Origin of the sequence: Uliginosibacterium sp. 31-12 (assembly GCF_030548425.1) — a bacterium.
Classification (GTDB): domain Bacteria; phylum Pseudomonadota; class Gammaproteobacteria; order Burkholderiales; family Rhodocyclaceae; genus Uliginosibacterium; species Uliginosibacterium aquaticum.
In genome coordinates, this window is record NZ_JAUOOA010000009.1 from 166,669 (window position 1) to 212,175 (window position 45,507).

The window sequence follows — 45,507 nt, forward strand, 5'->3', positions numbered from 1 at the left end:
ACAAGTTCCGCGATGGCGCCAAGAGCAAGGGCGCACGTGTGCAGCTGATGGGCTGCGGCACGATCTTCCGCGAAGTGATTGCTGCGGCTGATCTGCTCAAGGCCGACTGGGGTGTCGAGGCTGACATTTGGGGCGCACCGAGCTTCAATGAGCTGGCCCGTGACGGTCAGGACGTTGCGCGCTGGAACATGCTCCACCCGCTGGATGAGAAGCGCGTTTCGCACGTCGAAGCCAAGCTCAAAGGCTCTGTTGGCCCGATGATTGTGGCCACTGACTACATCCGTCTGTATGCCGAGCAGATCCGTCCCTATGTGCCGAACAAGTACGTGGTGCTGGGGACCGACGGCTTCGGTCGTTCGGATACCCGCGAGGCCTTGCGCGACCATTTCGAAGTGGATCGTCGCTGGGTCGCCGTGGCTGCCCTCTCGGCACTGGCAGAAGAAGGCAAGGTCGAACGCGCCAAGGTGGCTGAAGCGATTGCCAAGTACGGCATTGACGTCAACAAGCCGAACCCGCTGTTTGCCTGATGAATCAGTGAAGGGCGATTTTTGAGGAGTGGGGGAGCCCCCACTTTTCTTACTTCGCTCTTCCCACGGAGAAAACAATGAGCCAACTCATCGAAGTGAAAGTGCCGGACATCGGCGACTTCAAGGATGTTCCCGTCATCGAGGTGTCGGTCAAGGTCGGCGACACGGTCAAGATTGATGACCCCTTGCTGACCCTTGAATCCGACAAGGCCACCATGGAAGTGCCGTCCTCGGCTGCCGGTGTGGTCAAGGAAGTGCGCGTCAAGGTGGGCGAACGTGTCGGCGAAGGCGCCGTCGTTGTCGTGCTGGAGGCTGCGGGCGCTGCTGCTGCGCCGGCGGCTGCACCAGCGCCGGTTGCTGCTGCGCCCGTGCCCGCCGCGGCTCCGGTGGTGGCTGCCCCGGCTGCGACCGGCCGCATCGAACTGAAGGTGCCGGACATCGGCGACTTCAAGGATGTGCCGGTGATCGAGCTGTTCATCAAGGTCGGTGACACGATCGTTGTGGACGCTCCGGTCGCCACGCTGGAGTCTGACAAGGCCACCATGGAAGTGCCGAGCTCGGCAGCCGGTGTGGTCAAGGAGGTGCTGGTCAAGGTGGGCGAGCGCGTCGCTGAAGGTGCCGTGCTGGCCATTCTTGAAGGCGCTGCTGCTACGGCCGTGCCTGCTGCCGCTCCGGCTCCGGCCGCCGTGCCCGCAGCCGCCCCGGCTGCTGCGCCTGCCGCAACACCGACTGCAGTGGCTGCCCCGGTGGCTGCTGCCGCGACGGCATCTGCTGGTATGTCCCATGCCAGTCCCGGCGTGCGTCGTTTTGCGCGCGAGCTGGGCGTTGATATCACCAAGGTTGCCGCAACCGGCCCGAAGGGTCGCATCCTCAAGGATGACATCCAGAACTTCGTCAAGGGCGTGATCGCTCAGGTTGCCTCTGGCGCCGTGAGCGCAGCGCCCGCTGCAGGGGCTGGTGTGGGTGGCCTCAATCTGCTGGCCTGGCCGAAGGTTGATTTCAGCAAGTTCGGCGGCATCGAAACGCAGCCGCTGTCCCGCATCAAGAAAATTTCCGGTGCCAACCTGCATCGCAATTGGGTGGTTATCCCGCACGTCACCAACCATGACGACGCGGACATCACCGAGCTGGAAGCCTTCCGCGTGCAGATGAACAAGGAGCTGGAGAAGTCCGGCACCAAGCTCACCATGCTGGCCTTCATGATCAAGGCGGCCGTGGCTGCACTGAAGAAGTTCCCTGAGTTCAATGCCTCGCTCGATGGCGATAACCTGGTGCTGAAGAAATACTTCCACATCGGTTTCGCTGCTGACACCCCGAATGGCTTGGTGGTTCCGGTTATCAAGGATGCAGACAAGAAGGGTGTGATCGAGATCGCCAAGGAAATGGGCGATCTGGCCAAGCTCGCACGGGATGGCAAGCTCAAGCCGGATCAGATGCAGGGCGGCTGTTTCTCCATCAGCTCGCTGGGCGGCATTGGCGGTGTGTACTTCACGCCGATCATCAATGCGCCGGAAGTGGCCATCATGGGCGTCTGCAAGTCGCAGATCCGCCCGGTGTGGGACGGCAAGCAGTTCGCGCCGCGTCTGATGCTGCCGCTGTCGCTGTCTTGGGATCACCGCGTGATCGACGGCGCCGCCGCCGCTCGCTTCAACGCCTACTTCGCCGGCGTGCTGCAAGATTTCCGCCGTGTGCTGCTCTGAGGCGAGGACTGAACGATGAGCCAATTGATTGAAGTGAAAGTCCCCGATATCGGGGATTTCAAGGACATTCCCATCATCGAGCTGTTCGTCAAGCCGGGTGATACCGTCAGCGCTGAAGACAGCCTTGCTACGCTGGAGTCTGACAAGGCCACGCTTGACGTGCCCTCGCCGGCTGCCGGTGTGGTGAAGTCGATATCGGTGAAGGTCGGTGACCGCGTGTCTGAAGGCAGTGTGCTGCTGATGCTGGACGCGATCTCCGGCGGTGCAGCGGTAGAAGCGCCGAAGCCTGCTGCAGCTGCGCCCGCTCCGGCGGCCGCCTCGGCGGCTCCGGTGGCGGCTGGCAGTTTCGCCGGCAAGGCGGACATCGAGTGTGAAATGCTCGTGCTCGGCGCTGGCCCCGGCGGCTACTCGGCGGCTTTCCGGTCGGCGGACCTGGGCATGCAGACCGTGCTGGTCGAGCGTTATGCCACGCTCGGCGGCGTGTGTTTGAACGTGGGTTGCATCCCATCCAAGGCACTGCTGCATGTGGCTAATGTGATCGACGAGGCGTCACATTTTGCCGATGTGGGCGTTGCCTTCGATGCACCCAAGATCGATATCGATCGCTTGCGCGCGCACAAGGAAAAGGTCATCAGCAAGATGGCAACTGGCCTGACTGGCATGGCCAAGGCCCGCAAGGTCGAGGTTGTGCGCGGCTACGGCAATTTCATCGACGCCAATCACGTTGAAGTCAGCGTGACAGCTGGCGAAGGCCAGGACGCGACAGGCGAGAAGAAGATCATCCGCTTCCAGAAGTGCATCATCGCTGCCGGCTCCTCGGTGGTGAAGCTGCCTTTCATCCCGGAAGACCCCCGCATCATCGACTCCACCGGCGCGCTCGAACTGCGTTCGGTGCCCAAGCGCATGCTGGTCATCGGCGGCGGCATCATCGGTCTGGAAATGGCCACCGTATACTCCACCTTAGGCGCACGCATCGACGTTGTCGAAATGGGCGACGGCCTGATGCCGGGTGCCGACCGTGATCTCGTGAAAGTTTGGGAAAAGCGCAATCTGCACCGCTTCGACAAGATCATGCTCAAAACCCGCACGGTGGGCGTCACCTGCCGTCCGGATGGTGTGTTGGTCAAGTTTGATGGTGATCAGGCTCCGGCTGACGAGCAGAAGTACGACATGGTGCTGGTCGCGGTGGGTCGCAGCCCGAACGGCAAGAAGATCTCGGCCGAGAAGGCCGGCGTGCTCGTGACCGATCGTGGCTTTATCCAGGTCGACAAGCAGCAGCGCACCAATGTGCCGCATATCTTCGCGATTGGCGACATCGTCGGCCAGCCGATGCTTGCACACAAGGGCGTGCATGAGGCGCATGTGGCGGCGGAAGTGGCTTCGGGTCTGAAGTCCTATTTCGATGCCTCAGTCATTCCGGGCGTGGCCTACACCGAACCGGAGGTGGCTTGGGTGGGCGTGACCGAGACAGAAGCCAAGGCTACCGGCCGCAAGATCGGCGTGGGCAAGTTCCCGTGGGCCGCTTCAGGCCGTGCGGTAGCGAATGGCTGCGACTATGGCTTCACCAAGCTGATTTTCGATGAGGAAACCCACCGCATCATTGGTGGTGGTATCGTTGGACCGAATGCTGGTGACATGATTGGTGAGATCACCTTGGCGATCGAAATGGGTTGCGATCCGGTGGATATCGGCAAAACCATCCACCCGCACCCGACGCTGGGCGAATCTATCGGCATGGCCGCAGAAGTGTTTGAGGGCGCATGTACCGATCTGCCTCCCCAGAAAAAGAAGTGAGCACTTTCACGGTGCAGTGACAAAAGGGGCTGTCTTCGGACAGCCCTTTTTTTTGCCCGCACGGACAGCCTGCGTGTTCGAAGGGGTAGGCGTTTCGGAGCGGTAATACTGAAGTCTTAATATTTCGCGGAACCCGGCGGGAGACAAAAGGCGCGCTTCTTGCTGAACAGGATTCGTTTGCCGGCAGCGGATGGGCCGCTCGCCCCTATCTTCAGGAGAGATAAATGACCAACGTAGTGATCGTGGCAGCGGTGCGTACGGCCGTAGGCAAATTCGGTGGCTCTCTGGCCAAGGTGCCGGCGGCTGAACTCGGTGCGACAGTGATTCGCGGCTTGTTGGCAAAGACGGGCGTGAAGCCGGAGCAGATCAGCGAGGTGATTCTTGGTCAGGTACTGACTGCCGGTCTGGGACAGAATCCGGCGCGTCAATCCGTGATTCGCGCTGGCTTGCCGGAAACCGTGCCCGCAATGACCATCAATAAGGTTTGCGGCTCGGGCCTGAAGGCCGTAATGCTTGCAGCGCAAGCCATCCAGTGTGGCGATGCCGAGATTGTGATTGCCGGGGGGCAGGAAAACATGTCGGCCAGTCCGCATGTGCTCAATGGTTCCCGCGATGGCTTCCGCATGGGCGATGCCAAGCTGGTCGACACCATGATCAACGATGGTCTGTGGGATGCCTATAACAACTATCACATGGGGATCACAGCCGAGAATCTGGCCAAGAAATACGAGATCAGCCGCGAGGCTCAGGACGCCTTCTCCAATGCCTCGCAAAATAAGGCTGAGGCAGCTCAGAAAGCAGGCCGATTCAAGGACGAAATCGTGCCGGTCGTGATCAGTTCAAAGAAGGGTGACGTCGTGGTGGATAGCGACGAATTCATTAAGTCTGGCTGCACGGTAGATCAGCTGGCTGCACTCAAGCCCGCATTTGACAAGGCCGGCACGGTGACTGCAGGTAATGCTTCAGGCATTAACGATGGCGCTGCGGCAGTGATGGTGATGAGCGAGGCGAAAGCCAAGGAACTGGGTTTGCCGGTGCTGGCGAAGATCAAGTCGTTCGCTTCGGCGGCCGTAGATCCGGCCATCATGGGTATCGGCCCTGCACCGGCTTCGCGCCTGGCTCTGCAGAAGGCTGGCTGGACGCATGAAGAGCTGGAGCTGATAGAGGGCAATGAGGCATTTGCCGCACAGGCACTTTCGGTGAACAAGGAGCTTGGCTGGGATGTTTCGAAAGTGAACGTCAACGGAGGGGCGATTGCCATCGGTCACCCGATTGGCGCTTCGGGCTGCCGCATCCTGGTGACGCTGCTGCACGAAATGCAACGTCGTAACGCCAAGAAGGGGTTGGCGACCTTGTGCATCGGCGGTGGCATGGGGGTGGCGCTGACGGTTGAGCGCTGAACAAGTCTCCGCAAAAAGAAAAGCGGGCGACTGACCCGCTTTTCTTTTTGCGCCATGGCTGATTCAGTTCTGCTGTTTCAGCCCGCCGAGCAGAGCTCCAAGTCCCTGGCTGAGCAAGTCGTTGGCGCCTGCCGTGCTGCCGTTGGGCGTGAGTTGGTCGATCAGTTGTGGCAGCACGCTGGCGAGATCTCCTGCCAGCTGGTTAGTGTTCAGTCCGGTATTGCCGGCCAGTTGTTCGAGGGTGTCTGCCCCCAGTGCATTGCTGATCTGGTCGCTATCTACCGGCAGATTCTGGCCAGTACCCACCCACGAGTCGGCCTGCGTGCCGAGACCGCCAGACTGGAGTTTTGCCAGCAAACCTTCGATCCCTCCCTGGCTCTGGATCAGTTGGGTCGCAATGTCTACAAGTGGATTGCTGCCTTGCTTGGCGTCGCTCAGAGAGCCGAGCACCTGGCCGGCGAGTTGATCAAGAAGTCCCATGTTCTCTCCGTCGTGGATTCTGGTTTCGGGGCGCGTCAACTACAATGCGCGGAACTTGAATTGTTGCAGGTGATTCCATGACCCAAGATGAATTGAAGAAAGCTGTAGCGCTCGCTGCCCTTGAGTACGTGCCAGAAGGCGAAGTGATTGGCGTGGGTACTGGCTCGACCGCGAACTTCTTCATTGATGGTCTTGCCGGCATGCGTGCGCGCATTAAGGGGGCGGTGGCAAGCTCCGAGGCCAGTGCTGCACGCCTTGCGGCGCATGGCATTCCGCTCTTCGATCTGAATGAGGTCGAGAGTCTGTCCGTCTATGTCGACGGTGCAGACGAGATCGATGCTTCTTTTGCCATGATCAAGGGTGGCGGTGCAGCGCTGACGCGCGAAAAGATCGTGGCGGCCGTCGCAAAGAAATTCGTGTGCATTGCCGATGCGTCCAAGAAGGTTCCGGTGCTGGGCAAGTTTCCCCTGCCTGTCGAAGTCATTCCTCTAGCGCGGGCTCAGGTGACGCGTGCTTTGGCCGCACTGGGCGGGCGGCCGGTCTGGCGCGAAGGCGTCATTACCGACAACGGGAATGTCATCATCGATGTGCATGGTCTGGCGATCGAACAGCCCGTGGAATTCGAAGCACGGATCAATCAGATCGTGGGAGTCGTGACCAATGGCCTGTTTGCGCAGCGCCCAGCCGACGTGCTGCTACTGGGCACGCCGCAAGGCGTCGAGACTTTTTCGCGCTGAAACATTACTGTCATCAAAGCGCGGGACAATCGATAGTTGATCCGCGCAGCAAAGGGCTGACATGACTGAACATACCGTTAAGCAATACGACGAAGAACTCGATGGCATCCGCACCCGGGTCCTCCAGATGGGGGGCTATGTGGAGCAGCAGGTGGTGCAGGCCATGGAATGCCTGATCGAAGGGGATCTGGGCTTGGCCGACCGCGTGATCGAAAATGACCAGCGCGTGAACGTCCAGCAGGTCGAACTCGACGAAGCCTGTACCCAAATCATTGCGCGCCGCCAGCCGGCCGCCAACGATCTGCGTACGATCATGACCGTGTCACGTGCGGTGACGGATCTGGAGCGCGTGGGTGATGAAGCCAAGAAAATTGCCAAGGTGGCGCGCACGCTGATGCAGTCTGATCTGGGAGGACCGCCGCGCGTGCAGATGAAACATCTGGGCCAACTGGCCGTGCAGCAACTGCGCAAGGCACTGGATGGTCTGGCTCGTCTGGATCTGGATGCTTCGGCTGAAGTGGTGAAGGATGACCACGAACTGGACGCCGAATTCAAGGCAGTGATGCGCCAGCTGATCACTTACATGATGGAAGATCCGCGCACCATTTCGCGCGGCATTGACGTGGTGTTTGCCGCCAAGGCGCTGGAGCGCATCGGCGACCATGCCAAGAATATTGCCGAGCACACCATCTTCCTGGTGCATGGCCGCGATGTGCGCCACATCGGGGTGAGTGAAGTGCTCAAGGAAGTGGGCTATCGCCCGAGCGTTTGACGCGACGCCTATAAACGAGAAGGGGCTGCCGCGGCAGCCCCTTTTTTCTGGTCACTGATTCAGGCCAGCCGGCGGTATTCGACGATATCGAAGGCGTACTGATTCTGTTCGCTAGCGGCAAAGTGCTCGCGAGAGGTTTCACGGAACAGGGCAGAGTCGAAGTCCGGGAAGTGCGCATCTCCCTCGACGGCTGCATCAATCTCGGTAATCCACAAAACATCGGCGAGGTCGAGTGCTGCGGCGTAGATCTGTGCGCCACCGATGACGAAAATCCGCTCGGCACGGCCGCAGGCCGCAATTGCGGCATCCAGGGACGAGACTACTGTGGCGCCCTCCGCCGCGTACTGCGTCTGGCGGCTGATCACGACATGCTGTCTGCCGGGTAGGAGGCGGGGGAGTGACTCCCAGGTCTTGCGTCCCATGATGATCGGGCAGCCCAATGTGCGCTGTTTGAATTGCTGCAGATCGTCACGCAGGCGCCAGGGCAGGGTGTTGTCACGCCCGATCACGCCATTGCGGGCGCGGGCCACAATCACGGCTATTTCTGGTCGGAGCATCAGACGGACACCTTGGCGGCAATGTGCGGATGCGGGTCGTAGCCTTCGATCGTGAAGTCCTCGAAGCGGAAGGCAAACAGGTCTTTCACTTCAGGGTTCAGCAGCAGCCGTGGCAAGGCGCGTGGCTCGCGTGCGAGCTGCAGATGGGCTTGTTCGAGATGATTAGAGTAAATATGGGCGTCACCGAGGGTGTGAACGAAGTCGCCCACCGTGTAGCCGCAGACCTGCGCAATCATGTGGGTGAGGAGCGCATAGCTGGCGATGTTGAAGGGAACGCCAAGGAAAATGTCGGCGCTGCGCTGGTAGAGCTGGCAGGAGAGTTTGCCGTTCGCCACGTAGAACTGAAACAGGGCATGGCAAGGCGGCAGTGCCATCTTGTCGACCTCCCCTGGGTTCCAGGCGCAGACGAGATGGCGGCGGGAGTCCGGATTCTTCTTGAGGCCTTCGACAAGCTGGCTGATCTGATCCACCGTGCGTCCGTCGGCCGTCTCCCAGCGGCGCCATTGCTTGCCATAGACTGGGCCGAGCTCTCCGGTTTCGTCTGCCCACTCATTCCAGATCGAAACCCCGTTTTCTTTCAGGTAGCGGATGTTGGTGTCGCCCTGCAGAAACCACAGCAGCTCATGGATGATCGAGCGCAGATGGAGCTTCTTGGTGGTGACCATCGGGAAACCGTCGGCCAGATTGAAACGCATCTGCCAGCCGAACACCGAGCGGGTGCCGGTGCCGGTGCGGTCGGTTTTTTCGTGGCCGTGCTCAAGCACGTGGCGCATCAGGTCGAGGTATTGGCGCATGGGTCAGACTCGTGTGGGCGAGGCGAGATTCTAGCCCGGCACTGGTGCCTTGCGCGGCGCACCCGTCTGTCGAAGCTCAATTGGTTTTTTTGTTGATTTCATTAAAATTTGAGATAAGTAACAAAATCACAGGGAAGCCGTTCGATGCGTGCCCAGCAGGTTCAGTTTCATCCGCTATCTGAAAAGCACGCTCTGGAGCAGGTTGTGCGGGAGCTTTCGAGGCATGAGCCAGCAGACGCCATTGGCGCGGCCGGGCCCTGGATCGATTCGCTGGTGGGGAGTCCGGATCTGGGCCCCAACGAGTGTGCCCGTCTGCTTTTTGCCCTGGATGAAGCCAGCCAGGCGCCAGCCCGCAATTGTGTGGAGCTTTATCTGGCAGCGAGACATAAGTCGGCAAGCGAACGCAAGCGCTTGTGGGCGCTGACGCATGGTTTTTGGTCGATGGTGCTGGAGGCGTATGCGGATCTGCTGATCATGCATGCCGCTGAGCGAGAGCCTTCGGCCCGCAGTTTTCTGGCCCAGTTGGCGGTGCGGGCGATTCGTGCCGGGGCGCAGCGCGCCAAGTGGGATGCTTTTCGGCATGGACCGATCGATGACGTTGTGTGGGCGCGGTTGAACCTGGCCTATCGCGTGGCGGCACGTAGCGGTGTGGAGCGTGAGTCGGTGCGCCTGCGTGCAGACCGTGATGCGACGACCAGCGTCGAGCGCGAATATTTGCGTGCAGTGGCTTTACACAGTCTGGGGCCGGATCAGCTGGATGCTGATCGGCTGGAGCTGGCCTCGCGCCTGGTGCATTACGTGTCGCCGCGTCTGGAGCTGAGCAGTCGCCCGGGTACCACTACTCTGTACTGGGTGGATCTGGGCCACACCCTGCCGCCCGCACGCATGATGCAGGTGCCGCAACAGATTGTGCAGGGCCTGTTCTTCAGTGGTGCTAGTGCCACTCTGGCCTTGCATGAGCTGCTTGAACTGGTGTCCGCCGGAAATGTACCCGCAGGATTGTTGTTGCAGCATGATGCTGGCAATACCGCCGGGCTTAGCAGTGTGCTCTCGCACATGATCAGGGTGTGGTCCAACGATGCGCCGCTGCGTCGCTACCGTCGCCACCCAGTGCCTGGCCGTCTGCTTGTCGCCATGGGGCTGCAGGAGTTTTCGCTGCGCTTGGGTAGCGAAGAGCATGGCGGTCTGCTGCGGGACTGGAGCATGCGCGATGCAAGCACGCATGGTGTGGGGGTTGAGGCGCCCGAAGGGGATGTCGACGAAGTTCAGCTGGGCATGTTGCTGGGGATGCATTCCTCCGACGGCAACCGCTGGCGCGTGGGCACCGTGCGGCGCTTGTGGCGTACTGCCAAGGGTTGTAATCAGGTGGGGATCGAGTTGCTGGGTAATGAACCGGTCGGGGCTGTGGCCGATGATGGCGCCCAGCGCGTGAAGATCATCCTGCTTGATCCGCTGCGGCGCGGTCTGCCGGTGCGGGTCATCCTGCCGTTGTCGGCGCGCAGTGAGCGGCCGCTGTATGTGCTGGGGCAGAACAGGACCGTGAAACTGCTGCCCTTGCCCGAGCGCGAATATGGGCTGGACCATGAGATTCGCAGCTATCTTTTCGCGGTCTGATAGCCCCATACGCGGCCGTATTTTTTTTGTTTTTGCAAGTGACTGATTTCAAACAAAACGTGCTGAGCCGTCGTGTGGGCCTGATCGGTTACAATGCACAACCTTTCTGATTCAGCTTACCTTCCGTGAAGACAACCTTTCTCGACTTTGAGCAGCCGATCGCCGATCTTGAATCCAAGATCGAGGAACTTCGTTTCGTTCAGGACGACTCCGCCGTCGATATCTCCGAGGAAATTTCGCGCCTTGAGGCCAAGCGTCAGGGGCTGACCAAGGACATCTACGCCAAGCTCACGCCCTGGCAGATCGCCCAGGTGGCGCGCCATCCGCAGCGCCCCTATACCTTCGATTATGTTGAACACATGTTCACGGATTTCGAAGAGTTGCATGGCGATCGTGCGTTTGCCGATGACAAGGCCATCGTGGGTGGCCTGGCCCGCTTCAACGGCCAGAGTTGCATGGTGATCGGCCACCAGAAGGGGCGCGATACCAAGGAAAAAATCATCCGCAACTTCGGCATGCCGCGGCCTGAGGGTTACCGCAAGGCCTTGCGCATGATGAAGCTGGCAGAGAAGTTCGGCATCCCGGTGTTCACTTTTGTGGACACCCCGGGCGCCTACCCGGGCATTGATGCCGAGGAGCGTGGCCAGTCCGAAGCGATCGGTCACAACCTTTACGCCATGGCTGAGCTACGCGTGCCCATCATTACCACCATCATTGGCGAAGGTGGCTCCGGTGGTGCACTCGCGATCGCAGTGGCCGATCAGGTGCACATGCTGCAGTTCTCCACCTATTCGGTGATTTCGCCGGAAGGTTGTGCGTCGATTCTCTGGAAGAGCGCCGACAAGGCTCCGGAGGCGGCCGAAATCATGGGGATCACGGCTTCGCGCCTGAAGTCTCTCGGCCTGATCGACAAGGTGGTCAATGAGCCGGTGGGTGGCGCTCATCGTGATCACCGTGCCATGGCGGTCAGCCTCAAGCGTGCGTTGCAGGACACGCTGCGCACGCTGACCGAGCTGTCGCCGCAGGAGCTGACCGAGCGGCGTTTCGAACGCCTGATTGCCTACGGCAAGTTCAAGGAGCTTGCCGCCTGAGGGGCGAGGGAGTTGAGTGCAGGCTGATCTCGAAACCCTGGCGTACGGCGTACCCAAGTGCGTTTCCGCCCCTATCTTCGATCTCGGCCCCCTCGCTTCATCACCGCTTCAAAAGCTCGGCCTGAAGCAAGTCAAATAGCCCGGCTTGAGTTGGCCGCTTGCGGCGCTCCGGCGTGCCTTGGGTGATGCACAGCGCCGTTGTCGGGGTTTGCTGCAGCCTGCGGCTACAATTTGTCCATGCCCAGCCCTGATCTCGCGTCTCGCCTGCTACCTGTCTTGCGTGCCTGTGCCGGCACGCGTTTGTGTGTGGCGTATAGCGGCGGCCTTGATTCCACCGTTCTGTTGCATCTGCTGGCCCGTCTTGCTCCTGAGGCGGGCTTTGTGCTTTCTGCGCTCCATGTTCATCACGGTCTGAGCCTCCGGGCCGATGACTGGGTGAAGCATTGCGAGGCAGAGTGTGATGCCTTGGGTTTGCCCTTGCGCGTCGAGCGTGTGGTGGTAACTCTTGATGCGGGGCGGGGGCTTGAGGCCGCGGCGCGCGAGGTGCGGCATGCGGCATTTGCCAGTGTGGAGGCTGACTGGGTGGTGCTCGCTCATCATGCGGACGATCAGGCGGAAACCCTCTTGCACCGGCTTGTGCGTGGTGCTGGGGTGGCAGGGGTTGCGGGCATGCGCGAGCGTGATCCGGCGCGACGCTTGTGGCGCCCCCTGCTGGCCGAGCCACGCGCCGTGCTGCTCGAGTGGGCGCAGGCTGAGGGTTTGCGCTGGATTGAGGACGATAGCAATGCGGATAGCCGCTTCATGCGCAATTACCTGCGTCATTCTGTGCTGCCTGCGCTGAAGGCGCGTCAGCCGGCCGTAGAGCGCTCGTTGGCGCGGGCGGCGGCGCATTTCGCGGAAGCTGAAGATCTGCTGGGTGAGTTGGCAGTGCTGGATGCTGGTGTCGTGAGGCTTGGGCTGCCTGGCTCGCGCTCAGGCTTGCGTGCGTTGAGTCCGGCGCGGGGGCGCAATCTGCTGCGTTACTGGCTGCGCGAGCGGGGGGAGCAAGCGCCGGATGCGGCGCGTCTGGCGTCTGGGCTGCGGGCCTTGCGCGGCGAGGCGCCGGTACGCGAGTGTTTCGGCGACCTGGCCTTGTGTGCCTATCGCGAGCGGATCTGGACCGAATCTGCACGCTTGATGTTTCCTGCGCCGCAGCCATGGGTGGGGGAGGCAGAAATGCCCTGGGCTGAGGGGGGGGTGCGCTTTCTGCCGATTTCTGGGGTGGGTTTGCGTCTTGATCCGGGCAGTCAGTCCTTACTGCTGCGGAGCCGGTGCGGTGGTGAGCGTCTGCGTCTGGCAGAGAATCGTCCGACGCGCAGTTTCAAGGTTCTGTGTCAGGAGGCTGATCTGCCGGTCTGGTGGCGTGAGACTCTGCCCCTGTTGTGCTGCGGGGATCAAGTGTTGTGGATCGGTGGGGTGGGGGCAGCAGCAGGCTTTAGCGCTTTGCCGGGAGAAGTGGGCTGGCGCATCGAGTGGCGGGGGCCGGATGGGCTCTGGCGGGGTTGATCAGGCGTCCTTGTCCTCGGTGCCGATGGGTAGATAGAGGTAGAACAGGGTGCCGCCCTCGGCTGCCGCTTCAAACCACAGTCGACCATTGTGCTGCTCGGCAATCGAGCGGCAGATCTTGAGGCCCATGCCCATGCCTTCGGGCTTGGTGGTGAAGAAGGAGTCGAACAGGCGGTCGGCGATCTCGGCTGGGATGCCGCTGCCTTGATCCTGCACGACCAGCCGCACGCCTTCGCCGCTACTTTCGCTTCGTACGCGCAGCAGGCGCTCTGCTTCCGGGGTGCCACGCATGGCGTCCATGCCGTTGCGCAGCAGGTTCACCATGACCTGCTCGACCATGACGCGGTCGCCAATGATTTGGGGGAGGTCCATGGCCAGTTCGACCTGCAGGCGAACCTTGCGGCGTAGGGTTTCGGCTTCGAGCAGGCCGGTGGCTTCTAGCACGGCCGCATTTACGTCCATGCGGTCACGGCGCGATTCGGAGCGGCGCACGAAACCGTAGATGCGGTGGATGATCTTGCCGGCGCGCTGGGCCTGGTGATTGATCTTGCCGAGTACGTCGGTGAATTGCTTTTCGTCGTAGCGGCCGGCTTTCAGTGCATTCAGGCAGCCAGCACTGTAGCTGGCTATGGCTGAGAGCGGCTGATTCAGTTCGTGAGCCAGGGTGGAGGCCATTTCTCCCATAGTGACGAGGCGGGCTGTGGCCTCCAGCTGCTCCTGCTGATCGCGGGCCAGGGCTTCGGCGCGCTTGCGTTCCGTGATGTCCAGCACTGAGCCCATCCAGCCGCTGTGGTGGCCGTCGGCGTCGATCAGTGCGGCTTCATACAGAAGCACATCGAGCACATGGCCGTCGCGATGTTGGAAACGCAGCTCCCGCGCACGCGCGGGCTCTTCGGCGATGCTGGCGGGCAGGGGTTCGCTGCTGTCTTCAAACCAGAAGGGCATCGGCGCATTCAGTCCGACGAGCTCATCTTCGTTCCAGCCCACCATGCGGCAGAAGGCACTGTTGACGTAGCTGATGCGTCCAGAGAGATCCCGGGCGCGCAGGCCGACCAGGGTGGATTTCTCCATGGCGAGGCGGAAGGCATGTTCCGCACGCAGGGCCGCTTCCGTGTCCTGCAGGCGCAGCACCCGGGTGCGCAGCATCCACAGACTCCAGATCAGTACGACCGTAAAGGCCAGCAGCACCGCGACCACGATGGAAGGCATCACGCGGGTGGTGTCGCGGTAGCTCTCCACGCGGATGCCCAGGCCGCCCATGCGGTCGAAGCTCACGCCGAAGGAGATGTTGTTGGCTGCGCTGGCCTGCGTTGAGCTGGCCAGCTCGTCGCTGCCGTCATCGGTGAAGGAGATCCGGTAGCGCTCGGCAAACCACCATGGGACGTGCTTTTCGAGCACGCGGGAGAGCGAAAAAATACCTACGGCGTAGCCATTGAAGTCGTTGGCGCCAAATATCGGCAGAACGACTTCCACAGCCCAGGAACCGTCCTTGAGTCGGAAGGGGTGGTCGTAGGTTGGCCGGTTCAGGGTGCGGGCGCGTACCACGGTGAGGTTGTGTTCTTCGCTGACCTGCACCGGCGCGGCGCTGGCGGGCAGGGTGCTGAGCATCTCGCCATCGGAGTTGAGCCAGAGAATCGCGCTGAGGCCTGCGTCCCCCTGCAGGAGCTCGCGGACCTTGTCCTGCGCCGCTTCTGTGTGCAGTTCGCCGCCGGTGCCGAACTGGTTGCCGATCTGACCTAGCTCATCCACCGTGCTTTCGAAGTGGTAGCGTAAATTCTGCTCCATCCACAGGCTGTCACTGACCAGCGCAGCGCGGCGCTCCTCGCGTTCCTGGGCGAGGCCTAGCCACAGAAAGAGCGAAATCACGGCAACCAGTGCGGCGATAGCCAGGATAGGGAGACGCCAGAACCAGGTGCCGGTACGCGGGATTGGAGGTGTGGAGGGGGGCAAGGTGGGGCTGGTCATGCGCCAATCTTAGCCCGGGTGAGGCTTGATTTGGCAGTCTGGCTGCCGGGGCGGGGCGTCTGCTGATAAAATGAACGGTTTTGACAACAATAACTTACCAACAGCCCATTAACAGGAGAGAAGTAAATGGCTATCGAACGTACCCTGTCCATCATCAAGCCGGATGCCGTCGCCAAGAACGTGATCGGCAAGATCTATCAGCGCTTTGAGGATGCTGGCCTGAAAATCATTGCTGCCAAGCTAGTGCAACTTTCCGAGCTCGAAGCCGGTCAGTTCTATGCCGTGCACAAGGAGCGCCCCTTCTTCAAGGATCTGGTGAAATTCATGATCTCCGGGCCGGTGATGATCCAGGTGCTAGAAGGCGAAGGTGCCATCGCCAAGAACCGCGAACTGATGGGCGCGACTGATCCGAAGAAGGCTGACGCCGGCACCATCCGCGCCGACTTCGCTGATTCGATCGACGCCAATGCTGTGCATGGCTCCGATGCCGCTGAAACTGCCGCCGTGGAAGTGGCTTTCTTCTTCCCCGGCATGAATGTGTATAGCCGTTAAGTAGTTCCCGCCCGGCGCAACCCGCGCCGGGCACTGATGTGAAGACTCATGCAGAACCTCCTCGACCTTGATGCCGATGCCCTGATCGCTTGGTTCGCCGAACGCGGCGAGAAGCCATTTCGCGCCCGGCAGATCCTGCGCTGGATCCACCGTTTCGGGGAGACCGACTTTGATGCCATGACGGATGTAGCCAAGAGCCTGCGTGCATTGCTCAAGGAAACTGCCTGCATCCAGCCTCCAGTGCCGATCCGTGACAACCTGTCGACCGATGGCACACGCAAGTGGCTGATGGATGTCGGCAATGGCAATGCGGTCGAGACCGTGTTCATTCCGGAAGCTACCCGCGGCACCCTGTGCGTGTCCTCGCAGGCGGGCTGCGCACTTGACTGCGCTTTCTGCTCCACGGGAAAACAGGGCTTCAACCGCAACCTGAGTGCGGCAGAAATCATCGGCCAGCTGTGGCTGGCCAATCGCCTGCTGGGCGCCGAGCCCAATGGCGAGCGCATCATCAGCAACGTGGTGATGATGGGCATGGGTGAGCCTCTGGCGAATTTCGACAGCGTGGTATCAGCGCTCAAGCTGATGCTGGATGACCATGCGTATGGCCTGTCGCGCCGTCGCGTGACAGTATCCACCTCTGGCATCGTGCCAGCGATGGATCGCCTGCGCGACGAATGCCCGGTGGCGCTAGCCGTATCGCTGCATGCACCGAACGATGCGCTGCGCGACAAGCTGGTGCCGATCAACCAGAAGTATCCCCTGAAGGACCTGCTGGCCGCGTGCAACCGTTATCTGGACAAGGCGCCGCGTGATTTCATTACCTTCGAATACATCATGCTTGAAGGTGTGAATGACGGTGACGAGCACATCCGCCAGTTGATCGATATTGCACGGGAGGTGCCGTGCAAGTACAACCTGATACCCTTCAACCCTTTTCCGGACTCCGGCTTTCATCGCTCGTCGGGTCCAGTAGTCCGTCGTTTCTCGCAACTGCTCAATGAAGCCGGTATTGTCACGACCACGCGCAAGACGCGCGGGGATGACGTCGATGCTGCTTGTGGCCAGCTGGCCGGGCAGGTCAAGGACAAGACGCGCCGGACCCAGAAACGTGTAGTACCCATCCAAGAGGTGCTTTGATGCTCAACTCTGTACGCTGTTCCGTTTTGCTGCTGGCTTTGTTTGGCCTGCTCTCTGGTTGTGTGGCAGGCTTGCCCATCGGTGGTGATGCTGAGTCTGACCGTCCTTCTGCCGAGCAACCGGCCACTACTGCGGCTCGGCGCTCTGCCAAGTTGCACGTCGAGTTGGGGCAGGCTTATCTGCAGAGCGGGCGCAACGGCGTAGCGCTGGATGAGGCGCGTGCCGCAATCGCTTCGGATTCGGCCTATGCACCAGGCTATCTGCTGCAAGGCATGGTGTATGCCGCTCAGGAGCAGTATTCACAGGCGATTCCTGGTTTCGAGCAGGCTTCCCGCCTGGCGCCAGGAGACCCTGAAATCGCTAATGCCTATGGCTGGTTCCTTTGCTCGCAGGGACGTGAGTCTGAAGGTCTGCCGCGAATTGAGCAGGCTGCACGCAACCCCTACTACGCCACGCCAACGCGCGCGTGGACCAATGCGGGTCTGTGCCTGCTTCGCCAGAAGAATATCCCGGCGGCGGAGGAGCGCTTCATGCGGGCCGTTCAGACCGACACGACCAATCTGCAGGCCTATTACTACCTGGCAGATATCGCCTATCGCTCCAACCGCGACCTACGTGCCAAGGAGTGGATGGACCAAATTCTGAAGCAGATGAAAAACAGCAACGTTGAGATCCTGTGGCTCGCCGTTCGCATTGAGAACCGTCTGGGCAATCGCAGCACAGTCGCCGATCTGGGCTCGCGGATGCGCAAGGAGTTTCCGGGCTCCAACGAATATCAGTACTTTCTGCAGGGGAAGTTCGAGTGAGCGAGCAGATTCAGGAGGCGGCGCAGACCGCTGCAGAGAGCCTCTGGACCCAGTTGCGCGCGGCGCGTGAAGCGCGCGGGCTCTCCCTTGGCCAGGTTTCCGATCAACTCAAGCTGACTGTGCGTCAGCTAGAGGCGATCGAGCGTGGTGATCTCAGCGCCTTGCCGGGCAGCACCTTTGCCCGTGGTTTTGTGCGTAACTACGCGCGGTTTCTGGGCTTGGATGCAGAGATTTTCCTGCGCGCCGGTGAGACCAATGAGGCGCCGGTCGTGGCCGAGCTGCCTGAGCAGATGATCACTCCCAGCCTGGGGCGCATGCCTTCACCGGGCAATCCGCGCTACTCGGCGTTGCCGATTGCAGCATTGGTGCTGGTGCTGGCCGTGGTGCTTGGCGCAGGCTGGCATTATGGCTGGCTCGAAGCGCGCGAGGAAACGGCGCTGCTTAAAGCGCCGCAGGAAGAGGTTTTCGTGCCTGTGGTTGAAGTGTCGCCTGTCGTCAGCGAGCCTTTGGTTGCGAGCAGTGTGCCTGCCCCGCAGCTCGAGGCGAGTGTGCCGGTGAGTGTGGTGGCTGCCGTCGTGCCGATGGCGCAGAGCGCGCCCCAACCGGTGATGCTGCCAGCTCAGTCAGTACCGCCGGCTACGCCGCCAGCGGTGCAGAGTGCTCCTGTGCGCGTGACCCCGTCCGTTCCTGTGGCGATAGCTCCGACGGCGTCTGGGCCCGCCGTGGGTGGTCTGCCGCGCATGACGCTGAGTTTCGAGGGTGACTCCTGGGTTGAAGTGCGTGATGCCAGTGGGCAGATCGTCTTCTCCCGTCTTAATCAAGCTGGTGGTGTCCAGGAGGTTCAGGGACAGGCTCCCTTCGATCTGGTCATTGGCAATGCTGGCAAAGTGAAGCTCTCCTGGAAGGGCCGACCGGTCGATCTGGCTCCGCTGATTCGTGGCGATGTGGCCCGTGTGAAACTGCAGTAAGAATCTCTGATGTCGCAAAATTCCACTTTTGCCGGCGCTCTGGGCCGGCACCCGACTCGTCTGGTTCGCATTGGCCGTGTGCAGGTCGGCTCGCAAGTGCCGATCGTGGTGCAGTCGATGACCAATACCGATACGGCGGACCATGTCGCGACAGCGATTCAGATCGCCCAGCTGGCGCGCGCAGGCTCGGAGCTGGTTCGGATCACCGTGAATAACGACGAGTCAGCCAAGGCTGTACCGAAGATCGTCGAGCAGTTGGCGAAGATGAATGTGGAGGTGCCGATCATCGGTGACTTCCACTACAACGGCCACAAGCTGCTGACGGACAATCCTGCCTGTGCCGAATTGCTGGCCAAGTACCGTATCAATCCCGGCAACGTGGGGCAGGGCCAGAAGCGTGATGTGCAATTTGCGCAGATCGTGGAGCTCGCCTGCAAGTACGACAAGCCGGTGCGCATCGGTGTGAACTGGGGCAGCCTCGATCAGTCTGTGCTGGCGCGCATGATGGATGCCAACGCGCAGCGAGCGGAGCCGTGGGATGTTGGTGCGGTGATGCGCGAGGCGCTGATCGTGTCGGCGCTCGAATCTGCGCAGGCGGCTGAAGACGTGGGCATGGCGGGTGATCGCATCATCCTGTCCTGCAAGGTTTCCAGCGTGCAGGATCTGATCGCCACCTATCGCGAGCTGGCCCGTCGCAGCGATTACCCGCTGCATCTTGGACTCACTGAAGCCGGCATGGGCAGCAAGGGCATCGTGGCCTCAACCGCTGCGCTGGGCGTACTGTTGCAGGAAGGCATTGGCGATACCATTCGAGTGTCATTGACCCCTGAGCCGGGCGGTGCCCGCACCCAGGAAGTCATCGTGGCGCAGGAAATCTTGCAGAGCATGGGTTTGCGTGCTTTTACGCCGATGGTTACCGCCTGCCCGGGCTGTGGTCGCACCACCAGCACCTTCTTCCAGGAGCTTGCGCAGAGCGTGCAAAGTTATGTACGCGAGCAGATGCCGGTGTGGCGCGACCAGTATGATGGGGTTGAAAATCTGACCCTTGCGGTGATGGGCTGCGTGGTCAATGGCCCCGGCGAAAGCAAGCATGCCAATATCGGTATTTCCCTGCCAGGCACTGGCGAGACGCCGGCTGCTCCGGTTTTCATCGATGGCCAGAAGGCCATGACCCTGCGTGGCGACAATATCGCCCATGAATTCCGCGTCATCCTCGATGAGTATGTCGCCACCAAGTATCCGAAAAAGATCCAGTAAATGAGTACCAAACTGCAAGGCGTGCGTGGCATGAATGACCTGCTCCCCGAAGAGGCGGAGCGTTGGGAGGCGTTCGAGGAAATTGTTCGTGACTGGCTGCGGAGCTATGGCTATCGGCCGATTCGCACTCCGATCGTGGAGTACACGAAGCTGTTCTCGCGCGGCGTTGGCGAGCACACCGACATTGTCGAGAAGGAGATGTACTCCTTTGAGGATCGTCTCAACGGCGAACACCTCACCCTGCGCCCGGAAGGTACTGCCTCCTGTGTGCGCTCGGTGATCGAGCACAACCTGATTTTCCAGAATCCGCAGCGCCTCTATTACAGTGGCCCGATGTTCCGTCACGAGCGTCCGCAGAAGGGGCGCTATCGTCAGTTTCATCAGGTCGGTGTGGAAGCCCTGGGTTTTGCCGGCCCGGACGTGGATGCTGAGCACATCGTGATGTGTCGTCGCCTGTGGGATGACCTCGGGTTGGACGATGTCGAGCTGCAGCTCAATTCCCTGGGGGATGCGGCCGAGCGCGCCACACACCGCACTGAGTTGATCGCCTATCTGGAGAAGTATCAGGATCAGCTGGATGAAGATGGCAAGCGTCGCCTCTACGCCAATCCACTGCGTGTGCTGGACACCAAGAATCCGGCACTGCAGGAGATCGTCGAAGCCGCACCCAAACTCATCGAGTATCTCGGTGAAGCATCTCTCAAGCATTTCGAAGCCGTGCAAGCCTTGCTGCGCGAGGCTGCCGTGCCTTACCGGATCAATCCGCGAATGGTGCGAGGGCTGGACTATTACAACCGCACCGTGTTCGAATGGACGACTACTCGCCTTGGCGCTCAGGCCACTTTCTGCGCCGGCGGTCGTTACGACGGTCTAATCGAACAACTCGGCGGCAAGCCGGCTCCGGCCTGTGGTTTCGCGATGGGCATGGAGCGTGTGATGTTGCTGTGGCAGGAAGGCTTGGATGCCGGCCCGCTGGTGAGCCCCGATGTGTACGTGGTGCATCAAGGAGAGAAGGCTGCGCCCTTTGCTTTCCGCAGTGCCGAGCTGCTGCGTAGTGCGGGCTTCGCGGTGGTGTTCCACTGCGGTGGTGGCAGCTTCAAATCGCAGATGAAGAAGGCCGACGGTTCCGGTGCGGCGTATGCCGTGATCGTGGGTGATGATGAAGCAGCGGTCGGGCAGGTGGCGCTCAAGCCTCTGCGTGGAGAGGGCGAGCAGCAGGCGGTAACGCCCGAAGCGCTCGTTGAATTGCTGGCAGACCGCCTTTACGGCGAGTGAGCCGGGCACGGACAGAATCAATCAAGAGACGGAAGACGGAACATGGCAGCTTACGATCTGGAAGAGCAGGAACAGCTTTCGGCCATTAAGGCCTGGTGGGAAAAGAACGGCAATATCGTGACGGGTACCGCGCTGGCGTTGGCGCTGGTCGTGGCTGGCGTGCAAGGCTGGCGCTGGTATCAAGGCAAGCAGGCGGCTGAGGCTGGTGGCCTCTACAGTGCCGTGAGCCTTGCCGCGCAAGCCAAGGATGTAGGCAAGGTTGGCGTGCTGACTGATGAGTTGGTCGCCAAGCATGGCGGCAGCGTGACGGCTGAGCTGGCTGCTTTGCAAGCTGCACATACCGCACTTGAAGCGGGGGACGCCAAGACTGCCCGCAGCCGTCTCGAGTGGGCTGCTTCCAGCAAAGCTGATCCTCTGTTGCGCGATGTGGCTCGCCTGCGACTGGCTGCGCTGCAAATCGATGCCAAGGAACTTGAGCCGGCGCTGGAAACCCTCAAGGCTGAGCCCAATGAGGCGTATCTGCCGCGATTCGAAGATCTGCGTGGAGATGTCCTGTTTGCCCAAGGCAAGACGGCGGAGGCGCGCGCTGCCTACAAGCGCAGCGTTGAGGCCGCGTCCAAGGCGGGTGAGCAAACGACCTCTTTCCGCAATCTTGTGCAGATCAAGCTGGATGCGCTTGGAGGCGCCTGATGAAACTGCGAGTGCTGGCCGCCCTGGCCCTGAGTTCTAGTCTGAGTGGTTGCTTCCTGTGGTCATCCGACCCCGGGCCCAAGCCTTCGCCGCTGCCCGTTTTCAAACAGACGGGCGAGCTGCGCGAGCAGTGGACCGCTTCCTTGCCGGAGATCGGCGACTCCCTGCTGAGCCCGACGCTTTCTGGTGGCAGTGTCTATGCTGCCGCCCGCAAGGGCCAGCTGGCGCGTTTCGATGCGGCCGGGCGTGAAGTCTGGCGGGTCAAGACGGCGCCGCGTCTCTCCGGTGGCGTGGCTAGTGATGGCAATGTGGTGGTGGTGACCAGTAGTGATGGCGAATTGCTTGTCTATGAAGCAGACAAGGGCAGCTTGCGTTGGAAGACTACCGTGGGCGGCGAAGTGCTCGCCTCCCCTCTGATTGCCGAAGATATGGTGGTGGTGCGGATTGGCGACAATCAACTCGCCGCATATGGTGTGAGCGACGGCAAACGCCGTTGGGTCTATCAGCGCGCTCAGGCCTCCCTGGCCTTGCGTGCGCCGGTGGGATTGGCGCGTTCGGGTGATGTGTTGTTTGCCGGTTTTCCGGGCGGCAAACTGCTGGCGTTGAGTCTCGCCAGTGGGGTGCAGCGCTGGGAGGCTACGATTGCCCAACCCAAGGGCTCCAACGAGATTGAACGCATGGCGGATGTGGTGGGCGATCCGCTGGTGCGCGGCGATCAGGTCTGTGTGGCTGCTTTCCAGGGGCGTGTTGCCTGTGTGGATCGCAGCAATGGCAGCCTGCGTTGGGCGCGTGACTTTTCTTCGGCCAGTGGTATTGCCGCGGATGCCGGCAGCCTGTATTTCGCCGATGCAGGCGACACTTTGTATGCCCTCGATCTGGCTTCTGGTGCTAGTCAGTGGAAGCAGGACAAGCTGGCCTATCGGCGCCTGACCCGTCCGGTACTGGTAGGCGACAAGCTGGCCGTGGCGGATGTACAGGGCTATGTCCATGTAATTGAAGCGCGTTCTGGAGAGTTCGTGGCCAGTCGCCGCGTGGATTCGTCCGGGGTGCGTGCCCTGATGCAGACGCTGCCCAATGACGGGATGGCGGTGCAGGCCATCGATGGCGACCTTTACGCCTTGAGCCTGCGGAAGCAGTAAATCTGGAGTTGTTGTGAAACCTACGCTGGTGCTCGTGGGCCGACCCAATGTCGGCAAATCCACGCTTTTCAATCGTCTGACCCGCACCCGCGACGCGCTGGTGGCGGATATGCCGGGTCTGACCCGCGATCGCCACTACGGGATTGGCCGTGGAGGCTCGCGCCCCTATCTGGTCGTCGATACAGGCGGTTTCGAACCGCTGGCCAAGGAAGGAATCGTGGCCGAAATGGCCCGTCAGGCCGAGTCCGCCATCGCCGAAGGCGACGCCTTGCTGTTTATCGTGGACGGTCGTGTTGGCTTGACGCCGCATGACAAGCAGATCGCAGACACGCTGCGCCGCTCGGGTCGCCCGGTGTTCCTCGCTGTAAATAAAGGCGAGGGCATGAATCGCGACACTTTCAGTGCCGAGTTTCATGAGCTGGGCTTTGGTACGCCGTATGTGATCTCCTCTGCGCATGGCGAGGGCGTTCGTCAGTTGCTGGATCTGGTGCTGGATAGTTTTCCCAAGGACGCAGAGCCTGGGGATGATGACGAGGCGGGCCCCAGGGTGGCCATCGTCGGTCGTCCCAATGTGGGTAAATCAACCCTGATCAACGCCTTGCTGGGCGAGGATCGCGTGATTGCGTTTGATATGCCCGGTACTACGCGTGATGCGATTGCCGTGCCTTTCGAGCGCAACGGCAAGGCCTATACCCTGATCGATACGGCTGGCCTGCGTCGCCGTGGCAAGGTCTTTGAGGCGATCGAGAAATTTTCGGTGATCAAGACCTTGCAGGCGGTGGAGGAGGCCAATGTTGTTGTGCTGGTGCTCGATGCTAGTCAGGACATCTCCGATCAGGACGCCCACATCGCCGGCTTCGTGCTTGAGGCCGGCCGCGCCCTGGTGCTGGCGGTGAACAAGTGGGACAGCGTCGACGACTATCGTCGTGAGCGGATCAAGGCTGAGATTGCCCGCAAGCTCTACTTCCTCGATTTCGCGCGCCACCATTACATCTCGGCGCTAGAAGTGGTGGGTATCGGCCCATTGCTCAAGTCGGTGGATCTGGCCTATGCGGCGGCGATGATCAAGCTGGCCACCCCCAAGCTCACGCGTGCTTTGCAGACCGCGCTGACCAAACAGCAACCGCCGCGCCACGGGGTGTATCGTCCCAAGATGCGCTACGCCCACCAGGGCGGTCAGAATCCTCCTGTGGTGGTAGTGCACGGCAATGCGCTGGAGCATATTCCTGACTCCTATCGCCGCTATCTTGAGCATCATTTCGTGGAAACCTTCAAGCTGCAGGGGACCCCGCTGCGCATCGAGTTCCGCTCGGCGCACAACCCCTATGCGGACAAAGACTATCCTTGATCGTGTGCTATTGATCGTGCGGAAGTTCTGCTAACCTTTCCCCTTTGGCCAGTGCCCTTTTTCCCGCACGCTGTGCTTCACTGGCCGAGCTTTTCCAATAACAATATTTCTGAGGGCCAAAAACCATGAGCAACAAAGGCCAGATGCTGCAAGACCCCTTCCTGAATACCTTGCGCCGCGAGCACATTCCGGTCTCGATCTACCTCGTCAATGGCATCAAGCTGCAAGGCCATATCGAGTCTTTCGATCAGTATGTGGTGCTGCTGAAGAACACGGTCACCCAGATGGTGTACAAACACGCCATCTCTACCGTGGTGCCGGCCCGTGCTGTGTCCATTCCGCACGAAAATGCGGGTGATGCGCCTGCCGCACCGAAGGAATGAACGCCTGCCCGCATGGCGGGCAGCGGTTTCTCTTAATACCCTGATCCGGGTGCAGCCTGAGGTTGCACCCGGATTTTTGCCTGTGCCTCCGCATGTTTGATCGCCCCGCTTCGGAAGGAAATCGCGCCGTCCTGGTGCAGCTCGATTTTGGTGCGGGGGGGCTAGCTGAATGTCTAGCTGAGTTCCAGATGCTGGCGGGTTCGGCAGGCGCTGAAACAGTCGCCATCATTCAGGGCCGGCGCAGGGCGCCCGATCCAGCCCTGTATGCGGGCTCCGGCAAGGTTGACGAAATTGCTGCCGAAGTCCTTGCATCCGGGGCTGATATCGTGATCTTCAATCATGAATTGAGCGCCGGGCAGCAGCGTAATCTTGAGCGCGTGCTGCAGCGTCGGGTCATTGATCGCACGACCTTGATCCTCGATATCTTTGCCCTGCGTGCCAAGAGCCATGAGGGCAAGCTGCAGGTGGAGCTGGCCCAGTTGGAGCATCTGGCGACGCGCTTGGTGCGTGGCTGGACTCACCTTGAGCGTCAGAAGGGGGGTATCGGTCTGCGTGGGCCGGGTGAAAAGCAGCTCGAAACCGACCGCCGCCTGCTCGGCAAACGCGTTGCCCTACTCAAGGAACGACTGCGGCAGTTGGAGAAGCAACGCAAGGTACGGCGCCGCTCAAGGGAACGCAGTGAGGTGCCTGTGGTCTCATTGGTTGGTTACACCAATGCGGGCAAGTCCACCTTGTTCAATGCGCTCTGCAAGGCCGGTGCTTATGCGGCCGATCAGCTTTTTGCCACCCTCGACACGACTTCACGCCGCGTCTATCTGCATGATGCACAACGTCATATGGTGCTCTCGGATACCGTGGGTTTCATCCGCGACTTGCCGCACTCGGTCGTGGCTGCGTTTCACGCCACGCTAGAAGAAACGGCACAGGCAGATCTGTTGCTGCATGTGGTGGATGCATCCTCGGCGGATCGCGAAGCGCAGATTGATGTGGTCAATGAAGTGCTGACCGAGATCGGCGCGGGCGACGTGCCGCAGATCCTCGTCTGGAACAAGATCGACATGACGCATGGTGTGCCGACAGTGGAAGAGGATGGCTATGGTAAAATCGAGCGCATTTTGCTCAGCGCCCGCACGGGCGAAGGGCTGGATTTGCTGCGCAACGCGTTGGCCCGCCAGCTCTTCCCGATCATGATTGCCGGTGAGGCTTCAGAGCCGCCGGCTTCCCCGATGGATGACTCAGACCAGGCAGACTCATGATTACCGGACTACTCATGTCAATCAACGATCCACGCTGGGGCAACAACAGCCAAAGCGACGACAAGCAGGGTGAGGGCAAGCGCGGCGATGAGCAGGGGCCGCCAGACCTTGAAGACATCTGGCGCGACTTCAACAATAAGCTCAGCGGCATGTTCGGCAAGCGTTCGGGCGGGGGGGGTAGCAATACGCCGCCACCGGCGCCGCTGAATCCGCGTCAGCTCGGTGGCGGCGTGGTGCTGGTTGTTCTGGCTGCGGCGGCTTTGTGGCTGGGGAGCGGGTTTTACACAGTCGATGCCAGCCAGCGTGGCGTGGTGTTACGTTTTGGCAAGCTGCAGGAAATCACTAATGAAGGTTTGCGCTGGCACTTGCCATACCCCGTCGAGGCGGTGGAATTGGTCAATGTCACGCGTGTGCGCACGGTGGAAGTCGGTTTTCGCGCCAACGACCGGTCCAAGAATCTGCATGAGTCGCTGATGATCACGGATGACGAAAACATCGTGAACATCCAGTTTGCCGTGCAGTACACGCTGAGCGATCCGGCGGAGTTCCTGTTTGCCAACAAGGATGCGGATGTCACCGTGAAGTTGGTAGCGGAGGCGGCTATGCGCGAGATCGTAGGCAAGAGCAAGATGGATTTCGTGCTCTACGAAGGGCGCGAGGCTGTTGCCAAGCAAGTTCATCTGATGATGCAGAAGGCGCTCGATGAATACCGCTTCGGCCCTTACAAAGGCAGTGGCGTGTTGATCAGCAAGGTGACTATGCAGAATGCTCAGCCGCCCGAGCAGGTGCAGGAGGCTTTCAATGATGCCGTCAAGGCAGGGCAGGATCGCGAACGCTTGAAGAGCGAAGGCCAGGCCTACTTCAACGATGTGGTGCCGAAGGCTGAAGGGACGGCCGCGCGTCTGCGTGAGGAGTCCAAAGGCTATGCTCAGCGCGTCGTGGCTCAGGCGGATGGCGATGCCAGCCGCTTCAAGCAGATCTTTGCCGAGTATTCGAAGGCGCCGGAAGTGACGCGCAACCGCATGTATATCGATGCAATGCAACAGGTCTATAGCAACACCACCAAGGTGCTGGTGGACTCCAAGGGCAATGGCAATCTGCTCTACCTGCCGCTCGACAAGCTGATCCAGAACGGAGGTGCCGCTCCTGCTGCAGCTGTCGATGCCGCCGTGCCGGCGAGCAAGCCGGTTGTCGAGACGCCGGCCGCTGTGCCGCGTCAGGAGCCGGATCCTCGCAGTCGCGAGGCCCTGCGTTCGCGTGAAAGGGAGAGCCGCTGATGAATGCCCGTTTGCCCGTGATTTTTGGCGCACTGCTGATTGCAGTCGCCGTGCTATCGATGTCCATCTTCACCGTGGATCAGCGCAAGTACGCGCTGGTCTTCCAGTTGGGGGAAATCAAGCGTTTTGAGACCGAGCCTGGGCTGAAATTCAAGCTGCCCATGATTCAGGATGTAAAGTATTTTGATCGCCGTATCCTGACGCTCGATTCACCCGAGTCCGAGCTCTTCCAGACGGCAGAAAAGAAGAACGTGCTGGTTGATTCCTTCGTGCGCTGGCGCATCAAGGATCCGGCCGTGTTCTATCGTGCCTTCGGGGTCGAGGAGGTGCGTGCCAATACGCGTCTTGAGCAAACAGTGAATGCTGTACTGCGCGAGGAGTTCGGCAAGCGTCAGGTGCATGACGTGATTTCCGGCGAGCGTGAAAAACTCATGGATGCGGTGCAGGCCAAAGCTGCAGCAGATTCCGTACAGTACGGCGTGGAAATTGTCGATGTGCGTGTCAAGCGCGTAGAGCTGCCGACTGACGTGAGCGAATCTGTATTCCGTCGTATGGAGGCCGAGCGCAAGCGTGTGGCCAACGAGTTGCGTTCCACCGGTTCGGCCGAGGCCGAGCAGATCAAGGCGGATGCGGATCGTCAGCGTGAGGTGGTGATTGCGGAGGCCTACCGCGATGCTCAGAAGATAAAGGGCGAGGGCGATGCCAAGGCGGCCGCGATCTACGCAGAGGCATTTGGCCGCAGCCCCGAGTTCTATCGTTTCTGGCGCAGCATGGAAGCCTACAAGCAGACTTTCCGGAGCAAGAGCGACATGCTGGTCGTTGACCCGTCTTCCGATTTCTTCAAGTACATGAAGAGCGGTGGCGGCAAGGACAGCGGCAAGTAAGTATGCTGCGTTATTTTCTGGCCGCACTGGCTTTGATGCTGGTGTTTGAAGGCCTAGTCCCCCTGTGCGCGCCGGCTGCCTGGCGCGCCACCTTCCAGCGCATTACCCGCTGGGCAGACGGGCAGATCCGCTTTGCGGGCATGCTCTCTCTGCTCACCGGGGCGCTGCTCTTCATCCTGGTTTACTGATTCCTATGGCTTTGCCACGCTGGGCGCTGCCCGAATATTTTGCGGACGTGCTGCCGGTCGAGGCGCAGGGCATTGAGCACCTGCGCCGCGTTCTGCTGGATGAGTTCCGCCTCAACGGCTATCAGCTCGTGATTCCGCCGACGGTCGAGTATCTGGACTCGCTGGTGTCCGGTACAGGGCGTGACATGGATGACTCCATGTTCAAGTTCGTCGACCAAATCTCCGGTCGCACGATGGCTTTACGCGCCGATACCACGCCGCAGGTCACGCGGATCGATGCCCATTTGCTGAATCGTCAGGGCGTGACCCGCCTGTGCTACTGCGGACCTGTGGTGAATGTGCTGCCGCGTTCAATGACTGCATCGCGTGAGCCGCTGCAGATCGGCGCCGAGCTGTACGGCCACGACGGAATCGAGGCTGATGTTGAAGTGTTGCGTCTTCTGGCGCGCACGCTGGCGCTGTCCGGTGCTCGCGCCAGCCGTATCGACGTGGGGCATGTAGGCCTGTTCCGTGCCCTGGCTGAATTGGCGGGGCTGGATCGTGAGGCAGAAGAAGTGCTCTTTGGCATCCTGCAGGCCAAGGATGTACCGGCGCTGCGTGATTTTACCGCCACCATGGCTGAGCCTGCGCGCTCCGGTTTGCTTGCCTTGCCGGGGCTGTATGGTGATGCCAATGTGCTGCTGCGCGCACGTGATGTGTTGCCGGACGTTGCCGGTGTGCACGCCGCGCTTGATGAGTTGCTGCACTTGGCCCGTCAGCTGGGGGATCTGCCGCTGAGCTTCGATCTTGCGGATTTGCGCGGTTATCACTACCACACTGGGTTGATGTTCGCGGCCTACTGCGGCGCATCACCGACTGCGGTTGCTTTGGGTGGTCGCTATAACGAAGTGGGGCGTGCCTTTGGCCGCGCCCGTCCGGCGACAGGTTTCAGCCTCGATTTGCGCGAGCTTGCTGCGCTTGGGGCAGGCGTCGGTATGTTGGGCGCCATTCTTGCCCCTCTGGATAATTCGGCTGAGCTGGCAGCGTGCGTGAGCGCGCTGCGTGCCGGAGGGGAGGTCGTGATGCAGGAGTTGCCGGGGCATACGGGCTCGTGGCGTGAGGCGGGCTGTGATCGCCGCATTGTTTTGAAGGATGGCGCCTGGTGCGTCGCCGCTCTGGAAGACTGAGGAAGAATCAAATGGCAAAGAACGTAGTGGTCGTCGGCACGCAGTGGGGCGATGAAGGCAAGGGCAAGATCGTCGACTGGCTGACTGACCATGCGCAGGGCGTGGTGCGTTTTCAGGGTGGTCACAATGCTGGCCACACGCTGGTGATCGGTGACAAGGAGTACAAGCTCAATCTCGTGCCCTCGGGCATCGTGCGCGAGGGTGTGCAGTGCTACATCGGTAACGGCGTGGTGCTGGATATCCATCACCTGCTTTCCGAAATCGCGATTCTTGAGAAGGATGGTATCGAGGTGCGCTCGCGCCTGAAGGTCAGCCCTGGCTGTCCGCTGATCCTGGCTTACCACTCGGCGCTGGACAAGGCGCGTGAGGCCAAGAAGTGCGCGGCCGACAAGATTGGCACGACCGGCAAGGGAATTGGCCCGACTTACGCCGACAAGGTTGCACGTCGCGCCCTGCGCGTCTATGACCTGTTCAATCCGGAGCGCTTTGCCTCCAAGCTGCGCGAAGTGCTGGACTATCACAACTTTGTGCTGACCCAGTATCTGGGCGCCGAGCCTGTGGACTTCCAGACCGTGTTTGATCAGGCCATGAAGGACGCCGAGGCCATTCGCCCGATGGTGTCCGACATTTCCGACGATCTGTACGCCGCCAACAAGGCAGGCCAGAACCTGCTCTTTGAGGGTGCCCAGGGCACCTTGCTGGACATCGACCATGGCACCTATCCGTTCGTGACCTCGTCGAACTGCGTCTCTGGTCAGGCGGCTGCCGGTGCGGGCGTCGGTCCGGGCATGCTGCACTACGTGCTGGGCATCACCAAAGCCTATTGCACCCGTGTGGGTGGTGGTCCTTTCCCGAGCGAGCTGGATATCGAGACCAAGGGCACGCCGGGCGAGCAGATGTCGACCGTGGGTCGCGAGTTCGGCACGGTGACCGGGCGCAAGCGTCGCTGCGGCTGGTTTGATGCGGCAGCGCTGCGTCGTTCGGCGCGCATTAACGGGCTGACTGGTCTGTGCATCACCAAACTGGATGTGCTGGATGGTCTGGATGAACTGAAGATCTGCACAGGCTACATGCTGCACGGCAAGAAGATTGAGCTGCTGCCGATCGGCGCGGACGATGTGGCCGCCTGCGAACCGATCTATGAAAGCATGCCGGGCTGGAAGAGCACGACCTTCCGCGTGAAGCGCTGGGAAGAGCTGCCGGTGGAGGCGCAGAACTATCTGAACCGCCTTGAAGAAGTCTGCGAAGTGCCGATCGCGATCGTGTCGACCGGCCCGGAGCGTGATGAAACAATCCTCAAGCAGCATCCGTTTGCTGCCTGATCAAAAAAGAAAAGGCCGGCGTTCCCGCCGGCCTTTAACATTCTGCAATTCAGATTCAACCCGATTTTTAATTCATACCGACGAGTAACATTTGACGCAACATTACGCATCCGGCGCACAAAAGAAAAAAGCCAGCTCGATGAGCTGGCTTTCCTCTGCGAATCTGGTGCCCAGGAGAGGACTCGAACCTCCACACCTTGCGGCACTAGTACCTGAAACTAGCGCGTCTACCAATTTCGCCACCTGGGCAATTCACTGCAGAAGCAGCGAAGACCGGCATTATAGAGAACTGAACGAATGAGTCAACAGGAGAACAAGAAAAACATGAAAAAACCCCGTGTATCCAAAATCCGCCGCGCCGATCCCTTCTTTACGCGTGAGGCAGAGAAGTACGAATTCCCGCTGCCGTCGCGCGAGTACATCGAGCAGATCCTTGAGCAGGCCGGCTGCCCGCTGTCCGGCGAAGAGCTGGCGACAGAACTGGAGATCCTGCCCGAGGAGAGCGAACACTTCGCTCGCCGCCTGGGCGCCATGGAGCGTGCCGGCCAGTTGATGCGCAATCGGCGTGGCAGTTACATCCTGCCGGACAAGGCCGACCTCATGGGCGGCCGCGTTGAAGGCCATCCGGATGGCTTCGGCTTCCTGGTGCCGGACGATGGCAGCCCCGATCTCTTCCTCGGCCCGCGCGCGATGCGTGAAGTGCTGCATGGCGATCGGGCGCTGGTGCGCGTGATCGGTGTGGATCAGCGCGGTCGTCGCGAAGCCAAGATCATCGAAATTCTGGAGCGCGCGAATACCCGTCTGGTGGGCCGCGTGAAGGTCGAGGCGGGTGTCGCCATGGTGCTGCCGGAAAACCGGCGGATCAGCCAGGGCATCCTGTTGGCGCCCGGCGGCAAGATCAAGCCCAAGGCTGGACAGGTGGTGACGGTTGATCTCCTTCAGCAGCCCACCCAGCACAGCCAGCCGATCGGCCAGATCATCGAAACCTTGGGCAACTATGCCGATGACGGCATGGAGATCGAAATCGCGCTGCGCAAGCACGACCTGCCTTTCGAGTTTTCGGAAGAGGTGAAGGCGGAGGCCAAGAAGCTGCCGGATGTGGTGCGCAAGAAAGACTGGAACTGGGAGGGGGGCGTGCGCGAGGACATCCGCCACCTGCCACTGGTGACCATTGATGGTGAGACGGCCAAGGATTTCGATGACGCCGTGTACTGCGCGAAAGATGGCCGTGGTTATCGTCTGCTGGTGGCGATTGCCGACGTGAGTCATTACGTGACCCCTGGATCGGCGCTGGACAGCGAAGGGCTGGAGCGCGGTAACTCGGTGTATTTCCCGCGCCGGGTGATTCCGATGCTGCCGGAGAAAATCTCCAACGGCTTGTGCTCGCTGAATCCGCAGGTGGAGCGCCTGTGCATGGTGTGCGACATGTCGATCAACGCCACCGGCGCGATCAAGGCCTATCGCTTCTATCCGGCGGTGATGTACTCGCACGCTCGCCTGACTTACAACAAGGTTGCGGCAATGCTTTACGGTGATGCAGAAGGCCGCAAGGATGAAGCCTTGCTGGCTGAGCATGCGCCGCTTGTGCCGCATCTGGAAACGCTCGATGTACTGTTCCGCATCCTTCTCAAGGCCCGTGCCAAGCGTGGTGCCATCGAATTCGAGACGGTCGAGACCAAGATGGTTTTCGATGCTGAAGGCAAGATCGAGCGCATCGTGCCGGAGGCGCGCAATGATGCGCACCGTGTGATCGAAGAGTGCATGCTGGCGGCCAACGTCTGTGCCTCCGAGTTTCTGCAGAAGCACAAGCATCCGGCCTTGTACCGGGTGCATGAGAGCCCGACCGTCGAGAAGCTTGAAAAGCTGCGCGAATTCCTCGCTGAGTTCGGGCTCGGTCTGGGCGGTGGCGAGTCTCCGCGGGCGGCAGATTTCGCCAAGGTGGTCGACAAGATCAAGGAGCGTCCGGACGTCCAGCTGATCCAGACGGTGATGCTGCGCTCCATGCAGCAGGCGGTGTATAGCCCGGAGAATGTTGGCCACTTCGGTCTTGCCTACGACGCCTACACCCACTTCACTTCACCAATCCGGCGCTATCCGGACTTGCTGGTGCATCGTGCGATCAAGGCGGTGCTGTGCGGGAGCAAATACCAGCCCGCCAGCGGCCCGGTCGAGCTGCTCAAGGACACGCGCCGTAAAAAAGGTGGTAAGCAGCCAGACGAGGCTTTTGCTCGGGCAGCACGTGAGGCGGAGAAGAAGCGCGCCTCTGCAGCCAAGAACGGTATTTGGGAAGACATCGGCGTGCATTGCTCGCAGACCGAGCGGCGCGCCGACGAGGCCAGTCGCGATGTCGAAACCTGGCTCAAGTGCTATTACATGCAGGATCGGATCGGTGAGCAGTACGACGGCGTAGTTACGTCGGTCACCTCTTTTGGTATCTTCGTGACCCTTGACGATCTGTTCGTCGAAGGTCTGGTGCATATCTCCGATCTCGGGGCGGACTATTTCCACTACGACGAAGCCCGTCATGCCCTGGTTGGTGAGCGTAGCGGACAGCAGTTCCGTCTCTCGGACCGGGTCAGTGTTGAGCTCGTGCGGGTGGATCTGGAAACGCGCAAGATCGATTTCCGGCTGATTGAGGGCGTGGCACGCGCCACCGAACGCGTCGGTAAGACCGCGCGTGAGCGGGAGCGTCAGGTGGAACCGCAGCAGGCCGAGCGGCAGGTGCCGGAGGTTGTGCCAGCGCGTAAGCCCGCCCGCCCGGCCAAGCCCAAAGCGGTTGTGCCGGAGCTTGTCAGTGAGGACGAACCGGTGAGCTGGCGTGATCTGGCAGGCGTGCCGTCCTCTCCGCTGGAGAGTGTGAAATCCGTGCTGCTGGGCGGCTCTGGCAAGCGTAGTACGGCAGCCAGGCCTGCGTCGGCAGAGCGCAATACGAATTCAGGTGCCGGCCGCGGCACCGCTACTGCCAACAAGAAAGGAAGCCGTCGTGGCTGAGTCGCGTTTCATTCATGGGTTTCATGCCGTCGCTGCCAAGCTGCGGGTTGATCCGGAATCCATCCTCGAAATCCATGTTGCCGCCCAGCGCGGTGATGCGCGTGCGCGTGATCTGCTGGCCAAGGCCGAAGCGGCCAAGGTGCGGATCATTCCGACCGATGCTGCCCGGCTTGATGGCATGGCCGGCACGCATCGCCACCAGGGTGTGGTGGCAAAGATTGATCCGCGCCACAAGGTGCTGCACCTCTCGGACATTCTTGAAGACCTGACCGAAAATGCCCTGATCCTGGTACTGGATGGCATCACCGATCCGCACAACCTGGGTGCCTGCCTGCGTGTGGCGGATGCGGCCGGCGTGCATGCGGTGATTGCGCCGAAGGATCGTGCGGTGGGCCTGAATGCCACGGCGATCAAGGTGGCGAGCGGCGCCGCGGATACCGTGCCTTACATCGTTGTGACGAATCTGGCGAGGACGCTCCGCGAGTTGCAGGACGCCGGCGTGTGGTGCATCGGCGCGGCGGGCGAAGCGACGAAGACGGTCTACGAAATCGACCAGAAGGGGCCGGTGGCTTGGGTGCTCGGTGCTGAGGGCGATGGCCTGCGCCGCCTCACCCGCGAGACCTGTGACGAACTGGCGAAGATCCCGATGCATGGCTCGGTCGAAAGCCTCAATGTGTCGGTTGCTTCTGGTATCTGCCTGTTCGAGGCGCGGCGGCAGAGGGGCGCTTAAGCCGGGAATTCTTCGGCTGTGAGCAAAAGAAAGCCGCCACGGACTGAATCCGGGCGGCTTTTTTTGCGTAGAGAAGGGGCTCAGCGCTCGAGTTTGGGCGGATATTTTTTCGCGTTCAGCTCAATCTTGTTGCGTACGGCTGCATCCAGATCGATGCCCAGTACCATGGCCAGGCGCATCAGATACAGGAAGACATCAGCCACTTCCTGGCGTACGTGCTCAGCTTTCTCGCTCTCCATGATCGTCGCGGCTTCAGCGTCAGTTCGCCACTGGAAAATCTCGGCCAGTTCGCCGACTTCGCCGGTCAGTGCGAGGATCAGGTTGCGCGGATTGTGGTACTGATCCCAGTCGCGGACACGGGCGAATTCGGTCAGTACGGACTCCAGCCTTGCCGTATCAAGGACTCGCGACTCAGAAGGTGTAGCCAATTTGCAGCTCCTCGGGTTCCAGGCGCTCAAGCAGGCGCAGCAGGGGTTTCAGTTCGCGATAACGTCGGCAGGTAGCTTTCAGATAGAGCATCACCAGCGGCATGTCTTTCAGATAACCGTCCTTGCCGTCGCGATGATAGAGGCGGGCAAAAATGCCCAGCACCTTGATGTGGCGCTGGGCGCCCATGAATTCGTAGTCGCGATGGAAATCGTTGAAGTCCGGCCGCACCGGCAGGCCGAGTTGGCGACCGATTTCCCAGTAGCGCACCAGCCAGTCCAACGTTTGTTCTTCGTCCCGGTGGATGTAGGCATCCTTGAATAGCGAGGCCAAGTCGTAGGTGAGCGGGCCATACACGGCATCCTGGAAGTCCAGTACGCCCGGATTGGGGCTGGAGGCCATCAGGTTGCGGCAGTGGTAGTCACGATGTACGAAGACTTGAGGCTCGGCGAGGTTGACCGCCATGATGGTTTCGAAAACCTTCAGTAGCTCGGCCATTTCTGCGTCGCTAAGACTCACGCCCTTGTGGCGGCCCACATACCATTCCGGGAACAGCATCAGTTCGCGCAAGAGCAGGGCGTGATCGTATTCGGGCAGCACGCCGGGGCGGCTGGCGCGCTGGATGGCCGCCAGGGCGCCGAGTGCGTCGGCATACAGTTCGTTGGCATTGGCTGGGGTGAGCGCTGAGAGGTAAGTGTTGCCGCCCAGATCGGAGAGCAGCAGGAAGCCTTGCTCCAGATCCTCGGCGAAAACCTCAGGCACATGCACGCCGGCGTCGTGGAAAAGACGCGCTACCTTAAGATAGGGGCGACAGTCCTCATGGCTGGGCGGCGCATCCATGACAATGTGGGTGCTGCCATCCTCGAGCGTGGCCCGAAAGTAGCGGCGAAAGCTGGCGTCGGCCGAGGCCGGGGCAAGGCTGAAGCGCTTGCCGGGCAGGCATTTCTCCAACCAGGCGTGAATTTGTTGCAGACGTTCCAAGTGAAGGCTCCGGTGCTGGTGCTGTGCTCATGTAAAATGCCCGGCAATCTTAGCAAACCCGCCCGGCTCTCCTTGCCGGATTCTTTGATCTGCTGCAGCAAGGCTTTCATGGAACGAACCCGAGTCATGCATCAGGACCTGCCCCTCCGGCGCCAGCTGGTGATCGCTGTGTGGGCGGCCATGCCCTTGCTGGCCAACGCACAGACCGCGTCGACCCCCGAAGCCCGACCCAGTACCACCGTACTGCGTCCGGTCATCGAGCCTGGCGCAACCCAATCCACCCCGGGCAGTACCCGTATCGACGCCGAGAAGATCGATGGTGTGGACCAGGTGCGGTTGAATGCCACCAACAACGTGCGCCTGCAACGCGACAATCTGCTGCTGAACAGTGATCGCCTGTTGTTCGATCAAGTCAGCAACGAGGTGTTTGCAGAAGGCAACGTCAAGCTCAAGCGTGGCGATGACGAGATCGAAGGGCCGAAAGCCCGGGTGAATCTGGACACTCTCTTTGGTGAGTTCGAGACGCCGTCCTATGTTCTTCAGCGGCAGCGGAAAGTGTCGGCCTCGAGTGGCCGCAACGCTCAGTCTGATGGACCGGTCACGCAGATCGTACGTGGCACAGGCCAGGCTGACCAGCTCATGCTGGAGGGCGAGAACCAGTACCGCATGAAGAATGCGACCTATACCACCTGCCCGGCACCAGACCCCTCCTGGTATCTGCGCATGAGCGATCTGGATCTCGATTTCGATCGCGACAAGGGCGAGGCTACACACAGCTCACTGGTCTTCAAGGGCGTGCCGATCGCATATGCGCCGTGGATGGACTTTCCTTTGTCCGGCGGGCGCCAGTCCGGCATCCTGCCGCCAACCATCGGCGCCACCAGCAATACGGGCTTTGATGCCTACCTGCCGTATTACTTCAATCTTGCCCCCAATTACGATGCCACCTTCGCGCCGCGCTGGATGAGCAAGCGTGGCCTGCAACTGGCGGGTGAAGGGCGCTACCTGACGGGAGTCAGTACCGGCACACTCAAGGCAGAAGTCCTGCCGGAGGACAAGGAAGACAAGACCAGCCGCTCGCTGGCCAGCTGGCGTCACAATCAGAATCTGGGCAATGGTTTCACCGCCGACGTGGATGCCACGCGGGTATCCGATCGCACCTACTTTGATGATCTGAGTTCCCGTGTCACGGCAACTTCGCAATCCACCCTCTTGCAGCAGGCTACGCTCGGCTACAACAGCGGATCCTGGCTGTCCGGCAACCTGCTGGTGCAGCGCTATCAGGTTCTGGAGGGGGCGTCTCCCTATAACCGCCAGCCCTCTCTCTCCTTGACGGCACGCCAGCCGGATTTCCACGGCTTCGCCTTCACCCTGCCGATGGAGTACACCAGTTTTTCGCACTCCACGCCGGTGCCGGGAACGACCCAGACCCAGCCGGACGGTCGCCGCACCGTGGCCTATCCGCAAGTGTCCTACCCGATGGAGAGCTCGTCCTCTTTCGTAATCCCGAAAATGGGCCTGCATGCCACGCGTTACAACGTGGACCGCACGACCACCGATGGTCAGGCGGCCATGCGGCGCCAGGTGCCGATCATGTCGCTTGATTCCGGCCTGATCTTCGAGCGCGACACCCAGATCGGCGATACGGCCCAGGTCCAGACCCTTGAGCCGCGCCTCTACTATGTGAAGGCTGCCTATCGCGACCAGACTGACATTCCGGTTTTCGATACGGCTAGGGCGGACTTCAACTTTGCGCAGATCTTCTCCGAGAACACCTACTCGGGGAGCGACCGGATCGCGGATTCCAACCAGCTGACCGCCGGTGTGCAGTCGCGCATGATCGATGCCTCCAGTGGTGAGGAGTGGTTGCGCGCCGCGCTGGCCCAGCGTTACTACTTCGCGGATCAGCGTGTTTCCCTGCCGGGTGAAACCCTGCGCACCGGCAGCACGGCCAACCTGCTTGGCGGTGTGGCGGGCCGGGTGCATAGCGATCTGTGGGCCGAAACCGTGCTCCAGTACGATCCGCGCGTAGGGCTGTGGGAGCGCGCGGTGACTGGCTTGCGTTACCAGCCCGGGTTGTCCAAGGCCCTGTCGGCGAGCTACCGCTATCAGCGTGACCAGTTCCGCAGTGTTGATGTGTCCGGCCAGTGGCCCCTGTGGGGCGGCTGGTATGGCGTGGGCCGCTATGATCGCAACCTGCGCGATCACCGCACCAGCGAGATCATCGCCGGCCTGGAGTACAAGGCCGATTGCTGGGTCTTCCGCACGGTCTGGCAATCGCTGGTCACCAACGAGAATGAGAAGAACACCTCGATCTTCCTGCAGATCGAATTCAACGGTCTGGCCTCTGTGGGGTCAAACCCGGTCAACCTGCTCAAGCGTAGCGTGAGCGGTTATGGCAAGATCAACGATCCCGGCGTGGGCGACCCCAAGTTCGGGGATTGATGCCCGCCTGAACCCGATTTCCTGAGCATGTCCGGAACCCCCATGAAGAAGTCCATGTTTCGAGCCGCATTGGCTCTCGTCCTGCTGCCCTTGTGCGTGCAGGCTGCCGAACTCGACCGCGTGGTCGCAGTGGTGAATGACGAAGTCGTGCTGGCCTCCGAACTGCGTGCCCGTATTCAACAGGTGGAGCGCCAGCTTGCCGGGCAGGGCACGCCGAAGCCTGCTGCCTCGCAACTGCGCTCGCAGGTGCTCGATCGCATCGTGATGGAGCGCTTGCAACTGCAGATGGCCAAGCAGCGTGGTCTCAGTGTGGATGACGTCACACTGGATCGCTCGCTGCAACGGATCGCCGAGCAGAACAAGATTGCGCCGGCCGAACTGAGCAAGGCTGTGACCAAGGAAGGGCTGGACTGGCAACAGTTCCGCGAAAACATCCGCAACGAAATCGTCATGGCGCGCCTCCGTGAGCGTGAGGTGGATGCGACGATCACTGTGACGGATGCTGAAGTGGCTGCCGTGCTGCAAGCCACGGCGCAGGAAGCCAAGGGCCAGGAATACCAGCTGACCCACATACTGCTGCGCGCGCCGGAAGCGGCAACCCCCGAACAATGGATGGCGCTGGGTAAGAAGGCGGAAGAAGTCATGCGCCAGATCCGTGCCGGTGAAGACTTTCGCAAGCTCGCCGCCACCTACTCCAATGCCCAGGATGCAATGCAGGGCGGCCTGATTGACTGGCGCAGTATTGAAAGCCTGCCGCCCCTGTTTGCCGACCGAATGGCCGAAATGCAGAAGGGCGACGTGAGCAAGATCCTGCGCAGCCCGGTAGGCCTGCACATCTTCAAGCTGCTGGATGTGCGCGCCAAGGCTGAAGCCAAGGTCGAGGTGGAGCAGACCCACGCACGTCACATCCTGATCCGTACCACCGACGTGGTCGGCGAAGCCCAGGCCATTCACCGCCTCGAAGATCTGGCCGAGCGCATCCGCAACGGCACCGATTTCGCAGAAATGGCCAAGGTTCACTCCTCCGATCTGACCTCTGCCAAGGGCGGCGATCTGGGCTGGCTGAACGCTGGCGAAACCGTGCCGGAGTTCGATCGCGCCATGAATGCCCTCAAGCCGGGCGAACTCAGTGGCGTGGTGGCCAGCCCCTTCGGCTGGCACCTGATCCAGGTGCTCGAGCGCCGCAAGATGGACGTCACCGCTGACCAGCGCAAGTTTGCCGCGCGTCAGGCGGTGCGCGAGCGCAAGATTGGCGATGCTGCTGAAGAGTGGCTGCGCCAGGTGCGTGATACTGCCTACGTCGAAATCAAGCCCGAATAAGTTTCAAGGGGTCGTTTGCATGGCATCGAAACGCCCCGTGATCGTGATCACCTCCGGCGAGCCCGCCGGGGTGGGGCCTGAGCTCTGCGCAGCGCTGGCGCAGCGCGAGTGGCCGGTACGCATTGTGGTGATCGGTGATCAGGCCCTGCTCGCGGAACGCTGCCCTGGCATCGCCTGGCAGCCTTACACTGCCTGCGTTGAACCCGTAGCGCGTGGGCTCGAAGTGCTGCATGTGCCGCTTGCCACGCCTGCCGTGGCTGGTCAGCTAAATGTGAGCAATGCCCGCTATGTGCTGCAGACCCTCGATTGCGCCATCGCCGGCTGCATCAGTGGCGAGTTCGCCGCCATGGTCACCGCGCCCGTGCAGAAAAGCGTCATCAATGACGCAGGCATTCCCTTCTCCGGCCATACCGAATACCTCGCCGAACGCACCGGTACGCCGCGCGTCGTGATGATGCTGGCCGGGCAGTACGGCTCCGAGCCACGTCCGTGGATGCGGGTGGCGCTCGCCAGTACCCATCTCGCACTCAAGGATGTGCCGGCTTTCGTCAGCGCAGAAGAGCTTGAAGCCGTGCTGCGCATCCTGCACACCGATCTGCGCGACAAGTTTGGGCTCGCGAAGCCGCGCATTCTCGTTGCCGGCCTCAATCCACATGCGGGCGAGGGCGGTCACATGGGGCGTGAAGAGATCGACATCCTCAATCCGGTGCTCGAGCGCCTGCGCGCCGAAGGCATGCAACTCATCGGACCGCTGCCGGCTGACACCTTGTTCACCCCGCGCCAGCTCGCGCGTGGCGATGCCGTGCTCGCCATGTATCACGACCAGGGCTTGCCGGTGCTCAAGTTCGCCACCTTTGGCGGCGGCATCAACATCACCCTGGGCCTGCCCATCATCCGTACTTCGGTGGATCACGGCACCGCTCTCGACCTTGCCGGCAGCGGCCTTGCCGATCCGGGCAGCCTGTTTGCCGCGGTCGATTGCGCGCTGGCGATGATTGCCACGCAACCCTGAACCCGTCATGAAACACCTGCTCTCACTTGCCAGCCTCCTGTTGCTGGCCGCCTGTACTTTCGGCAACACCCGCCCCGAGCCTGAAGTGCCGCGCCCGGTGGCGTCTGCGCCGGTTGCCGTCGTGATGCCACAGCCCAAGCCGCGCCCCAAGGTGGCGATCGCGCTCGGCGGCGGGGCTGCGCGTGGCTTCGCCCATATTGGCGTGATCAAGGCGCTCGAAACCCAGGGCATCGTGCCGGATATCGTTGTCGGCACCAGTGCTGGCAGCGCGGTGGGCGCGCTGTATGCCGCCGGGAACGATGCCTTCGCGCTGCAGAAGCTCGCCTTCCAGATGGACGAAAGCGCCCTCACGGACTGGGCCATTTTCGAGCGTGGCTTCCTCAAGGGCGAAGCGCTGGAGAAATTCATCAACCAGCAAGTGGCCGGCCGGCCGATCGAAGGCCTCAAGCGCAAGTTCGCGGCGGTGGCCACCGATCTTGCCGAAGGTCAGCCAGCGGTATTCGTGACTGGCAACGTGGGCACCGCTGTGCGCGCCTCGTCCGCAGTGCCGGGCGTGTTTTCGCCGGTCGTGATCCGCAGCAAGGAATACGTCGATGGCGGCCTTACCAGCCCGGTGCCGGTGCGCGCCGCACGCCAGCTCGGTGCCGATATCGTGATCGCGGTCGACATCTCCGGTCGTCCCTCCGGCAAACGCAATCAAGGCAGCGTGGACATCCTGCTCGACACCATCTCCATCATGGGCGTGAGCATCGGCGGCTTCGAATTGCGCGATGCCGACGTGGTGATCCGCCCGGATACCAGCGGCCTGCCGCTCGCCAACTTCCAGCAACGCCACGAAGCCATCCTGCGCGGCGAGCAGGCCGGCTTCGCAGCGGTACCGAAGATCAAGGAAAAGATCGCCGCGCGAATGTAGGGATCGGGCGCCACGTGGGGGGATGCGGCTGAAGCCGCACCTACAGAACGCGTCGAGCCCTTGTATGCGGCTAAAGCCGCACCTACGAAATGCATAGGGCCCGGGGTGGAGTGGGCTTTGCTGCTGAGCCTGGCTGCCGCACAACTACGGCCTGTAGCGTCGGGCAGGGTAGAATCCCGCCCTGATCACCAAGGATTTCCAATGCCTCAAGGCCATATCGCCCGCAAACGCTTCGGGCAGAACTTCCTCTCTGACCCCAACATCATCCGCCAGATCATCACGGCGATTGCGCCCAAAAAGGGCGAGCACATCGTCGAGATCGGGCCGGGCCTGGGTGCTATCACCGTGCCACTGCAGGCGGGGTGTGGTCATCTGCATGTGGTCGAGATCGATCGTGATCTGATTGCCCGGCTCAAGGAAACCTGGTCGCCGGCGCAGATCACCATCCATGAAGGCGACGCACTCAAGTTCGATTTCAGCACCTTGCCGGCACCGCTGCGGGTCGTCGGCAATCTGCCCTACAACATCTCCACGCCGCTGTTGTTCCACTTCGCCAGCTATGCCGAGCGCGTACGCGACATGACCTTCATGCTGCAGAAGGAAGTCGTCGACCGCATGGTGGCTGAGCCTGATACCGAAGCCTACGGCCGCCTCTCGGTGATGCTGCAATACCGCTTCAGCATGGCCAGCCTGTTCGATGTGCCGCCCACCGCTTTCAAGCCGGCGCCCAAGGTCACCTCGGCCATCGTGTACATGCAGCCCAAGCCCGCCAGCGAATGCGCCTGTCGCGATGAAGCCCTGCTCGGGCGCATCGTGACCGCCGCCTTCGGCCAGCGCCGCAAGACGCTGCGCAACACCTTGCGCGAGCTATGTTCGGACGAAGATTTTGTCGCGCTGGGCATCAACCCACAGGCGCGCGGCGAAACCCTCGGCGTAGCCGAATACGTGCGCATGGCCGACTACCTCTCCGCTCGCGCGGAATCAGCCGGCGCGTGAAATAGTTCCAATCCTTTTGCGGCACAGCGTGGCATTCTCCAGACCAACAATCCGGGGAAACACCCACAATGAGAACCGCAGCCTCCTTCTCCTGGCTGGGGCAGGAAGATAGTCTTCGCAGCCGCTATCCCCTCGTCGGGATCGTCGAAACCCTGCTCGGCCCCAGCATCGCCGTGCTCAGTCTGGCCGCCAGCGTAGCCTGGTTCGGCCAGAGCTTCGACCGCCATTATCTGGCGCTCTCGCTGATGACCTTCCTGCTGCTCTTCCCGGGCATCCTGCGCATCTCCGAAGACCGCTGGCGCATGGCCGGCAAAGCCGCGCTGGCCTGGCTCACGCTGTGTTTCACGCTGCTCGTGTTCGGCCACACCACCGGCTATCTGCATTACTACCATCAGGGCGTGATCGCGGTCTGGCAGGTCGGCACCTTGCTTGCCTTGCTGCTCGCTCACGAAGCCGCCCGCCAGATGCTCAAGCGCGTACTCGCCAGCAACCAGCGCAGCGCTGTGATCATTGGCGGCAACGATACGGGCGTTGAGCTCGCCCGCCATTTCGAAACCGACCGCTACGCCGGCATTCGTTTTCGCGGCTTCTTCGATGATCGTCCCCGCGAACGCATGAGCCCGCGCTCCGCAGATCTCCCGCTGCTCGGCACCGTCAGCGAGCTGGGGCAATTCGTCAAGGCCCAGGGTATCGACCAGATCTACATCGCCCTGCCCATGGCCTCCCAGCCACGCATCCTCGCGCTGCTCGATCAGCTCAAGGACACCACCGCCAGCATCTACTTTGCGCCAGACCTCTTCGTCACCGACCTCATCCAGGGCCGTGTCGAGCAGATCGGCGGCATGCCCGTTGTCGCCGTGTGCGACACCCCCTTCCGGGGCATGAATGGCGTGATCAAACGTCTGGAAGACGTGATCCTCTCATCCATCATCCTCGTCCTGATTTCGCCGGTGCTGCTTGCCTGCGCGATTGCCGTGAAGCTCTCCTCTCCTGGCCCGATCATCTTCAAGCAGCGCCGTTACGGCCTGGATGGCAAGGAAGTGCTGGTCTACAAATTTCGCTCCATGACGGCCACCGACAACGGCTCGGTCGTCAAGCAAGCCACCAAGAACGACGCCCGCATCACCCGGGTCGGCGCCTTCCTGCGCAAAACCTCGCTCGACGAACTCCCCCAGTTCATCAATGCCCTGCAGGGCCGCATGAGCATCGTTGGTCCGCGCCCGCACGCCGTGGCCCACAACGAGGAATACCGCAAGCTCATCAAGGGCTATATGGTCCGCCACAAAGTGCGGCCCGGCATCACCGGCTGGGCGCAGGTCAATGGCGCGCGGGGAGAAACCGACACGCTCGAGAAAATGGAGCGTCGCATCGTTCTCGATCTCCACTACCTGCGGCACTGGTCGCTCGCGCTGGATCTCAAGATCATCCTGCGTACGGTAGGCCTCATGGCCAAGGACGAAACCGCCTACTGAACACCACGGTTTCGACCTTCTAGGGCCGGCTTCAGCCGGCGGGGCCCGAGGTGGAGTGGGTTTATGCGGCTGAAGCCGCACCTACGGAGGTCACGGGGCCGGTGGGTAGGGGGTTTGTAGGGCCGGCTTCAGCCGGCGGGGCTCGAGGTGCAGGGGGCATGCGGCTGAAGCCGCACCTACAGCGGTCATCGGGCCGGTGGTTGGGGGGGGAGGGCCGGCTTCAGCCGGCGGGGCCTGGGGTGGAGTGGGTTTATGCGGCTAAAGCCGCACCTACGGAGGTCACCGGGCCGGTGGGTAGGGGTTTGTAGGGCCGGCTTCAGCCGGCGGGGCCTGAGGTGGAGTGGGTTTATGCGGCTGAAGCCGCACCTACAGAACGCGTTGGGCCATTGTTTGCGGCCCAAACCGCACCTACGAAAACCACCGCACTTGCGCAGGTAATCTAGGGTGCAAGGCGAATGTGAAATGCCTGTCCGTCACAGAGCCAGGGCATGATATTTGCATCGTACACTCCACCTCTCTTGCCCTCATGCCATCTGCTGTGCTCACACTCATGCCCAAATTCCTTCGCCTACTTGCCACCTTGGCAGCTCTGGCAATTGTCCTCGGGCTTTTCATCGGCGGGGCTCAGCCCTATGCCGTTGGGCTCTTCACTCCACCGTGGGATAAGGTCGCCCATGCCACCGTCTTCGCAGGTTTTGCCTTCATCCTGCATGCCGGCATTGGCTGGCGCTGGGGTTGGGCCGTACTCGCCGCGCTCGCCCTGGGCTCAGCGGACGAACTGCACCAGATCTTCCTGCCAGGCCGCCAGGCAGGATTCGACGATCTTGCTGCTGATCTCATCGGCGCTGCGCTTGGAGTCCTCCTGGCGAGCATCCTCAAGCAACAGATCCGGGCGCGGCTGTAGGGCCGGCTTCGGCCAGCGGGGCCCGGGGTGGAGTGGGTTTATGCGGCTAAAGCCGCACCTACAGAATGCGCCGGGCCCTTGTTTGCGGCCCAAGCCGCACTTCTTTGGCCCCGCCCCTGTGGGTGTAGCTGTTTTGCGGTGAGCTGGGGGCCTGTACTTTCCTCCCGTCTGCTCGTGTTCGCCGAAAGGTCTTATGCCTTACACCCATCTACGCAAAGGGCGTGTTTCCGAAGCGGGGCGCGTTTATCTCGTCACCACGGTTACTGAATCACGACGACCTGTGTTTGCCGATTTTCAATCCGCCCGGATAGTCGTACGAACCCTGAAAACCTTGCATGAGCAAGCTTTGGTCAATTCGCTTGCGTGGGTAGTAATGCCAGATCATCTGCACTGGCTCTTCGAACTGAGTCAGGAAGTTGAATTGAGCGATGTAATCCGGCACCTGAAGGGCCGGAGTGCAAGGGAAATCAATGCCACCCATGGCACCCGCCTGTGGCCCGCCTCGCGCGAAACCTACCCCAAGCAGCTGCTGCCGCTGACGGGCCCTGAATCCCTGCTGCAGATCACCGCGCGCCGCCTCGAAGGCTTTGCCGCCGAGATTGCCAAGCCGATCGTCGTCACCAACGAAGAGCACCGCTTCATCATCGCCGAGCAGATGCGCCAGATCGGCAAAGGTTCAGACCGCATCGTGCT

At 61.3% G+C, this 45,507-nt stretch carries 41 protein-coding genes and 1 tRNA gene (1 of these 42 only partly in view); 35 read left to right on the top strand and 7 right to left on the bottom strand.

Annotated features, from left to right (window positions below; translation table 11 throughout):
* From aceE to Q3Y64_RS16590, 4 genes are all read left to right on the top strand, one after another.
* A protein-coding gene (aceE, locus tag Q3Y64_RS16575) for a pyruvate dehydrogenase (acetyl-transferring), homodimeric type (protein WP_101941597.1) crosses the window boundary here: on the top strand, window positions 1–527 show its 3' portion. 2,146 nt of this gene lie to the left of the window's left edge; the window shows 527 of its 2,673 coding nt (coding positions 2,147–2,673); its start codon lies off the left edge, out of view; it ends in the stop codon at window positions 525–527.
* Window positions 528–604: 77 nt separating this feature from the next.
* Window positions 605–2,227 carry a dihydrolipoyllysine-residue acetyltransferase gene (gene aceF, locus Q3Y64_RS16580; protein WP_303563516.1) on the top strand — a complete coding sequence of 541 codons (1,623 nt, stop codon included), beginning with the start codon at window positions 605–607 and terminating at the stop codon, window positions 2,225–2,227.
* 15 nt (window positions 2,228–2,242) lie between these two features.
* Window positions 2,243–4,021 (top strand): dihydrolipoyl dehydrogenase, encoded by a 1,779-nt coding sequence (lpdA, locus tag Q3Y64_RS16585; RefSeq protein ID WP_101941595.1) that lies wholly within the window; start codon window positions 2,243–2,245, stop codon window positions 4,019–4,021.
* Window positions 4,022–4,245: 224 nt separating this feature from the next.
* Entirely contained in the window at window positions 4,246–5,421 is a 1,176-nt protein-coding gene (locus Q3Y64_RS16590) for an acetyl-CoA C-acetyltransferase (protein WP_101941594.1), read from the top strand.
* Window positions 5,422–5,484: 63 nt separating this feature from the next.
* Here Q3Y64_RS16590 and Q3Y64_RS16595 read toward each other — a convergent pair whose 3' ends face one another.
* Complete coding sequence (locus Q3Y64_RS16595; RefSeq protein WP_101941593.1) at window positions 5,485–5,901, bottom strand: YidB family protein; 417 nt, start codon at window positions 5,899–5,901, stop codon at window positions 5,485–5,487.
* A gap of 77 nt (window positions 5,902–5,978) precedes the next feature.
* On the opposite strand from Q3Y64_RS16595, the gene rpiA reads away from it, so the two are divergent.
* A complete protein-coding gene (gene rpiA, locus Q3Y64_RS16600) occupies window positions 5,979–6,638 on the top strand; it encodes a ribose-5-phosphate isomerase RpiA (RefSeq protein ID WP_303563521.1) in 660 nt (219 codons plus the stop codon).
* Window positions 6,639–6,699: 61 nt separating this feature from the next.
* Window positions 6,700–7,410: a phosphate signaling complex protein PhoU gene (phoU, locus tag Q3Y64_RS16605; protein WP_101941591.1), complete on the top strand. Its 711-nt coding sequence runs from the start codon at window positions 6,700–6,702 to the stop codon at window positions 7,408–7,410.
* Window positions 7,411–7,469: 59 nt separating this feature from the next.
* Here phoU and Q3Y64_RS16610 read toward each other — a convergent pair whose 3' ends face one another.
* On the bottom strand, window positions 7,470–7,967 hold the full coding sequence (locus tag Q3Y64_RS16610) for a dihydrofolate reductase (RefSeq protein WP_303563524.1): 498 nt from the start codon (window positions 7,965–7,967) through the stop codon (window positions 7,470–7,472).
* Window positions 7,967–8,761 (bottom strand): thymidylate synthase, encoded by a 795-nt coding sequence (locus Q3Y64_RS16615; protein WP_170020376.1) that lies wholly within the window; start codon window positions 8,759–8,761, stop codon window positions 7,967–7,969. Before Q3Y64_RS16615 ends, Q3Y64_RS16610 begins: the two co-directional genes overlap by 1 nt.
* A gap of 144 nt (window positions 8,762–8,905) precedes the next feature.
* Here Q3Y64_RS16615 and Q3Y64_RS16620 point away from each other — a divergent pair, with 144 nt between their 5' ends.
* The 3 genes from Q3Y64_RS16620 to tilS all read left to right on the top strand — a co-directional run bounded on the left by Q3Y64_RS16620 (window position 8,906) and on the right by tilS (window position 13,011).
* Complete coding sequence (locus Q3Y64_RS16620; RefSeq protein ID WP_303563528.1) at window positions 8,906–10,375, top strand: hypothetical protein; 1,470 nt, start codon at window positions 8,906–8,908, stop codon at window positions 10,373–10,375.
* A gap of 125 nt (window positions 10,376–10,500) precedes the next feature.
* The gene (locus Q3Y64_RS16625) at window positions 10,501–11,466 is read left to right on the top strand and encodes an acetyl-CoA carboxylase carboxyltransferase subunit alpha (protein ID WP_101941587.1); all 966 of its coding nucleotides are present in this window, start codon (window positions 10,501–10,503) and stop codon (window positions 11,464–11,466) included.
* Window positions 11,467–11,703: 237 nt separating this feature from the next.
* On the top strand, window positions 11,704–13,011 hold the full coding sequence (tilS, locus tag Q3Y64_RS16630) for a tRNA lysidine(34) synthetase TilS (RefSeq protein ID WP_303563531.1): 1,308 nt from the start codon (window positions 11,704–11,706) through the stop codon (window positions 13,009–13,011).
* On the opposite strand, the gene Q3Y64_RS16635 is transcribed toward tilS, so the two are convergent.
* Window positions 13,012–14,976 carry a sensor histidine kinase gene (locus Q3Y64_RS16635; protein WP_303563533.1) on the bottom strand — a complete coding sequence of 655 codons (1,965 nt, stop codon included), beginning with the start codon at window positions 14,974–14,976 and terminating at the stop codon, window positions 13,012–13,014.
* A gap of 126 nt (window positions 14,977–15,102) precedes the next feature.
* Here Q3Y64_RS16635 and ndk point away from each other — a divergent pair, with 126 nt between their 5' ends.
* The 16 genes from ndk to Q3Y64_RS16715 all read left to right on the top strand — a co-directional run bounded on the left by ndk (window position 15,103) and on the right by Q3Y64_RS16715 (window position 30,624).
* A complete protein-coding gene (gene ndk, locus Q3Y64_RS16640) occupies window positions 15,103–15,528 on the top strand; it encodes a nucleoside-diphosphate kinase (RefSeq protein WP_101941584.1) in 426 nt (141 codons plus the stop codon).
* Between the two features lie 48 nt (window positions 15,529–15,576).
* Window positions 15,577–16,665, top strand: coding sequence for a 23S rRNA (adenine(2503)-C(2))-methyltransferase RlmN (gene rlmN / locus Q3Y64_RS16645; protein WP_303563536.1), 1,089 nt, complete (start codon window positions 15,577–15,579; stop codon window positions 16,663–16,665).
* The gene (gene pilW, locus Q3Y64_RS16650; protein WP_303563538.1) at window positions 16,665–17,471 is read left to right on the top strand and encodes a type IV pilus biogenesis/stability protein PilW; all 807 of its coding nucleotides are present in this window, start codon (window positions 16,665–16,667) and stop codon (window positions 17,469–17,471) included. The genes rlmN and pilW overlap by 1 nt, the downstream gene beginning before the upstream one ends.
* Window positions 17,468–18,439 carry a RodZ domain-containing protein gene (locus tag Q3Y64_RS16655; protein WP_101941581.1) on the top strand — a complete coding sequence of 324 codons (972 nt, stop codon included), beginning with the start codon at window positions 17,468–17,470 and terminating at the stop codon, window positions 18,437–18,439. The genes pilW and Q3Y64_RS16655 overlap by 4 nt, the downstream gene beginning before the upstream one ends.
* Before the next feature lie 9 nt (window positions 18,440–18,448).
* Window positions 18,449–19,696 (top strand): flavodoxin-dependent (E)-4-hydroxy-3-methylbut-2-enyl-diphosphate synthase, encoded by a 1,248-nt coding sequence (gene ispG / locus Q3Y64_RS16660; RefSeq protein ID WP_101941580.1) that lies wholly within the window; start codon window positions 18,449–18,451, stop codon window positions 19,694–19,696.
* Window positions 19,697–20,971 (top strand): histidine--tRNA ligase, encoded by a 1,275-nt coding sequence (hisS, locus tag Q3Y64_RS16665; protein WP_101941579.1) that lies wholly within the window; start codon window positions 19,697–19,699, stop codon window positions 20,969–20,971.
* A 42-nt stretch (window positions 20,972–21,013) separates the two neighbouring features.
* The gene (locus Q3Y64_RS16670; protein WP_303563541.1) at window positions 21,014–21,661 is read left to right on the top strand and encodes a tetratricopeptide repeat protein; all 648 of its coding nucleotides are present in this window, start codon (window positions 21,014–21,016) and stop codon (window positions 21,659–21,661) included.
* A complete protein-coding gene (gene bamB / locus Q3Y64_RS16675) occupies window positions 21,661–22,800 on the top strand; it encodes an outer membrane protein assembly factor BamB (protein ID WP_101941577.1) in 1,140 nt (379 codons plus the stop codon). Before Q3Y64_RS16670 ends, bamB begins: the two co-directional genes overlap by 1 nt.
* A 13-nt stretch (window positions 22,801–22,813) precedes the next feature.
* Window positions 22,814–24,148, top strand: coding sequence for a ribosome biogenesis GTPase Der (gene der, locus Q3Y64_RS16680; protein ID WP_101941576.1), 1,335 nt, complete (start codon window positions 22,814–22,816; stop codon window positions 24,146–24,148).
* Window positions 24,149–24,273: 125 nt separating this feature from the next.
* The gene (hfq, locus tag Q3Y64_RS16685; protein WP_101941575.1) at window positions 24,274–24,531 is read left to right on the top strand and encodes an RNA chaperone Hfq; all 258 of its coding nucleotides are present in this window, start codon (window positions 24,274–24,276) and stop codon (window positions 24,529–24,531) included.
* A gap of 92 nt (window positions 24,532–24,623) precedes the next feature.
* Window positions 24,624–25,787 carry a GTPase HflX gene (gene hflX / locus Q3Y64_RS16690; protein WP_101941574.1) on the top strand — a complete coding sequence of 388 codons (1,164 nt, stop codon included), beginning with the start codon at window positions 24,624–24,626 and terminating at the stop codon, window positions 25,785–25,787.
* A gap of 14 nt (window positions 25,788–25,801) precedes the next feature.
* Window positions 25,802–27,064 (top strand): FtsH protease activity modulator HflK, encoded by a 1,263-nt coding sequence (gene hflK, locus Q3Y64_RS16695; protein WP_101941573.1) that lies wholly within the window; start codon window positions 25,802–25,804, stop codon window positions 27,062–27,064.
* Window positions 27,064–27,948, top strand: a complete 885-nt coding sequence (gene hflC / locus Q3Y64_RS16700) for a protease modulator HflC (protein WP_101941572.1) — start codon at window positions 27,064–27,066, stop codon at window positions 27,946–27,948. The genes hflK and hflC overlap by 1 nt, the downstream gene beginning before the upstream one ends.
* A 2-nt stretch (window positions 27,949–27,950) precedes the next feature.
* Window positions 27,951–28,136, top strand: a complete 186-nt coding sequence (locus tag Q3Y64_RS16705; protein WP_101941571.1) for a DUF2065 domain-containing protein — start codon at window positions 27,951–27,953, stop codon at window positions 28,134–28,136.
* A 5-nt stretch (window positions 28,137–28,141) separates the two neighbouring features.
* Window positions 28,142–29,302, top strand: a complete 1,161-nt coding sequence (locus Q3Y64_RS16710) for an ATP phosphoribosyltransferase regulatory subunit (protein WP_303563548.1) — start codon at window positions 28,142–28,144, stop codon at window positions 29,300–29,302.
* Window positions 29,303–29,313: 11 nt separating this feature from the next.
* Window positions 29,314–30,624, top strand: coding sequence for an adenylosuccinate synthase (locus tag Q3Y64_RS16715; RefSeq protein ID WP_303563550.1), 1,311 nt, complete (start codon window positions 29,314–29,316; stop codon window positions 30,622–30,624).
* Between the two features lie 164 nt (window positions 30,625–30,788).
* On the opposite strand, the gene Q3Y64_RS16720 is transcribed toward Q3Y64_RS16715, so the two are convergent.
* Window positions 30,789–30,873 (bottom strand) — tRNA-Leu (locus Q3Y64_RS16720).
* Window positions 30,874–30,948: 75 nt separating this feature from the next.
* Between Q3Y64_RS16720 and rnr the strand changes: the two genes are divergently transcribed.
* Both rnr and rlmB read left to right on the top strand, forming a co-directional pair.
* Window positions 30,949–33,615 (top strand): ribonuclease R, encoded by a 2,667-nt coding sequence (rnr, locus tag Q3Y64_RS16725; RefSeq protein WP_303563553.1) that lies wholly within the window; start codon window positions 30,949–30,951, stop codon window positions 33,613–33,615.
* Entirely contained in the window at window positions 33,608–34,345 is a 738-nt protein-coding gene (gene rlmB, locus Q3Y64_RS16730; protein ID WP_101941567.1) for a 23S rRNA (guanosine(2251)-2'-O)-methyltransferase RlmB, read from the top strand. The genes rnr and rlmB overlap by 8 nt, the downstream gene beginning before the upstream one ends.
* A gap of 80 nt (window positions 34,346–34,425) precedes the next feature.
* Here rlmB and Q3Y64_RS16735 read toward each other — a convergent pair whose 3' ends face one another.
* The gene (locus tag Q3Y64_RS16735) at window positions 34,426–34,773 is read right to left on the bottom strand and encodes a nucleotide pyrophosphohydrolase (RefSeq protein WP_303563556.1); all 348 of its coding nucleotides are present in this window, start codon (window positions 34,771–34,773) and stop codon (window positions 34,426–34,428) included.
* Window positions 34,757–35,752, bottom strand: a complete 996-nt coding sequence (locus Q3Y64_RS16740) for an aminoglycoside phosphotransferase family protein (protein ID WP_303563558.1) — start codon at window positions 35,750–35,752, stop codon at window positions 34,757–34,759. The genes Q3Y64_RS16735 and Q3Y64_RS16740 overlap by 17 nt, the downstream gene beginning before the upstream one ends.
* A gap of 108 nt (window positions 35,753–35,860) precedes the next feature.
* Here Q3Y64_RS16740 and Q3Y64_RS16745 point away from each other — a divergent pair, with 108 nt between their 5' ends.
* From Q3Y64_RS16745 to Q3Y64_RS16780, 8 genes are all read left to right on the top strand, one after another.
* Window positions 35,861–38,197: an LPS-assembly protein LptD gene (locus Q3Y64_RS16745; protein WP_303563559.1), complete on the top strand. Its 2,337-nt coding sequence runs from the start codon at window positions 35,861–35,863 to the stop codon at window positions 38,195–38,197.
* A gap of 42 nt (window positions 38,198–38,239) precedes the next feature.
* A complete protein-coding gene (locus Q3Y64_RS16750) occupies window positions 38,240–39,517 on the top strand; it encodes a peptidylprolyl isomerase (protein WP_303563561.1) in 1,278 nt (425 codons plus the stop codon).
* 19 nt (window positions 39,518–39,536) lie between these two features.
* Window positions 39,537–40,529, top strand: a complete 993-nt coding sequence (gene pdxA, locus Q3Y64_RS16755; protein ID WP_303563563.1) for a 4-hydroxythreonine-4-phosphate dehydrogenase PdxA — start codon at window positions 39,537–39,539, stop codon at window positions 40,527–40,529.
* A 7-nt stretch (window positions 40,530–40,536) separates the two neighbouring features.
* Window positions 40,537–41,442, top strand: a complete 906-nt coding sequence (locus Q3Y64_RS16760) for a patatin-like phospholipase family protein (RefSeq protein WP_101941561.1) — start codon at window positions 40,537–40,539, stop codon at window positions 41,440–41,442.
* Between the two features lie 201 nt (window positions 41,443–41,643).
* Entirely contained in the window at window positions 41,644–42,438 is a 795-nt protein-coding gene (rsmA, locus tag Q3Y64_RS16765) for a 16S rRNA (adenine(1518)-N(6)/adenine(1519)-N(6))-dimethyltransferase RsmA (RefSeq protein ID WP_101941560.1), read from the top strand.
* 68 nt (window positions 42,439–42,506) lie between these two features.
* A complete protein-coding gene (locus Q3Y64_RS16770; protein WP_303563567.1) occupies window positions 42,507–43,910 on the top strand; it encodes an undecaprenyl-phosphate glucose phosphotransferase in 1,404 nt (467 codons plus the stop codon).
* A gap of 550 nt (window positions 43,911–44,460) precedes the next feature.
* Window positions 44,461–44,814: a VanZ family protein gene (locus Q3Y64_RS16775; protein WP_303563570.1), complete on the top strand. Its 354-nt coding sequence runs from the start codon at window positions 44,461–44,463 to the stop codon at window positions 44,812–44,814.
* Between the two features lie 193 nt (window positions 44,815–45,007).
* On the top strand, window positions 45,008–45,507 hold a 500-nt coding region (locus tag Q3Y64_RS16780; protein WP_303563572.1), incomplete at its 3' end, for a transposase.

Bases quoted from the DNA above. Each gene is read 5' to 3' on its own strand.
- aceF (WP_303563516.1), top strand. From the start codon at position 605: ATGAGCCAACTCATCGAAGTGAAAGTGCCGGACATCGGCGACTTCAAG.
- lpdA (WP_101941595.1), top strand. From the start codon at position 2,243: ATGAGCCAATTGATTGAAGTGAAAGTCCCCGATATCGGGGATTTCAAG.
- Q3Y64_RS16590 (WP_101941594.1), top strand. From the start codon at position 4,246: ATGACCAACGTAGTGATCGTGGCAGCGGTGCGTACGGCCGTAGGCAAA.
- Q3Y64_RS16595 (WP_101941593.1), bottom strand. From the start codon at position 5,901: ATGGGACTTCTTGATCAACTCGCCGGCCAGGTGCTCGGCTCTCTGAGC.
- rpiA (WP_303563521.1), top strand. From the start codon at position 5,979: ATGACCCAAGATGAATTGAAGAAAGCTGTAGCGCTCGCTGCCCTTGAG.
- phoU (WP_101941591.1), top strand. From the start codon at position 6,700: ATGACTGAACATACCGTTAAGCAATACGACGAAGAACTCGATGGCATC.
- Q3Y64_RS16610 (WP_303563524.1), bottom strand. From the start codon at position 7,967: ATGCTCCGACCAGAAATAGCCGTGATTGTGGCCCGCGCCCGCAATGGC.
- Q3Y64_RS16615 (WP_170020376.1), bottom strand. From the start codon at position 8,761: ATGCGCCAATACCTCGACCTGATGCGCCACGTGCTTGAGCACGGCCAC.
- Q3Y64_RS16620 (WP_303563528.1), top strand. From the start codon at position 8,906: ATGCGTGCCCAGCAGGTTCAGTTTCATCCGCTATCTGAAAAGCACGCT.
- tilS (WP_303563531.1), top strand. From the start codon at position 11,704: ATGCCCAGCCCTGATCTCGCGTCTCGCCTGCTACCTGTCTTGCGTGCC.
- Q3Y64_RS16635 (WP_303563533.1), bottom strand. From the start codon at position 14,976: ATGACCAGCCCCACCTTGCCCCCCTCCACACCTCCAATCCCGCGTACC.
- ndk (WP_101941584.1), top strand. From the start codon at position 15,103: ATGGCTATCGAACGTACCCTGTCCATCATCAAGCCGGATGCCGTCGCC.
- rlmN (WP_303563536.1), top strand. From the start codon at position 15,577: ATGCAGAACCTCCTCGACCTTGATGCCGATGCCCTGATCGCTTGGTTC.
- pilW (WP_303563538.1), top strand. From the start codon at position 16,665: ATGCTCAACTCTGTACGCTGTTCCGTTTTGCTGCTGGCTTTGTTTGGC.
- ispG (WP_101941580.1), top strand. From the start codon at position 18,449: ATGTCGCAAAATTCCACTTTTGCCGGCGCTCTGGGCCGGCACCCGACT.
- hisS (WP_101941579.1), top strand. From the start codon at position 19,697: ATGAGTACCAAACTGCAAGGCGTGCGTGGCATGAATGACCTGCTCCCC.
- Q3Y64_RS16670 (WP_303563541.1), top strand. From the start codon at position 21,014: ATGGCAGCTTACGATCTGGAAGAGCAGGAACAGCTTTCGGCCATTAAG.
- bamB (WP_101941577.1), top strand. From the start codon at position 21,661: ATGAAACTGCGAGTGCTGGCCGCCCTGGCCCTGAGTTCTAGTCTGAGT.
- hfq (WP_101941575.1), top strand. From the start codon at position 24,274: ATGAGCAACAAAGGCCAGATGCTGCAAGACCCCTTCCTGAATACCTTG.
- hflX (WP_101941574.1), top strand. From the start codon at position 24,624: ATGTTTGATCGCCCCGCTTCGGAAGGAAATCGCGCCGTCCTGGTGCAG.
- hflK (WP_101941573.1), top strand. From the start codon at position 25,802: ATGTCAATCAACGATCCACGCTGGGGCAACAACAGCCAAAGCGACGAC.
- hflC (WP_101941572.1), top strand. From the start codon at position 27,064: ATGAATGCCCGTTTGCCCGTGATTTTTGGCGCACTGCTGATTGCAGTC.
- Q3Y64_RS16705 (WP_101941571.1), top strand. From the start codon at position 27,951: ATGCTGCGTTATTTTCTGGCCGCACTGGCTTTGATGCTGGTGTTTGAA.
- Q3Y64_RS16710 (WP_303563548.1), top strand. From the start codon at position 28,142: ATGGCTTTGCCACGCTGGGCGCTGCCCGAATATTTTGCGGACGTGCTG.
- Q3Y64_RS16715 (WP_303563550.1), top strand. From the start codon at position 29,314: ATGGCAAAGAACGTAGTGGTCGTCGGCACGCAGTGGGGCGATGAAGGC.
- rnr (WP_303563553.1), top strand. From the start codon at position 30,949: ATGAAAAAACCCCGTGTATCCAAAATCCGCCGCGCCGATCCCTTCTTT.
- Q3Y64_RS16745 (WP_303563559.1), top strand. From the start codon at position 35,861: ATGGAACGAACCCGAGTCATGCATCAGGACCTGCCCCTCCGGCGCCAG.
- Q3Y64_RS16750 (WP_303563561.1), top strand. From the start codon at position 38,240: ATGAAGAAGTCCATGTTTCGAGCCGCATTGGCTCTCGTCCTGCTGCCC.
- pdxA (WP_303563563.1), top strand. From the start codon at position 39,537: ATGGCATCGAAACGCCCCGTGATCGTGATCACCTCCGGCGAGCCCGCC.
- Q3Y64_RS16760 (WP_101941561.1), top strand. From the start codon at position 40,537: ATGAAACACCTGCTCTCACTTGCCAGCCTCCTGTTGCTGGCCGCCTGT.
- rsmA (WP_101941560.1), top strand. From the start codon at position 41,644: ATGCCTCAAGGCCATATCGCCCGCAAACGCTTCGGGCAGAACTTCCTC.
- Q3Y64_RS16770 (WP_303563567.1), top strand. From the start codon at position 42,507: ATGAGAACCGCAGCCTCCTTCTCCTGGCTGGGGCAGGAAGATAGTCTT.
- Q3Y64_RS16775 (WP_303563570.1), top strand. From the start codon at position 44,461: ATGCCCAAATTCCTTCGCCTACTTGCCACCTTGGCAGCTCTGGCAATT.